At 66.3% G+C, this 57,159-nt stretch carries 49 protein-coding genes and 1 riboswitch (2 of these 50 running past the window's edge); of the genes, 25 read left to right on the top strand and 24 right to left on the bottom strand.

The features are described from left to right. Positions 1–1,105, top strand: partial view of a hybrid sensor histidine kinase/response regulator gene (locus tag ABR323_RS02940; RefSeq protein WP_135272171.1) — the 3' portion only. The gene continues 884 nt to the left of window position 1, outside the view; the window shows 1,105 of its 1,989 coding nt (coding positions 885–1,989); its start codon lies beyond the left edge, outside the window; its stop codon occupies positions 1,103–1,105. Between the two features lie 20 nt (positions 1,106–1,125). Beyond that, complete coding sequence (locus ABR323_RS02935) at positions 1,126–1,416, top strand: DUF3247 family protein (protein ID WP_439448128.1); 291 nt, start codon at positions 1,126–1,128, stop codon at positions 1,414–1,416. Positions 1,417–1,498: 82 nt separating this feature from the next. On the opposite strand, the gene ABR323_RS02930 is transcribed toward ABR323_RS02935, so the two are convergent. Next, complete coding sequence (locus ABR323_RS02930; protein WP_005407925.1) at positions 1,499–1,762, bottom strand: hypothetical protein; 264 nt, start codon at positions 1,760–1,762, stop codon at positions 1,499–1,501. Positions 1,763–1,921: 159 nt separating this feature from the next. On the opposite strand from ABR323_RS02930, the gene ABR323_RS02925 reads away from it, so the two are divergent. The 3 genes from ABR323_RS02925 to ABR323_RS02915 are packed head-to-tail and all read left to right on the top strand — an operon-like array spanning position 1,922 to position 4,364. After that, positions 1,922–2,986: a class I SAM-dependent methyltransferase gene (locus tag ABR323_RS02925; RefSeq protein WP_135272172.1), complete on the top strand. Its 1,065-nt coding sequence runs from the start codon at positions 1,922–1,924 to the stop codon at positions 2,984–2,986. Beyond that, complete coding sequence (locus ABR323_RS02920) at positions 2,983–3,684, top strand: pseudouridine synthase (RefSeq protein WP_135272173.1); 702 nt, start codon at positions 2,983–2,985, stop codon at positions 3,682–3,684. Before ABR323_RS02925 ends, ABR323_RS02920 begins: the two co-directional genes overlap by 4 nt. Beyond that, positions 3,681–4,364 carry an HAD family hydrolase gene (locus ABR323_RS02915; protein WP_439448127.1) on the top strand — a complete coding sequence of 228 codons (684 nt, stop codon included), beginning with the start codon at positions 3,681–3,683 and terminating at the stop codon, positions 4,362–4,364. The genes ABR323_RS02920 and ABR323_RS02915 overlap by 4 nt, the downstream gene beginning before the upstream one ends. A 129-nt stretch (positions 4,365–4,493) precedes the next feature. Here ABR323_RS02915 and fabB read toward each other — a convergent pair whose 3' ends face one another. Both fabB and fabA read right to left on the bottom strand, forming a co-directional pair. Beyond that, positions 4,494–5,702 (bottom strand): beta-ketoacyl-ACP synthase I, encoded by a 1,209-nt coding sequence (gene fabB, locus ABR323_RS02910; protein ID WP_439448126.1) that lies wholly within the window; start codon positions 5,700–5,702, stop codon positions 4,494–4,496. Then, positions 5,702–6,217, bottom strand: coding sequence for a 3-hydroxyacyl-[acyl-carrier-protein] dehydratase FabA (gene fabA, locus ABR323_RS02905; protein ID WP_004140661.1), 516 nt, complete (start codon positions 6,215–6,217; stop codon positions 5,702–5,704). Before fabA ends, fabB begins: the two co-directional genes overlap by 1 nt. Positions 6,218–6,408: 191 nt before the next feature. Between fabA and dinB the strand changes: the two genes are divergently transcribed. Further along, positions 6,409–7,506 carry a DNA polymerase IV gene (gene dinB / locus ABR323_RS02900; protein ID WP_439448125.1) on the top strand — a complete coding sequence of 366 codons (1,098 nt, stop codon included), beginning with the start codon at positions 6,409–6,411 and terminating at the stop codon, positions 7,504–7,506. Positions 7,507–7,685: 179 nt separating this feature from the next. On the opposite strand, the gene ABR323_RS02895 is transcribed toward dinB, so the two are convergent. From ABR323_RS02895 to ABR323_RS02885, 3 genes are all read right to left on the bottom strand, one after another. Next, positions 7,686–8,933 carry a hypothetical protein gene (locus ABR323_RS02895; RefSeq protein ID WP_439448124.1) on the bottom strand — a complete coding sequence of 416 codons (1,248 nt, stop codon included), beginning with the start codon at positions 8,931–8,933 and terminating at the stop codon, positions 7,686–7,688. A gap of 252 nt (positions 8,934–9,185) precedes the next feature. Further along, positions 9,186–10,097 (bottom strand): MBL fold metallo-hydrolase, encoded by a 912-nt coding sequence (locus tag ABR323_RS02890; protein ID WP_439448123.1) that lies wholly within the window; start codon positions 10,095–10,097, stop codon positions 9,186–9,188. A gap of 159 nt (positions 10,098–10,256) precedes the next feature. Continuing rightward, on the bottom strand, positions 10,257–10,895 hold the full coding sequence (locus ABR323_RS02885) for an NAD(P)-dependent oxidoreductase (RefSeq protein ID WP_439448122.1): 639 nt from the start codon (positions 10,893–10,895) through the stop codon (positions 10,257–10,259). Positions 10,896–11,003: 108 nt separating this feature from the next. On the opposite strand from ABR323_RS02885, the gene ABR323_RS02880 reads away from it, so the two are divergent. The 3 genes from ABR323_RS02880 (at position 11,004) to gph (ending at position 13,457) form a co-directional block, all read left to right on the top strand. Next, the gene (locus ABR323_RS02880) at positions 11,004–11,933 is read left to right on the top strand and encodes a LysR family transcriptional regulator (RefSeq protein ID WP_135272181.1); all 930 of its coding nucleotides are present in this window, start codon (positions 11,004–11,006) and stop codon (positions 11,931–11,933) included. Then, positions 11,930–12,721 carry a class I SAM-dependent methyltransferase gene (locus ABR323_RS02875; protein WP_135272182.1) on the top strand — a complete coding sequence of 264 codons (792 nt, stop codon included), beginning with the start codon at positions 11,930–11,932 and terminating at the stop codon, positions 12,719–12,721. The genes ABR323_RS02880 and ABR323_RS02875 overlap by 4 nt, the downstream gene beginning before the upstream one ends. A 64-nt stretch (positions 12,722–12,785) precedes the next feature. Continuing rightward, complete coding sequence (gene gph / locus ABR323_RS02870; protein ID WP_439448121.1) at positions 12,786–13,457, top strand: phosphoglycolate phosphatase; 672 nt, start codon at positions 12,786–12,788, stop codon at positions 13,455–13,457. Positions 13,458–13,527: 70 nt separating this feature from the next. On the opposite strand, the gene btuB is transcribed toward gph, so the two are convergent. Then, complete coding sequence (gene btuB / locus ABR323_RS02865; RefSeq protein ID WP_439448120.1) at positions 13,528–15,372, bottom strand: TonB-dependent vitamin B12 receptor; 1,845 nt, start codon at positions 15,370–15,372, stop codon at positions 13,528–13,530. A gap of 118 nt (positions 15,373–15,490) precedes the next feature. Then, positions 15,491–15,713: riboswitch (cobalamin riboswitch) on the bottom strand. 79 nt (positions 15,714–15,792) lie between these two features. On the opposite strand from btuB, the gene ABR323_RS02860 reads away from it, so the two are divergent. Both ABR323_RS02860 and ABR323_RS02855 read left to right on the top strand, forming a co-directional pair. After that, positions 15,793–16,902 carry an acyltransferase family protein gene (locus ABR323_RS02860; protein ID WP_439448119.1) on the top strand — a complete coding sequence of 370 codons (1,110 nt, stop codon included), beginning with the start codon at positions 15,793–15,795 and terminating at the stop codon, positions 16,900–16,902. 127 nt (positions 16,903–17,029) lie between these two features. Further along, complete coding sequence (locus ABR323_RS02855; RefSeq protein ID WP_439448118.1) at positions 17,030–17,608, top strand: histidine phosphatase family protein; 579 nt, start codon at positions 17,030–17,032, stop codon at positions 17,606–17,608. A 91-nt stretch (positions 17,609–17,699) separates the two neighbouring features. Here ABR323_RS02855 and ABR323_RS02850 read toward each other — a convergent pair whose 3' ends face one another. Then, positions 17,700–18,062 carry a TfoX/Sxy family protein gene (locus ABR323_RS02850; RefSeq protein ID WP_135272187.1) on the bottom strand — a complete coding sequence of 121 codons (363 nt, stop codon included), beginning with the start codon at positions 18,060–18,062 and terminating at the stop codon, positions 17,700–17,702. Then, on the bottom strand, positions 18,059–18,541 hold the full coding sequence (locus ABR323_RS02845; RefSeq protein ID WP_439448117.1) for a GAF domain-containing protein: 483 nt from the start codon (positions 18,539–18,541) through the stop codon (positions 18,059–18,061). The genes ABR323_RS02850 and ABR323_RS02845 overlap by 4 nt, the downstream gene beginning before the upstream one ends. 68 nt (positions 18,542–18,609) lie before the next feature. On the opposite strand from ABR323_RS02845, the gene bioD reads away from it, so the two are divergent. Beyond that, positions 18,610–19,302, top strand: a complete 693-nt coding sequence (bioD, locus tag ABR323_RS02840) for a dethiobiotin synthase (protein ID WP_439448116.1) — start codon at positions 18,610–18,612, stop codon at positions 19,300–19,302. A 76-nt stretch (positions 19,303–19,378) separates the two neighbouring features. Here the strand turns inward: bioD and ABR323_RS02835 are convergent, their stop codons facing one another. The 4 genes from ABR323_RS02835 to msrB form a co-directional block, all read right to left on the bottom strand. Then, positions 19,379–20,821 (bottom strand): PLP-dependent aminotransferase family protein, encoded by a 1,443-nt coding sequence (locus ABR323_RS02835; RefSeq protein ID WP_439448115.1) that lies wholly within the window; start codon positions 20,819–20,821, stop codon positions 19,379–19,381. Between the two features lie 142 nt (positions 20,822–20,963). After that, positions 20,964–21,701, bottom strand: coding sequence for a peptide-methionine (S)-S-oxide reductase MsrA (gene msrA / locus ABR323_RS02830; RefSeq protein ID WP_439448114.1), 738 nt, complete (start codon positions 21,699–21,701; stop codon positions 20,964–20,966). 14 nt (positions 21,702–21,715) lie between these two features. Further along, positions 21,716–23,485 (bottom strand): cytochrome c biogenesis protein DipZ, encoded by a 1,770-nt coding sequence (locus ABR323_RS02825; RefSeq protein WP_439448113.1) that lies wholly within the window; start codon positions 23,483–23,485, stop codon positions 21,716–21,718. Positions 23,486–23,487: 2 nt separating this feature from the next. Beyond that, positions 23,488–24,063 (bottom strand): peptide-methionine (R)-S-oxide reductase MsrB, encoded by a 576-nt coding sequence (gene msrB / locus ABR323_RS02820; protein WP_439448112.1) that lies wholly within the window; start codon positions 24,061–24,063, stop codon positions 23,488–23,490. Positions 24,064–24,207: 144 nt separating this feature from the next. On the opposite strand from msrB, the gene ABR323_RS02815 reads away from it, so the two are divergent. Together ABR323_RS02815 and ABR323_RS02810 are read left to right on the top strand one after the other, a co-directional pair. Then, on the top strand, positions 24,208–24,927 hold the full coding sequence (locus ABR323_RS02815) for a response regulator transcription factor (RefSeq protein ID WP_005407947.1): 720 nt from the start codon (positions 24,208–24,210) through the stop codon (positions 24,925–24,927). Then, positions 24,924–26,393 (top strand): sensor histidine kinase, encoded by a 1,470-nt coding sequence (locus ABR323_RS02810; RefSeq protein ID WP_439448111.1) that lies wholly within the window; start codon positions 24,924–24,926, stop codon positions 26,391–26,393. Before ABR323_RS02815 ends, ABR323_RS02810 begins: the two co-directional genes overlap by 4 nt. Here the strand turns inward: ABR323_RS02810 and ABR323_RS02805 are convergent. Further along, a complete protein-coding gene (locus tag ABR323_RS02805) occupies positions 26,390–27,736 on the bottom strand; it encodes an ATP-binding protein (RefSeq protein ID WP_439448110.1) in 1,347 nt (448 codons plus the stop codon). The genes ABR323_RS02810 and ABR323_RS02805 overlap by 4 nt on opposite strands. Next, entirely contained in the window at positions 27,733–28,422 is a 690-nt protein-coding gene (locus ABR323_RS02800; RefSeq protein WP_014645829.1) for a winged helix-turn-helix domain-containing protein, read from the bottom strand. The genes ABR323_RS02805 and ABR323_RS02800 overlap by 4 nt, the downstream gene beginning before the upstream one ends. Before the next feature lie 349 nt (positions 28,423–28,771). Between ABR323_RS02800 and asnB the strand changes: the two genes are divergently transcribed. Continuing rightward, positions 28,772–30,673 carry an asparagine synthase (glutamine-hydrolyzing) gene (asnB, locus tag ABR323_RS02795; protein WP_439448109.1) on the top strand — a complete coding sequence of 634 codons (1,902 nt, stop codon included), beginning with the start codon at positions 28,772–28,774 and terminating at the stop codon, positions 30,671–30,673. Between the two features lie 436 nt (positions 30,674–31,109). Here the strand turns inward: asnB and ABR323_RS02790 are convergent, their stop codons facing one another. Both ABR323_RS02790 and queD read right to left on the bottom strand, forming a co-directional pair. Next, positions 31,110–31,454, bottom strand: coding sequence for a phasin family protein (locus ABR323_RS02790; protein ID WP_439448108.1), 345 nt, complete (start codon positions 31,452–31,454; stop codon positions 31,110–31,112). 115 nt (positions 31,455–31,569) lie between these two features. After that, on the bottom strand, positions 31,570–31,932 hold the full coding sequence (gene queD / locus ABR323_RS02785; RefSeq protein ID WP_049444904.1) for a 6-carboxytetrahydropterin synthase QueD: 363 nt from the start codon (positions 31,930–31,932) through the stop codon (positions 31,570–31,572). 192 nt (positions 31,933–32,124) lie between these two features. On the opposite strand from queD, the gene ABR323_RS02780 reads away from it, so the two are divergent. After that, positions 32,125–34,764, top strand: a complete 2,640-nt coding sequence (locus ABR323_RS02780; RefSeq protein WP_439448107.1) for a TonB-dependent receptor plug domain-containing protein — start codon at positions 32,125–32,127, stop codon at positions 34,762–34,764. Positions 34,765–34,838: 74 nt separating this feature from the next. Next, positions 34,839–37,433 carry a M14 family zinc carboxypeptidase gene (locus ABR323_RS02775; RefSeq protein WP_439448106.1) on the top strand — a complete coding sequence of 865 codons (2,595 nt, stop codon included), beginning with the start codon at positions 34,839–34,841 and terminating at the stop codon, positions 37,431–37,433. Between the two features lie 527 nt (positions 37,434–37,960). Here ABR323_RS02775 and ABR323_RS02770 read toward each other — a convergent pair. Next, positions 37,961–39,388: a DEAD/DEAH box helicase gene (locus ABR323_RS02770; RefSeq protein WP_439448105.1), complete on the bottom strand. Its 1,428-nt coding sequence runs from the start codon at positions 39,386–39,388 to the stop codon at positions 37,961–37,963. A gap of 880 nt (positions 39,389–40,268) precedes the next feature. Here ABR323_RS02770 and ABR323_RS02765 point away from each other — a divergent pair. Together ABR323_RS02765 and maiA are read left to right on the top strand one after the other, a co-directional pair. Continuing rightward, positions 40,269–41,258 (top strand): fumarylacetoacetate hydrolase family protein, encoded by a 990-nt coding sequence (locus ABR323_RS02765; protein ID WP_439448104.1) that lies wholly within the window; start codon positions 40,269–40,271, stop codon positions 41,256–41,258. Between the two features lie 14 nt (positions 41,259–41,272). Continuing rightward, the gene (maiA, locus tag ABR323_RS02760; RefSeq protein WP_439448103.1) at positions 41,273–41,956 is read left to right on the top strand and encodes a maleylacetoacetate isomerase; all 684 of its coding nucleotides are present in this window, start codon (positions 41,273–41,275) and stop codon (positions 41,954–41,956) included. A gap of 9 nt (positions 41,957–41,965) precedes the next feature. Here the strand turns inward: maiA and ABR323_RS02755 are convergent, their stop codons facing one another. The 3 genes from ABR323_RS02755 to ABR323_RS02745 all read right to left on the bottom strand — a co-directional run bounded on the left by ABR323_RS02755 (position 41,966) and on the right by ABR323_RS02745 (position 45,974). Beyond that, the gene (locus tag ABR323_RS02755; protein WP_439448102.1) at positions 41,966–43,462 is read right to left on the bottom strand and encodes a UdgX family uracil-DNA binding protein; all 1,497 of its coding nucleotides are present in this window, start codon (positions 43,460–43,462) and stop codon (positions 41,966–41,968) included. After that, positions 43,443–44,726: a putative DNA modification/repair radical SAM protein gene (locus ABR323_RS02750; protein WP_439448101.1), complete on the bottom strand. Its 1,284-nt coding sequence runs from the start codon at positions 44,724–44,726 to the stop codon at positions 43,443–43,445. Before ABR323_RS02750 ends, ABR323_RS02755 begins: the two co-directional genes overlap by 20 nt. A 120-nt stretch (positions 44,727–44,846) precedes the next feature. Next, positions 44,847–45,974, bottom strand: a complete 1,128-nt coding sequence (locus tag ABR323_RS02745; RefSeq protein ID WP_135272206.1) for a PilT/PilU family type 4a pilus ATPase — start codon at positions 45,972–45,974, stop codon at positions 44,847–44,849. A 121-nt stretch (positions 45,975–46,095) separates the two neighbouring features. Between ABR323_RS02745 and ABR323_RS02740 the strand changes: the two genes are divergently transcribed. From ABR323_RS02740 to ABR323_RS02715, 6 genes are all read left to right on the top strand, one after another. Beyond that, positions 46,096–46,461 (top strand): DUF4398 domain-containing protein, encoded by a 366-nt coding sequence (locus ABR323_RS02740; RefSeq protein ID WP_135272236.1) that lies wholly within the window; start codon positions 46,096–46,098, stop codon positions 46,459–46,461. After that, positions 46,458–47,342, top strand: a complete 885-nt coding sequence (locus ABR323_RS02735) for an OmpA family protein (RefSeq protein ID WP_135272207.1) — start codon at positions 46,458–46,460, stop codon at positions 47,340–47,342. Before ABR323_RS02740 ends, ABR323_RS02735 begins: the two co-directional genes overlap by 4 nt. 324 nt (positions 47,343–47,666) lie before the next feature. Continuing rightward, positions 47,667–47,903: a YdcH family protein gene (locus ABR323_RS02730; protein WP_135272208.1), complete on the top strand. Its 237-nt coding sequence runs from the start codon at positions 47,667–47,669 to the stop codon at positions 47,901–47,903. A 301-nt stretch (positions 47,904–48,204) separates the two neighbouring features. Continuing rightward, on the top strand, positions 48,205–49,575 hold the full coding sequence (locus ABR323_RS02725) for a pyridoxal-phosphate dependent enzyme (protein ID WP_439448100.1): 1,371 nt from the start codon (positions 48,205–48,207) through the stop codon (positions 49,573–49,575). A 116-nt stretch (positions 49,576–49,691) separates the two neighbouring features. After that, positions 49,692–50,675: a glycosyltransferase family 2 protein gene (locus ABR323_RS02720; protein ID WP_439448099.1), complete on the top strand. Its 984-nt coding sequence runs from the start codon at positions 49,692–49,694 to the stop codon at positions 50,673–50,675. Beyond that, a complete protein-coding gene (locus tag ABR323_RS02715; RefSeq protein ID WP_439448098.1) occupies positions 50,675–52,468 on the top strand; it encodes a DUF2142 domain-containing protein in 1,794 nt (597 codons plus the stop codon). Before ABR323_RS02720 ends, ABR323_RS02715 begins: the two co-directional genes overlap by 1 nt. 89 nt (positions 52,469–52,557) lie before the next feature. On the opposite strand, the gene ABR323_RS02710 is transcribed toward ABR323_RS02715, so the two are convergent. The 3 genes from ABR323_RS02710 to ABR323_RS02700 form a co-directional block, all read right to left on the bottom strand. After that, positions 52,558–55,761 carry a glycosyltransferase gene (locus tag ABR323_RS02710; RefSeq protein WP_439448097.1) on the bottom strand — a complete coding sequence of 1,068 codons (3,204 nt, stop codon included), beginning with the start codon at positions 55,759–55,761 and terminating at the stop codon, positions 52,558–52,560. Between the two features lie 112 nt (positions 55,762–55,873). Next, entirely contained in the window at positions 55,874–56,629 is a 756-nt protein-coding gene (locus ABR323_RS02705; protein WP_110710968.1) for an ABC transporter ATP-binding protein, read from the bottom strand. A 9-nt stretch (positions 56,630–56,638) separates the two neighbouring features. Then, positions 56,639–57,159 carry the 3' portion of an ABC transporter permease gene (locus tag ABR323_RS02700; RefSeq protein ID WP_439448096.1) on the bottom strand. Its footprint extends 259 nt past the window's final position, so only the last 521 of its 780 coding nucleotides appear in the window; the start codon falls outside the window, past its right edge; its stop codon occupies positions 56,639–56,641.

Below are 57,159 nucleotides of genomic sequence, written 5' to 3'. Positions count from 1 at the left end.
TCTTGGTTGGAGCGAACTGCTGCTGCAGCGCGTGGACAACACCAGCCCGCTGTACAAGGGCCTGAATGTGATCGCCAACAGCGCAGGTGCGCAGAAGCGGCTGATCTCGGACATGCTCGACCTCAGCAGCATGCTGCTGGGCAAGGTGCAGCTGGAAGTGGAGGTGCTGGATCTGTGCGGCGTGCTGGGCGAAGCGATCGGCGCGCAGGAACTGGTGGCCGAAGGCAAAGCGCTGGATGTGCACCTGCAGTTGCCCGACCAGCCCAGCCTGGTGCTGGGCGATGCTACCCGCCTGCAGCAGGTGTTCTGGAACCTGCTCTCCAATGCGATCAAGTTCACCCCGGCCGAGGGCCGAATCGATGTGGCCCTGCTGGCCGATGGCAACCACTGGGTGATCACCGTGCGCGACACCGGTGACGGCATCGCGCCTGAGTTCCTCAACCACCTGTTCAGCCGGTTCCGCCAGGCCGATGGCACCACCACCCGCCGTCACGGTGGGCTGGGCCTGGGCTTGGCGATCGTGCAGCAGTTGGTGGAGCTGCATGGCGGTACGGTCACCGCTGCCAGCGAAGGCCATGGCCACGGTGCCACCTTCACCGTGCGCCTGCCGCAGCACCTTCCCGATGCAGAGCGACGCCCGCTGCGCGAAGTGATCAGCGGGCCGATCCTGGAGCCGGTGATCGTCGAGCCGTATCCGCTGCGTGGCATGCACGTGCTGGCGGTGGAAGACCAGCCGGAAGTACTGGAGTACCTGCGGCGCATGCTGGAAGAGCAGGGTGCGAGCGTGTCTGCGGCCAGTTCCGCAGGCGAGGCATTGGCACTGCTGGCCGACACTGGCCATCTGCAGTACCACGTGATGCTGACCGACATCGGCATGCCGGGCATGGACGGTTACGGCCTGGTGCGTACGCTGCGTGAGGACATGGGCGTGGACGCGCTGACCCTGCCGGCGGTGGCTGTGACGGCACTGGCGCGCGCCGACGATCGGCGCCGTGCGTTGGCGTCGGGCTTCCAGGAGCACGTAGCCAAGCCCTATTCGGTGGCGCAGTTGGTTTCTGCCGTGCGCAAGGTACAGGTGCCGCGCGCCGACAGCGCGCTGCACTAAGCATTCACAGGAGGTCGCCGATGTCCCGTACAGCTCCCCGTATCCATACCGATCCGGCGCAGATCGCGCGCCTGGAAGCCCTGCTGCCGCAGCTGGAAGGCGAAACGCAGGTGGAACTGACCCTGCATGATGGTCGCCGGCTGCTCGGCACCGTGGCGGTGAATCCGACCGTGCAGCAGTACCGCAACGAAGCAGGCGACGAAGGCAGCAACGGCCAGTTGCGCCTGGATGACTACGACACGCCGGTGCAGCAGCACCACGTGTGGCTGGATGAGATCGCCAGCATCCGCAGGTTGCCGCCGAGGGTTTGACGGCAACCTGCCGAGCCCATCCACGCATGGCGTGGATCCACCAGAGGTTGCAGCAGAGCCACGCCATGCGTGGCTGCTGCGCTCAATGCTCGAACAAGGTCGGCGTCGCTTCGAACCGCCGCGCGTAGGCGCGTTCTTCCGCCACCCGGGCCACTTCGTCGTCGGCCAGGTCCGGCGCGCCATAGACCGCGTAGGCGACGCTGCCATCGGCGCCATGCCCGACCTGGTGCAGCCGGTAACGTGAGTGGCCGCCGCCGGTATCCTCGGGGTAGTGCACGGGCGGATGGCTGCCTTCCAGGTCCATTTCACTGTTGTCGACCACGCCACCGACGAACAAGGCTCGCATGCAGGTTCTCCTGGATTTCCGGGGGGAGCCTCTACCCTGAACGTTGTGATGTTTCCGGCGGATCAAGGCGCCGTTCGGGTTTCGCAAAGCGGCCAACCGGGGGTGGCGCGGCCAAGCCGGTACAATGGACGGCCCTCACGCTTTGAAGTACCCGCGCCGATGGCCTCCAGCGACGACGCCCCCCTGCAGACCCTGCTCCTGCCGTTCTCCCAAGGCGCCCTGCGCTGGCCGGAGGGCCCGGTGGCCTTCCTGCGTGCCCGCGATGGCTGGCCACTGCGCGAAGTGGCCGGTGGCCGTGAAGTGCACTGCGAGCAGAGCTTCGCCCCGTTCGCGCAGCCGCTGCAGCAGGCGGCTGGCTGGACCGTCAGCGGCCAGCTGGATGATGAAGCCGGCAAGGGCCGTTACCCGTTGGTGCTGGTGCTGCCGCCGCGCCAGCGTGAGGAAGCCCGTGCGCTGTTCGCCCGCGCCCTGGCGCTGGTCGCCGACGGTGGCCGCATCGTCGCCTGCCAGTCCAACAACGAAGGCGCGCGCTCCGGCGAGGGCGACCTCAAGCAGCTGACCGGCCTTGGCGGCAGCCTGACCAAGAATCACTGCCGGGCGTACTGGACCGCGCCGATGCAGGGCCAGCACGATGCTGACCTGGCCAAGCGCTGGTCCGCGCTGGACGCGGTGCGCCCGATTGTCGGGGGACGCTTCCTCAGCCGCCCGGGCGTATTCGCCTGGGACCGCATCGACCCGGCCTCTGCCCTGCTGGCCGAGCACCTGCCGGCCGACCTGGCTGGCCGTGCTGCCGACCTCGGCGCCGGTTACGGCTACCTGTCGCGCGAGCTGCTGGAGCGCTGCCCGAAGATTACCGCGCTGGACCTGTACGAGGCCGAGCAGCGTGCGCTGGCACTGGCCGAGCTGAACCTGGCACCGCCGCCGCGCCCGCTGCCGTTGCGTTTCCTGTGGCAGGACGTCACCGCCGGCATCGAGCCGGGCTATGACGTCATCATCAGCAACCCGCCGTTCCATACCCCCTCGCGTGCCGACCGTCCGGACATCGGCCAGCGCTTCATCGCCGTGGCCGCGCAGGCGCTGCGTCCGGGCGGGCGCCTGTACGTGGTGGCCAACCGCCACCTGCCGTATGAGTACACGCTCAACGAGCGCTTCGGCGCGGTACGCGTGGTCGCCGAGCGCGATGGCTTCAAGCTGGTCGAAGCGGTGAAGGGGAAGGGCAAGTGAAGCTGGTCAAGCACATCGCCAACCTGGGCTATGGCAGCCGCAAGCAGGTGCAGTGGATGTTCCGCGAGGGCCGCGTCACCGACGCCGACGGCGAAGTGCTGTACGCCGATGACCAGGTGGCACACGACGCAATCCGGGTTGATGGCGAGCCGCTGGATCCGCCGGTGGGCCTGTCGTTGGCGATGTTCAAGCCGGCCGGTTACACCTGCTCGACCAAGGACAAGGGCCGCCTGATCTACGATCTGCTGCCGCCGCGCTTCCGCGACCGCGATCCGGTGCTGTCCACGGTCGGCCGTCTCGACCGCGAGACCAGTGGCCTGCTGCTGCTGACCGATGATGGCGGCCTGCTGCACCGGATCATCTCGCCGAAGTCGAAGCTGCCCAAGGTCTACGAGGTGGAACTGAGCGACGACCTGCGCGGCGACGAGGTGGCGCTGTTCGCCAGCGGCACGCTGATGCTGGAGTCCGAGAAGACGCCCCTGCTGCCGGCTGAACTGGTGGTGCTGGATGCGCGTCGCGCGCGCCTGGTGCTGCATGAAGGCCGCTACCATCAGGTACGCCGCATGTTCGCCGCCACCGGCAACCACGTGCAGGCCCTGCACCGTAGCCGAGTTGGCGGGCTGGACCTGCAGGGACTGGACGAGGGGCAATGGCGGCTGCTCACCTCCACCGACCTGGATACGCTGTTCGCTCCATGACCACCATCGCTGCGCTGCCGTTCCTCCCCGACGCCGTCATCTTCGACATGGACGGCCTGATGATCGACAGCGAGCGGGTCTCGCTGGCCTGCTGGAGCGAGGCGGCCGATGAGTTCGGGCTGGGCCTGGACGAGGCGGTGTTCCTGCGCATGGTCGGCCTTGGCGACCGCGACACGCACGCGCTGCTGCGCGCGCAGGGTATCGAGGACAGCATGATCGAGGCGGTGGCTGCACGCTGCCACGACCTGTACGAGGAACGCACGCAGACCGGCCTGCCGCTGCGTCCGGGCATCCTGGAGCTGCTGGAGCTGCTGAAGGCGCACGCGGTACCGCGCGCGGTAGCGACCACCACACGGCAGCCGCGGGCCAACCGCAAGCTGACGGCCGCTGGCCTGCTGCCGTACTTCGATGCGGTGATCACCAGTGGTGATGTGGCGCGGCCGAAGCCTGCACCGGACATCTACCTGTTGGCCGCGCAGCGGTTGGGTAAGGCGCCGGAGCGCTGTCTTGCGCTGGAAGATTCACCGGCCGGTACGCGCGCAGCGCTGGCCGCCGGTATGACCGTGATCCAGGTGCCGGACCTGGTGCATCCGGATGAGGAGCTGCGTGCACTCGGCCACCGCATCGTCGGCTCGCTGGTGGATGCACACGCGCTGCTGCTGCCGTTGTTGCCGAGGTAACCGGTGGCTGCCGACCGCTCCTGACGGTGGGTGCCGACCGTTGGTCGGCACGCTTCACCGCTCTCGCCGCGCATGGCCCGGCGCTACCGCTCTGGTAGGTGCCGACCGCTGGTCGGCACACCTGCCCAATCAAACCCGACCGAACACCAGCGCGGCGTTGGTGCCGCCGAAGCCGAAGCTGTTGGACATCACCGTGTCCAGCTTCTGCTCGCGGCTTTCGCGCAGGATCGGGAAGCTCTCCACCTTCGGGTCCAGCTCGCCGATGTTGGCCGAACCGGCGATGAAGCCATCGCGCATCATCAGCAGGCAGTAGATCGCCTCGTGCACGCTCGCCGCACCCAGCGAATGGCCGGACAGCGCCTTGGTGGAGGACAGCGGCGGCACCGCATCACCGAACACTTCGCGGATCGCGTTGAGCTCGGTGACGTCGCCCAGCGGCGTCGAGGTGCCATGGGTGTTGAGGTAGTCCAGCGGGCGATCGACGCCCTGCAGCGCCATCTTCATGCAGCGCACCGCACCTTCACCGGACGGGGCAACCATATCGGCACCGTCGGAGGTCACGCCGTAGCCGATCAGCTCGGCATGGATGTGCGCACCGCGCGCGACGGCGTGGTCGTAGTCTTCCAGCACCAGCATGCCGCCGCCACCAGCGATGACGAAGCCGTCGCGATCCTTGTCGTACGGGCGTGAGGCGCTGGCCGGGGTTTCGTTGAAGCTGGTGGACAGGGCGCCCATCGCGTCGAACATCACGCTCATCGACCAGTGCAGGTCTTCACCGCCTCCGGCGAACATGATGTCCTGCGCGCCATGACGGATCATGTCCGCGGCGGCACCGATGCAGTGCGCCGAGGTGGCGCAGGCCGCCGACAACGAATAGCTGACGCCCTTGATCTGGTAGGCCGTGGCCAGGCAGGCCGAGACCGTCGAGCACATCGTGCGCGGCACCATGTACGGGCCGACCTTGCGCACACCGCGTTCGCGCAGCAGATCGACGGCGCCGATCTGCCATTCGCTGGAGCCGCCACCGGAACCGGCGATCAGGCCGGTACGCAGGTTGCTGACCTGCTCGGGGCTGAGCCCGGCATCGGCGATGGCACCGCGCATGGACAGGTAAGCGAAGGCCGCCGCATCGCTCATGAAGCGCTTCTGCTTGCGGTCGATCAGTGCATCCAGATCGAGATCGACACGGCCGCCGACCTGGCTGCGCAGGCCCGCTTCGGCGTGGTCAGCCAGGGCGGTGATGCCCGAGCGCCCTTCGCGCAGCGCAGCCGAAACGGTATCCAGATCATTGCCGAGGCAGGACGTGATGCCCATGCCGGTGATGACGACGCGACGCATCAGAAGCTCCCGGTTTCAGTGAACAGGCCGACGCGCAGGTCGCGCGCGCTGTAGATTTCGCGGTCATCCACGTACATGCGGGCATCCGACTGGGCCATTACCAGCTTGCGGTTGATGACACGGCTGATGTCGATCTCGTAACGCACGAGCTTCGCATCAGGCAGTACCTGGCCGGTGAACTTCACCTCGCCGCAGCCCAGGGCGCGGCCCTTGCCCGGGGCACCCAGCCAGGTCAGGAAGAAGCCGGTCAGCTGCCACATGGCATCCAGGCCCAGGCAGCCGGGCATCACCGGATCGCCAATGAAATGGCAACCGAAGAACCACAGGTCCGGGCGGATATCCAGTTCGGCGCGTACCATGCCCTTGCCATGCGGTCCGCCGTCCTCGCGGATTTCGGTGATGCGGTCGAACATCAGCATCGGATCGTTGGGCAAACGGCCGGCGGCGGCGCCGAACAGTTCACCGCGTGCGCTGGCCAGCAGCTGTTCGCGGTTGAACGCGTGGAGACGGGTCATGAAGCACAATCCTGGAAGCGGGGAAACAGGGAAACAAGCGCTCGAGAATGCCCGTGGAAACTGCGCCGATCAAACATTTCAACCGTACGCAACCGTAGTGTTTTCAAGGGAATACGCGCATCCTGTTGATGTGCAAAGACCATACCTGTGCGTGTGGTCGGTTCAGCCTGCCTCCGACTTTTCCACCTGACATGACCCGACTGCGCAAGATCATCCACGTCGACATGGACGCGTTCTACGCGTCGGTGGAGCAGCGCGACGATCCGTCACTGCGCGGCAAGCCGGTGGTCGTGGCATGGCGGGGCGCTCGCTCGGTGGTGTGCGCGGCCTCGTACGAGGCGCGCGTGTTCGGCGTGCGCTCGGCGATGCCGGCGCTGCGCGCCGAGCGCCTGTGCCCGGATGCGATCTTCGTGCCGCCGGACTTCGCACGTTACAAAGCGGTGTCACGCCATGTGCGCGAGATCTTCCTGCGCCACACCGATCTGGTCGAACCGCTGTCGCTGGACGAGGCGTATCTGGACGTGACCGAGCCGAAGAGCGGCATCGCACTGGCCACCGACATCGCCCGCACCATCCGCACGCAGATCCGTGAAGAGACCGACCTGACCGCTTCAGCCGGGATTGCACCGAACAAGTTCCTGGCCAAGATCGCTTCGGACTGGCGCAAACCCGATGGCCAGTTCGTGATTCCGCCACAGCGGGTGGACGCGTTCCTGCTGCCGCTGCCGGTGAACCGGGTGCCCGGCGTCGGCAAGGTGATGGAAGGCAAACTTGCCGCGCGTGGCATCGTCACCTGCGGCGATCTGCGGCAGTGGTCGCTGATCGACCTGGAAGAGGCGTTCGGCAGCTTCGGGCGCAGCCTGTACAACCGCGCACGCGGCGTCGATGAACGGCCGGTGGAACCGGACCAGCAGGTGCAGTCGATCTCCTCGGAGGACACCTTTGCCGAAGACTTGCCGCTGGAAGACCTGGGCGCGGCGATCGTGCAGCTGGCGGAGAAGACTTGGAACGCCACGCGCAAGACCGAGCGTGTCGGCCACACCGTGGTGCTGAAACTGAAGACCGCGCAGTTCCGCATTCTCACCCGCAGCTTCACCCCGGACCGCCCGCCGGAATCGATGGAAGAACTGCGCGACATCGCACTGGCCCTGCGTGCCCGCGTTGACCTGCCGGCGGAGACGCGTTACCGCCTGGTCGGCGTCGGGCTTGGTGGCTTCCGCGAAAAGGAGGCGGTGGTGCAGGGGGAGTTGTTCGAGCACGGATCGAGCGAGTCTGCAGGCAATCGTTGATAGGGCTGAGAAGGCTCTTGATTCTGGCCGGTCAAGCGGGCCTGCACAAATCTCCCAGCTCAATCAGTTGCAGATCTCTCGAAGGCCCTGCGCAACAAGATTGCCAAGGCATTTAATGGGACAAGCCCAGCTCAGCGATGATGGCTGGTACAGGTCTGCGCGTGACGGCTCTCTCGCGATCAACGAACAGTCACGCCTATGGCGGAGTGAACCTTCGCAAGAGACATCCCTATCAGATAGTCGCAATCTCCGATTTCGCTGCCATTGGTCTTTGCAGACGTCACTATCGCCACAGCATCGAGATCCACCGAAACCAGAGGGCCGCCGCTGTCACCTGCATCACATAGCAAATCGTAAGGGCCGGCTAGATCCTCTACCTTAATCCAATCGCTCGTGCAGCTTTGGGAATTGCAGGTATTTGATTCAGGCTCTGCGTTCACGGAGGTGAGCGTGCCGCAGCTGTAGCCTGTCCGTGTTCCTGCATGGCAGAGCACCAGGAGTCCTTCCAGAGTTTCCCGCAGTAGATCGGGTCTGACCTTTCCCAAGTAACCAATCGTGTTAAATCCATTCAATTTGGTGAAGGTCGTCCAAGACGCTTCAAAACCGCTCGAGGAGGGGACGGGATGCCATTGCACGTCGTGACCTGCATCAAAGCGTCGTCGGTCAGGATCTACATCAAGTACGACGGTGGCAGTGTCGCCAGAACCCGGGATCGGTTCGTACCGCAGGGTTGGTAGGCAATGTGCGGCAGTAATCAACCCAGGCTTTTCATCAGAATCATAGGCCCGAAATCCAAACGTGCAGTAAGAGTTGTTGGAAACAGCTCTCCCACCCGCACGAGTCTGTGGGGCTGACAGCAACTTGGAACGCCCTGAGGACTTCTTTAGTTCAATGGGTGCGGATAGAATGCGTCGCGCATTCTTTTCCTCGTCGGCATAGATTCTTTCGAAATCTGTGCTGGGCAGCTCCACAACAATCACACCGCGCTGTCCGTCGATCATGATCCCCTGATGCTCCGGGAAAAGTTCTGCTACCTTTCCTGACTTAACTATCTGCTTCAATTGCGTCAGAGAGTGGGTTGCCCCGATCGTGAAGCGGTAGGTGATGGTGCCATAGACAGTGCTCACAGTTCGGGATGCCACTGGCTCGGTCCCGGTCAATCGGACCGTCACGATCATCGGGTTCTCACTGAAGCTCTTGCCAGCGAAGCGATCAGGCATTCCTTCCAGAATGTGCGCAAGCTCTTCACCTGCCGCAATTCGAAGTCTGAGCCGCCTGTCGGCTTCTTGGGTGGACAATCCCTCATGCTGCGCAAAGGCTTGAACAACGGGGTCGGTGGAGGGCGTCACTTGTTGAGAGAACGCGGGGGACGCGGCCAGTGCGGTGGTGGACAGCAGCAGTTTGACCAAAGCATGTCTGATCTTCATCGTGAATTCTCCGTTCCATCGGTTTAATCAGCTACGCAATCATCGTACAGCTGTTGACGTTCAGGTCTGTGATGTTGATCCCGGCTTGACGTTTGGAAAGGAGTGGCAAATGGGTGATTAACTGCGCGTCGCCGATCTGGTGAGTTGAACGTGGTCGCCCCCTATCAAGCGAGCTTTGGATGTTGAGGGTGCCGGCCAGTGGCCGACACTACCGCAGGTGCGGGGCGCAGCCCTGCAAAAGACCCCCCTATCTCATGGCCACTGCATCTCGCCCTTGGCCACCTTCGCACTCAGCTCCAGCGACGCCACGCCGTCCAGCTTCGGGTAGCGCGCCTGCATCGCCTTCACCAGCGCCGCACTGTCCTTGGCCTTTGCCGCCTCGGTATCGAATGCGCGGATATATTCTGCGGTGAAGCGCAGCGCATTGGCATCCAGCGCCGCACCCGGCGCGTAATGCCCCGGCACCACCACCTTCGGCTTCAGTGCCTGCAACCGCTGCAGGGTCTGCAGCCAGTCGGTGTGCGACTTCGGCGTCTGCGTGTCGGCCATCCACACGTGTTCACCGGCCACCACCGGAATGCCACCGACGATCGCGCGCAGCGACGGCACCCACAGCACAGTGCGGTCCGGGGTCGGGCCATCGAGGCCGATCAGCGGCAGGCGCTGGCCTTCCAGCTGCAGGGCATCACCGTCCAGCACCTGCGGTACCACGATGCGTGCCGGCACGTCGGCACCCATCTTCGGCCCCCAGTAGGCCAGCTTGCCGGCCTGGGTCTGCTGGATGTGGGCGGCGGTCTGCGCGGTGGCGACGATGCGCGCCTGCGGGAACGCGTCCTGCAGCGTGGCCAAGCCGAAGTAGTAATCCGGATCGCCGTGGCTGATGTAGATCGTGGTCAGTTGCTTGCCGCTGGCGCGGATCAGTTCGACCAGCTTGCGCGCGTCGCTGGCGCCGAACTGCGCATTGACCAGGATCGCGTCGTGGCGGCCTTCGATCAGCACCGAGGACACCGAGAACATTGCCTGCGGGCCGGGATGGAAGGTCTGCAGGTGCAGCTGGGATTTCGTCGCCGTGGCCGGAGTGGCAGCGGCCGGCGCGGCCAGCAGCGGCGCGCTGGCGAAGCCGGCGGCCAGGGCGAGGGGGAGCAGCAGGGCAGCGGTACGCATGGGGTATTCCTTGTGGCGGATGGCGAGCCGAGCATGGGCTATGCCGGGCGTCCTTGCCCGGCCCCCTACGGGCCGTCGCAAGCGACGTTGGCAACGGCTCTTGCCGTTGCCTTCGGCTCTACAGGTGGGTAGCGCCGGGCCATGCCCGGCGGCCAGGCATCAGTACGCCGCGGTGATGATCTGCTTCGGGTACTGGTGCGCCTCCAGCTCTGCGACGAACGCGGCGCCGTAGTCGGCGTAGCTGATGCGGCTGTGGCCGCTGGCATCGGCGAGGAAGGCCTTGGGCTGCACGCGGTACTGGCCACGCTCTTCGCCCGGGCCGATTTCGGCGGCCGGCGAGAAGAAGGTCCAGTCCAGGTCGTCCACTGCCTGCAGGCGGTTGAACGCCTCGCGGTGGGCCAGCGCGTACGGCTTGTAGGCCTCCGGGAAGTTGGGGGTATCGACCAGCTGCACGCCGGGTGCGACTTCCAGGCTGCCGGCACCACCGACCACCACCAGGCGCGGCACGCCGGCCTTGCGTGCGGCGGCAGCCAGCTGCGCGGCGACCTCGCCCACGCGGCCGATGTCATCGCCCGGGCGCGGGCCGTAGGCACTGGCCAGCACGTCGTGGCCGGCGATGGCGGCGACCAGCGTGTCCTGCTCATCCAGCGAGGCGATCACCGGATGGGCACCGGCCAGTTCAGCCGGAAGGTCCTGCGCGCTGCGCACGATGACAGTGAGTTCGTGGCCGTGGGCCAGCGCGTGGCGAGCGATCTGGCGGCCGATATTGCCGGTGGAACCAACGAGGGCGATCTTCATGGCAGGACTCCGTGGGGCGATGTGGGGTGGGAATGGGGCCACTCTAGGCCGCTGCAGTCGCTCGAAAAACAGCGTATAACGCGCTTGTTTGTTGCATGGATCGAGCATATGGACCGAATGACCGCCATGACCGTCTTCGTCGAGGTCGCCGAGCGCGGCAGCCTCACCGCCGCCGCCGAGGTGCTGGACATGTCACGGGCGATGGTCAGTCGCTACCTGGCCGAGGTGGAGGGCTGGCTGGGTGCGCGCCTGCTGCACCGGACCACGCGTCGGATCAGCCTGACCGGACCGGGTGAGGCGGCGCTTGCGCGCTTCCGGCAGATGCTGGCGATCGGAGAGGAACTGCGGGGCGAACTGGCCAGCGATGACCCCGAGCCGCACGGCACGCTGCGGGTGACTGCCAGCGTGTCGTTCGGGCAGAGCCACCTGGCACGGGCGGTGGCCGGCTTCGTCGCGCGCCATCCGGCGGCGCGCATCGAGCTGCTGCTGGTCGACCGGACGGTGAACCTGGTGGAGGAGCGGGTGGACCTGGCCGTGCGCATTGCGCGCCAGATCGACCCCAGCCTGATCGCACGTCGGCTGGCCACCTGCCGCTCGGTGCTGTGCGCGACGCCGTCCTACCTGCAGGCGCGCGGCACACCGACCGCGCCGGAGCACCTGGCCGCGCACAACTGCCTGACCCACCACTACGTCGGCAAGAGCCTGTGGCAGCTGCACCGCGACGGCCGTTCGCTGTCGGTGGCGGTGGGCGGCAATATCAGCGCCAACGAGGCTTCGCTGCTGCTGGAGGCGGTACGCGCCGGCGCCGGCATCGCCATGTTGCCGACCTATCAGGTGGCGCCGTTCCTGCGCAGTGGCGAACTGGTTGAACTGCTGCCCGAATTCAGTCTGGACGAATTGGGCATTCATGCGGTGTACGCGTCACGGCGCCAGCAGCCCGCTATCATGCGGCGATTCCTGGACTTCCTGGGCGAGTGCTTCGCCAGCCCGGCCTTCCAGGATCTGGATTGGCGCCCCCCGGGCAAGGAGAACACATGAACCATGGACAGGCCTTGATCGATCACAACCGTGCTGCCTGGGACCGCCAGGCCAGCGAAGTGCGCGAATGGTCGCGCCCGGTGGAAAGCTCAACGATTGCCGCCGCGCGCGAAGGCCGCTGGCAGGTGAACCTGACCCCACGCGCGTTGCCGCTGGATTGGCTGGGCGATGTGCGCGGCCGCCGCATCCTGTGCCTGGCCTCGGCCGGTGGCCAGCAGGCACCGGTGCTGGCCGCCGCAGGCGCCGAGGTTACCGTGTTCGATCTCTCTGACGGCCAGCTGGAACAGGATCGCAGGGTCGCCGCGCGCGATGGCCTGCAGCTGCGCACCGTGCAGGGCGACATGCGCGATCTGCACGTGTTCGCCAACGACAGCTTCGATGTGGTGTTTCATCCGATCTCGAACCTGTACGTGCCCGATGTGCGTCCGGTGTGGACCGAATGCCGCCGCGTGCTGGCGCGCGACGGCATGCTGATGGCCAGCTTCTACAACCCGGTGCTGTTCGTCGGCGCGCGTGATCCGCAGCTGGATGCACAGGGCCTGATCCGGCCGCAGTACGCCATTCCCTATTCGGACCTGGAAGACCTTCCGCCGGCCGAACGCGAGGCGAAGCTGGCCCGTGGCGATGCGCTGACCTTTGGCCACAGCCTGACCGAACTGATCGGCGGGCAGCTGGATGCCGGTTTCGTCATCGATCGCTTCATGGAAGACTGGCAGCCGCAACCGCGCTTCCTGATCGACCGCTATCTGCCCACCTTCCTGGCCACCCGCGCGCGCAGGATCGGTTGAGGCGAAGCCGCCCCAAAAGCGGCGGCGTACAATGGACGGCCCCACGTCATGCAGGTGCCGTCCTTTGTCGTATCCCTATCCGCTGGTCGTGTTCGACCTCGATGGCACGCTGATCGACAGCGCAGCTGATATCGCCGAAGCACTGAATCGCACGCTGGAGGACATCGGCGTGGCCCGTGTGCCGGAAGCCACCGTGCTGGGCTGGATCGGCGACGGTGTGCGCCGGTTGGTCGAGCAGGCCGTGCATGCGGCGGGCCGCGAGGTCGACATGGGCGAAGTGATGCCGGTGTTCATGGTGCACTACCGCGAATGTCTGCTGCGCAGCCCGCGCCTGTTCGATGGCGTGGGTGAAGCGCTGACGCAACTGCGTGCATGCAACGTGCCTCTGGCGATCTGCACCAACAAGCCCGAAGCACTGGTGCCGCCGCTGCTGCAGCACCTGGGCATCGGCGATGCGTTCGCGCTGATACTGGGTGGCGATTCACTGCCGCAGCGCAAGCCCAGCGGCGAGCCGCTGCGACACATCGCCGCGCACTTCGGTCTGCCGGTGGAGGCGTGCCTGATGGTGGGTGATTCGCTGACCGACTACCGCGCTGCTGAAGATGCCGGCATGCCGATTGCGCTGGTGCGTTATGGCTATCCGCGCGGCCTGGACCTTGCCACCGCGCATGCGGTGGCGGTCATGGATGACCTGCGTGAGCTGCCGGGGTTGGCTGCCGACTGTCCGACGCCGTGATCCGCTCGCCGGGCATGGCCCGGCGCTACCGATCGTGTAGATCGACGCCATGCGTCGATGGCGTGGATCGCTATTTCGGCTGGTAACGCACGCTCAGCTGGTACTCGCGGCCGGGCTGGTTGAACAACGCTACCGTCTCGTAGCGGCGATCGAACACGTTGGCGGCGCGCGCCAGCAGCGACCATTCCGGCGTCAGCGCGTACTCGGCGCGCAGGTCCAGCGTGCCATAGCCACCAACCTTCACCGAGTTGCTGGCGTTGTCAAAGCGCTTACCCGCACCCTGCACGGTCAGGCCGGCGCGGAAGTCACCGAAGCGGCGGTCGATGTCCAGGCGCGCGGTCTGCTGTGCACGGCGCGGCAGCCAGTTGTCGAACTGGGTGCTGCCGTGGGTGCGGTTGCGCGGGTCGGTGTAGCTCAGCTGTGCGTTGATGTCGAAGCCGGCCAGCAGCACGCCACCGGTCAGCTCGGCACCACGGATGCGTGCCTTCTCAACCTGCTGCATTTTCATCGTGGACGCATCGTAGGTGATCAGGTCATCGATGCGGGTCTCGTACACGTCCAGGCCCCAGTGCCACCCCTGGCCCTGCTGCGAAACGCCGAGGTTTGCGCTCTTGGACTTTTCCGGGTTCAACGTCGACACGCCGCTCCATGGGTCATACAGGTCACTGAAGGTCGGTGCCTTGAATGCCGTGCCGTAGCTGGCGTTGAGGCGCAGGCCATGGTCCAGCTGCATCGCCCAGCCGGCGCTGCCGGTGGCATGGTTGCCGAACTGCTGGTTGTCGTCGTTGCGTGCGCTGACCTGTAGCTGGTGGCGGCCGAAGCGTCCCTGGTACTGCACGAATACGCCGGTGTTGCGACGGCTGTCGACCCGATAGCCGGCGCTGCTGCCGTCCAGGTTGTCTTCGCTCCAGTCCACGCCGGTGCTCAGCAGCTGACCTTCGGCCAGCGTGATGTCACCCTGCAGCGAGGCGCTGTCACGATGGGTCTGGGCGCTGCCAAACACCCCCGGTGCGCCGAAGTTGTCCGACTCGTTGTCGCTGCGGCCGACGTTGGCGGTGAACGCCAGTCGCTCCGACGGGGTGTAGCGCACCTTGCCGGCCAGCACCTGCTGGCGGGTCTCCGAGTAGTTGTAGTAACCGTCGTAGTGGTTCTTGCCGTCGGCGCGCAGTGCGCTGCCTTCCACGTTCCACTGGTCGTTGAAGCTGTAACCGCCGCGCAGGCTCTTGGACAGGTTGCGGTAGCCATCGCGGTCGTGTTCGTCGGCAAAGCAGCCGGCAGTGAACACCGAGGAAGAGCCGCGGCAGGCATCGATGCCGTCGGAATGCTGGTAGGCGATATCCGCGCCGAACCAGCCGCGTTCGGTGCCGCCACCAATGCCGCCGCTGGCTTCGCGCAGCCCGTTGCTGCCGCCGCCGAGCTGGAAGTGCGGAGCGAAATCGCCCTGGTTGCGCCGGGTGAAAATCTGGATCACGCCGCCGATGGCGTCGGCGCCGTACAGGCTCGACTGCGGGCCGCGTACGATTTCCACGCGCTCGATCTGCGCCAGCGGCAGGTCCTGGTACATGGCCAGGCCGAGGTCGGCACTGTTGATGCGCACGCCATCGACCAGCACCACGGTATGGCCGGAGTTGGTGCCACGCAGGAACAACGAGCTCTGCTTGCCCAGGCCGCCGGTATTGGTCAGGTTGATGCCGGCGCGGCCGCGCAGCAGTTCCTGCAGCGAAGTGGCCTGGCTGGATTCGATCTGTGCACGGTCGATTACCTGCGCCGGTGCGATGCTGTCCTGCAGGGCGATCGGGGTGCGGGTGGCGGTGACCAGGATCTGGTCGAGCGCCGATGTGTCATCGGCGGCCTGGGCCAGCACGGGCAGCGCGGCCAGGACGGCCAGGGACAGCATTCGGGACTGCAGCTTCATCGGGGGAACTCCGGGTGCCACGCACGCCCGCGTGGCGAAGGGGAGGAGCCGCAAACGCAGGCACGCGCCGATGTCGCAGCGCAGGCCGCGATCATCCAGCGCCATGCCCACCGCATCGCGACCTTGAGGCTTCCGGGCCGGTCTCCGGGCTTGCCGCCAGGTGGCGCGAGGCCACCGTCCAGGCGCCTTCCCATGCACGCGGCACAGTGGCGTAGTTGCCTGGAACTGACGTGCTTACCGTTGCGGGGGCAGCGCCGGCATGGCGTGGGAACACGCGTCACCGGCTTCCCGTTTCAACCTGCCGGCCGTGGCCGCAGGTCACCTGGAAGTGCGCGCAGTCTACGGCATCGCCAGCTGGTAGAGTGAAGGCCGTCGCACGCACTGCGGTTGGGAAGCGGGAACATGGTTGCAAAGGATCGCTTGCAGTTCCTCGATTCGCTTCGAGGCTTGGCCGCCGTCTATGTCGTGCTGTTTCACGTCCAGTCGATGCCAGCGCCGGCGTTGCCCGTTGCGGCCGGGTTGTTGCCGGTACTGCAGCTGGGAGCCACCGGCGTCGCCCTGTTCTTCGTGATCAGCGCGTTCTCCCTGTGCTACACCCAACCTCGCCACAAGGCCAGCGGACGGCCCTTGCTGAGTTTCTACTTGCACCGCTTCCTGCGGATTGCGCCGCTGTTCTACGTGTTGCTGGCGTTCTCGATCTTCCGCGATGGCCGAGGCAGCCATGCCGGCCATCCCTGGGCCGAGATCGTTGCCAATGCCACGTTCACCTTCAACCTGTTCCCCGGCTGGGAGCAGGGCATTGTCTGGGCCAGCTGGGCGGTTGGCGTGGAAATGCTGTTCTACGTCATCTTCCCTGCGCTGTACCTGCTGGTGAATGACGGACGCCGGGCCTGGATGCTCCTCTTGTCGCTGCTGGGGCTGGCGGCGTTGGCCGGAACCGGCGCGCTGGGTGCACGCGCGGAAGCTTCACTGGGCGGCTATGGCTGGCTGACGCACGCGCCCGTGTTCGCGATGGGGCTGGTGGCGTTCCACGCGTACAACGCGCTCTCGCAACTGCCTCCGGTGCGGGCACGGTGGTGGGGGATGGCACTCAACATGGCCGGTGCCTTGTTGCTGTTGCTGGTCGTGGCGGGAATCGCAGGTGGCTGGAGCGGGGCAGGACAATGGCAGCTGGCCGGCCTGGGCTATCTGGCAGTGCTGTTGGGCTGCTCGCAATGCCCGCCGCGTCTGCTCGTCAACCGGGCGACGGCCTGGCTGGGTACGGTGAGTTACTCGCTCTACCTGGGGCATCCCATTGTCATCGCCGTGCTGGGACCGGTGCTGCGCCGGTTGCTTGCGTATGTTGGTGACGGGACATCCGGCTATCTGCTGTGCGCTGCACTGGTGCTGGCGGTCGCACTCCCGCTGGCTGCGCTGGGACATCGTTGCATCGAAGCACCCATGATCCGACTGGGTAAACGCATGATGGCGTCGCTGTCTGCTTCACGCGCAGGACTCCGTACCGGGCAGGCTGAGGGCGGCCCACGCTAGAATGACGCGCCCCGCTATGGGGACGCTGTCCGGAAGTGGTGTTCATGATGTTGCTTCAATCGCCGATCTCTCCTGCGCCGTGCGCGTACCCGTCACTGACCAGCGTGCTGCACGCGGTTGCGGTGCCATGATCCTCGACCTGGTCCGCCACGCTGGCAATGGTCGCGATGAATTTCTTGATGGCCGCAGTGATCCAGCGCAGCTGGCCCGCCTGCCGCAGGAACTGGTTGACGCTTACGCCGCGCAGCCCTGGGAGCGGGTGATCAGTTCGCCGCGGCTGCGCTCGCTGCACACCGCGATGGCGCTGGCGACTCCGCGTGGGTTGGACGTGGAGACGGACGAGGAATGGGAAGAGCTGGACTTCGGTGATTGGGACGGGCAGTCGCTGTTCGACCTGCCGGAGCACGCATTGGCGGCCTTCCACGCGGATCCGCATGCGTTCCCGCCGCCGAACGGCGAAAGTTGGGGCCACTTCGAACGGCGCATCGCACGCGCGCTGGATCGCCTGCTGGACGACGACGACCCTGTGCCGACGCTGGTGGTCAGCCACGGCGGCCCGCTGCGCATGGTGCTGTCGCAGGTCTGCGGCCTGCCGATGTCGCTGTGCTGGGCGCTGCGCATCGATCACGGCACCCGCCTGCGGGTGTGGCTGGAACGCGGAGAAGCAGGGCTGGTGGGTGAGCTGCTCGAGCTGCAGCAGCCCTGAGCGTGCCCGCCGGGCACGGCCCGGCGCTACCGATCCCGCATCACAGTGGTAGTGCCGGCCGCTGGCCGGCATTCCCAGGAACGCGGAGGCCTCAATCCTCGTCCGCGCGCTCGTCCACGCTGTCTTCAGCGTCGTCGTCAGCATCGAAGTGCTGCTCATGCACCGGGCCCGAGGCCGGGCCGGCCGCCTTCAGCGGGTGCGCGGCGATGCGCGCTTCATAGTCCTGCACCAGCGCCTCACGTTGCGGCTCGCTCAGCTCCTGCCAATGGCAGTCCAGCAACGCACCTTCCAATGAGTACAGCAGATTCAGGCTGGGCTTGAAGCCGGCGCGCTTGACCTTGACGAACGCGCCGACTGCGCCGATCGCAACCAGGTCTTCGCGGCTGCGCAGGCCGACCTGACGCAGCCAGGCTGCACTCTTGGGGCCGATGTTGCGCAGCTTCGGTGCGCTCATCCCAGCGCCTCGACGAACACGCGGGCGATGGCTTCCAGGCCAGTCTGGTCATCGGCGTCGAAGCGGCCGACCTTCGGGCTGTCGATGTCGAACACGCCGATCAGTTCCTCGCCACGCAGCAGCGGCAACACCAGCTCCGAGCGCGAGGCCGAATCGCAGGCGATGTGGCCGGGGAAGGCATCCACGTCGTCCACGCGCTGGGTCACGCGTTGGCTGGCGGCCGCACCGCACACGCCCTTGTCCAGCGGGATGCGCACGCAGGCGGGCAGGCCCTGGAACGGACCCACCACCAGCTCCTTGCCGTCGTACAGGTAGAAGCCCACCCAGTTCAGGTCGGGCAGGGCGTGGTAGACCAGCGCGGAGAGGTTGGCCGCATTGGCGATGCGGTCGGACTCGGCGTAGACCAGGCCACGGGCCTGTTCCAGCAGCTGGGCGTATTGTTCCGGCTTGCTGCCGGTGAGCGAGGCATTGGCGAACATGCCCGCAGTCTAGCAAGCGCGCCGGGCCGGCGATAATGCACGCTCTGTTGCCCCGTTGGAGCCTATCGATGCTGTTGCCTGCCACGCTGCCGCCTGCCTTGTTTGTCACCGGCACCGATACCGAGATCGGCAAGACCGCGGCCAGCACCGCGTTGCTGCATGCGCTGCGCCGACGTGGGCTGCGGGCGGTCGGCATGAAGCCGGTGGCCAGCGGCAGTGAAGACCTGGGGCAGGGCCTGCGCAATGAAGACGCCCTGGCCCTGCAGGCGGCCAGCTGGCCGGCGCCGGACTACGCCGACCTGAATCCGTATGCGCTGCGACAACCGCTGGCCCCGGAACTGGCCGCCGCCGAGGATGGCGTGCAGGTGGAACTGGCGCCGATCGTGGCTGCATTCGAGCGTCTGCGCGCGCAGGCTGACATCGTGGTGGTGGAGGGTGTCGGCGGTTGGTTGGCACCGGTTTCGGCCACGCTGGACCAGCTCGATCTGGTGCGCGCGTTGCGTCTGCCCGTACTGCTGGTGGTGGGCATGCGCCTGGGTTGCGTCAACCATGCGCGGCTGACCGCGCAGTCGCTGCAGGCCGGCGGCGTGGAGTGCCTGGGCTGGATCGGCAACCACATCGACCCGTCGATGCAGCGGCAGGATGACAACATCGCCACGCTGCGCCAGCGCCTGCCGATGCCGTGCTGGGGGCGGCTGCCATACCTGTCCGGTGCGAGCGGTGAAGTACTGGCGGCGCATCTGCTCGATGCCCAGAGGTAGCGCTGGGCCATGCCCGGCGAGCGCGCAGCGCGGCGACCAGAAAATTCGCCGGGCATGGCCCGGCGCTACCGATCAATCAGCGCGCCGCCAGCTCCCGCGCGATCGCACCCAGCCGTTCCACCGCACCGATGAAGCGCGCATCCAGCGTCTGGCAGCACGACAGCCGCAGGCAGTGGCGATAGCGCGCGCCACGTGAATACACCTGCCCGGGCATGAACACGATGTCCTCCTGCAGCGCACGCTCGAACAGCTCGCGCGTATCCACGCCCGGCAGTTCCAGCCACAGCAGGAACCCGCCCTGCGGCTCGGTGGCGCGGGTGCCGGGCGGGAAATGTTCGGCCACCAGCTGGCGCAGCCGCCCCACCTGTTCGCGATACAGACGACGCATGCGATGCAGGTGGTGCTCGTAGCTGCCCGCTTCCAGATAGGCTGCGACTGCGTCACCCAGCAGCTGCGGTTCCCCGCCGGTGGACTGGAATTTCAGCAGCGCGATGCGTTCGGCGAAGCGGCCGCCCTCCAGCCAGCCGATGCGATAGTCCGGCGCCAGCGTCTTGGAAAAGCCACCGACCACCATCACCCAGCCGTTGCGATCAAATGCTTTCAACAAGGGCGCCGGCGGTTCGCAGAACTGCAGCTCGGCATACACCGCATCTTCGATCAGCGGCAGCTGGCGCGCGTTGACCAGTTCGGCCAGGCGCTGCTTTGCAGGCGTCGGCATGGTGCAGCCCAGCGGATTGTGCACGGTCGGCATCACCACCAGCGCGGCCAGCGCCGTGTGCTCCAGCAGCGCATCCAGCGCATCCACATCCAGCCCGTGCTGCGGGTGGGTGGGCAGCTCGATGGCCTGCAGGCCGAGGTTGGCCAGCAAGGGGTACAGATTGAAGTAGGACGGTGCCTCGATGCCGACCGCATCACCAGGCTGGGTGACTGCACGCAGCGCCAGCTGCAGCGCTTCCATCGCACCGTGGGTCAGCAGCAGGCGATCGCTGTGGGTGTGCAGGCCCATGCGCGGGCCACGTCGCACGATCTGCGCCAGCAGCCGGGGTGAACCGTTCGGTCGCGCATAGGTCTCCACCGTCTGCTGGCCGTGGCGCAGGACCTGCGCGGTATGCCGGGCCAGCTGTGCACCTGGATAGAACTGGCGCCCGCGCGGACCGGCGAAGGCCAGGTCGATCACGCCGGGGCGACGTTGTGCCTCCAGCACGCGCGCCATGAGCACCTGCTGCAGCGGCGCGGTGGGCGCGGACGGGGTGTCGCGCAGCGAACGTTCCGGCACCGACAGTCGCGGCGCGACCTCGAAACCGGCTTTCGGCCGCGGAATCACCAGGCCGGCATCTTCCAGCTGGCGATAGGCGGCGATCACCGTGTTGAGGCTGAGCCTGCGCTGCGACGCCATCTGCCGCAGCGAGGGCAGGCGGCTGCCGACCGGGAGGCGACCGCCATGGATGGCTTCGGCCAGTTCGTCGGACAGCCGCTGGTAGCGGGGTGGAATCATCGAAGTCTGGTCATCTGTATCCATCGAACATCCCGCCATCTGGTGCTGTACCCATGATGATGGCGAGCCTAGCATGTCGTTGTCGGCCGGGCCTGATCGGGGCATGGCCGGTACCTTCGAAACGCACGGCCGGATGGCCGTGCGTCTTTTTTTGCAGGTCGTGCCGTTACCGCATCGGCACCAGCGCCGCCTCGCGCCGATACAGCGCGGGGAACTGCTTCCTCAGCGCCGCCAGCTTCGGTGCGTCGTAGTAGCGGATGTAGGCCGCCTGCGGGTAGTTCGTCATGTAGTTCTGGTGGTAGCTCTCGGCCGGGTAGAAGCGCTGGCCGCTGCCGAGCTGGGTGACGATCGGCGCGCGGTAGCTGCCGGCCTGGCCGAGCTGGGCGATGTAGGCACGGCTGGCCGCCTGCTGGCGGGCGTCATCGCTGAAGATCGCCGATCGATACTGGCTGCCATGGTCCGGTCCCTGGCGGTTGAGCTGGGTCGGGTCGTGCGCAACCGAGAAGAACACCTGCATCAACTGCCCGTAGCTGACCTGGCGCGGGTCGTAGTCGATCTTCACCGCCTCGGCGTGGCCGGTGCGTCCGCTGCTGACGCGCTCGTAGCGCGCATCGGTGCCGCTGCCACCGATGTAGCCGGATACCGCATTGCTCACGCCCTTGACGTGCTGGAACACGCCCTGCACGCCCCAGAAGCAGCCGCCAGCAAACACCACGCTGGCGTGGGTGGCGTCATCGCGGAACGCGGCATCGCCGCTGGGCGCCGGCAGTGCCTGGGCCTGCGCGCTGGCTTCGACCGGTGCCGCGATGGCGCCGTGGTCAACGAGCAGCACACCGGCGATCAATGCCGTGGCCACCAGACCTGCAACGCCGGCCGCGATGCCTTGTTCAAAGGAGAGTTTCATCGTGTGCTCCCGGTTCAACCAAAGGTGAAGGCATAGGCCTGCACGCCCGCGTCGAGGAACTCGATCTCGAAGCGATGCGGGCCGACCGGGCCGCTCTGGCGGATCAGCTGGTACAGGCGGTGCTCGTCGACCACACCGCTGCCATCGGTGCCGACATCGCTGCCGGCATCGGCGGCGGGCAGTGGCTTGCCGTCCAGCCAGACGCGGAAGCGCAGCGGCTTTCCTTCCTGGTGCGGCGCCAGCACCAGGTGCAGGTCGCGCGCATGGAACTGGAAGGCGATGCGTCCACCGGCCTGCTGCAGCTGTGCCGCTTCGTCGGTGACGGTCCAGCGCCCGGACAGTCCCCACTGGTTCAACGCGAGGGTGGCCGGCAAGGTGTAGTCGAACGAGGTGTCGCTACGCTGCCCGCCGGGCGAGGCGAACTGCTCGGCGCGGGCGTGGCCCAGATAGGTTTCCGGCGAGCGCAGATTGCCCATGTCGGCCTGCGCAGCCACACCCTTCAGATCGGCGGCGGCGGGATCAGCCGGTGGCGGCAGGTGGGTCTGGCCCGCTTCGGTCAGCAGGCGACGGATCACCTGTTCCGAGCGCGCGTAATTGCCCTCGCCGAACTGGTGGCCGCGAATGTTGCCCTGTGCATCGATGAAGTACTGCGCCGGCCAGTAGCGGTTGTTGAACGCGCGCCAGATGGAATACTGATTGTCGAGCGCCACCGGGTATTCGACCTTCAGTTGCTGCACCGCCTTCATCACGTTGCGCGGGTCACGCTCGAAGGCAAACTCCGGCGTGTGCACGCCGATCACCACCAGGCCGTGGTCGCGGTAGCGGCGCTCCCATTCGTGCACGAACGGCATTGCGCGCAGGCAGTTGATGCACGAGTACGTCCAGAAATCGACCAGCACTACCTTGCCGCGCAGCTGCCCCGCGCTCAGCGGCGGACTGTTGAGCCAGCCGGTGGCGCCGTCCAGCGCAGGCAGGGTGCCTTCCACCGGCAGCGGTGCGTCGGCAGCGGCGTTGGAACCGGCCATCATCATCATCGGCGGTGCCGCCGGCTGCGCGCCGGGTACCGCGTCCAGCAGGCCCTGCTCGATGCGTGCGGTACTGACCGTTGAAAGACGTGTCAGCAGGCCGGTATCCCAGCCCAGGCCGATCGCCACCACCGCCAGCAGCGCGGCCACGCCCAGCACCTTGCGCACGACGTCGCCCAGGCCAAGGCGGGCCTGCAGCGCACGGAATACGCGCCCACCTACCCACACCGCCAGCGCCAGTGCGGTGATCGCGCCCAGCGCATACGCCAGCAGCAAGGTGCTGGTGCCAGCGCTGGCGCCATGCAGGGCAGCGCCGGTCAGCACCAGGCCCAGGATCGGACCGGCGCACGGTGCCCACAGCAATCCAGTGGCGATACCGATCAGCAGCGAGGTCCACACGCCGCCACGACCCGCTGCGTCGGCGGCATCGGCACGCGCGCTCAAGCGGGCACCCACACGCTGGAACGGCGCCAGCAGGTGGTCGGCCAGCCGCGGCCACAACAGGGCGACCGCGAACAGCGCCATCAGCAGCAGGGCAATCCAGCGCCCGATCTGGTTGGCCTGCGCCACCCATTGGCTGCCGACCGCCGCCAGGCTGGCGACCACGGTGAAGGTGAGCGCCATGCCCAGCAGCAATGGCAACGTGCTGCGCAGGAACGGACGGTCGGCGCGCGCAAAGACGAACGGCAGCACCGGCAGGATGCAGGGGCTGAGCAGGGTCAGCGCGCCCCCGAGATAGGCAAGCAGCAACAGCAGCATCGTCAGGCTCCGGAAGCAGAGGAAGAACCGAGCGGCACCCGCCAGCCATCGGCAGTGCCGGCATCAGCGGCGCCGGGAGCGAACACCATCGCCGCACCATTCATGCAGTAGCGCAGGCCGGTCGGGCGCGGGCCGTCATTGAACACATGGCCGAGATGGCCACCACAGCGGCGGCAGTGCACCTCCACCCGCAGCATGCCGAAGGTGACGTCGCGGTCTTCGCCGAGGGCGTTGTGCAGCGGCGCCCAGAAACTGGGCCAGCCGGTGCCGCTCTCGAACTTGGTGGAGGAGGAGAACAGCGGCAGCGCACAACCCGCGCAGGCGAAAGTGCCCTGGCGGTGTTCCTTGTTGAGCGGGCTGCTGTAGGGGCGCTCGGTTGCCTGCTGGCGCAGCACCGCGTATTGCGCCGGGGTCAGGCGCTGGCGCCAGTCCGCATCACTGTGCATGACCTCGAACTGTCGCGACGGGCGCGCTTCGGCGGCGGCCGTGGCGGCGCGGCTGCAGGCCCCCAGGCCGAGCAGGCCGGCGGCGGTGGCAACACCGCCCAGGCCCAGCAGGTGGCGGCGGGACAGGGACATGGCGGACTCCGGGAAGGGGCGACGGGGCCATGCTGCGCCCGCCCGGGTCAACGAATCCTCACGCAGGATTCAATTTTTCGTGAGGTATCGGCGGCCATCCCGCGCCACAATGCGGGCAGCCTCCCCACTGGCCCCGAGCTGCCGATGTCCACCAAACGCGTGCTGATCGTTGAAGACGATGCCCACATCGCCGACCTGCTGCGCATGCATCTGGGCGATGAGGGCTACGACGTGGCCCATGCCGCCAGCGGCGACGCCGGCCTGCGCCTGCTCGAACAGGAAGGCCCGTGGGATGCGCTGGTGCTGGACGTGATGCTGCCGGGCGTGGATGGCCTGCAGGTCTGCCAGCGCGCACGCGCGATGGCACGTTACGTGCCGATCATCATCATCAGCGCGCGCGGCAGCGAAACCCAGCGCATCGTCGGCCTGGAGCTGGGCGCGGACGACTACCTGGCAAAGCCCTTTTCGATGCCGGAGCTGGTAGCGCGGGTGCGGGCATTGCTGCGCCGGGCCGAGGCGATGGCGCAGAGTGCACGCATCGATGCCGGCGCGATCGAACTGGGCGGGCTGCAGCTGGACCCGGTCGCGCGCACCGCTTCGGTCGATGGCAATGCGTTGGAGCTGACCCCGCGTGAGTTCGACCTGCTGCTGTTCTTCGCCCGTCATCCGGACCAGGTGTTCGCACGCATGGAACTGCTCAACCAGGTCTGGGGTTACCAGCACGATGGTTACGAGCACACGGTCAACACCCATATCAACCGCCTGCGCAGCAAGATCGAGCCTGATCCGGCCAATCCGCGGCGGCTGCTGACGGTGTGGGGCCGCGGCTACAAGCTGGTCGACCCGGCCGGGGCGGCAGCATGATCAAGCCGAACCTGTGGCAGAAGCTGGCGGTGGTGATCGCCGCGCTGATGCTGATGTGCTGCATGGCGCTGCTGGCGCTGCAGATGCGCGCCAATACCCGCCACGAGCAGGAAGTGGTGCAGCGGCTGTCGCTGGGCCTGGCCGAGCACATCGCCCAGCGCAGTGAACTGATGGACACCAGCGGCATGCGCGATGCTGCGGTGCGCGCGCTGTTCGGTCAATTGATGGCGGTCAATCCCAGCGTCGAGGTCTACCTGCTGGACGACCAGGGCCGCATCCTCGGCCACGATGCGCCCAGTGGCCATCTGGTGCGCAACCGGGTGGACGTGGCGCCGCTGCGTCGCCTGCTGGCCGGTGCGCCATTGCCGATCCTGGGCGATGACCCGCGCAGCGCAGACGGCCGCAAGGTATTCAGTGCCGCGCCGTTGATCGTGCAGGGCCGGCCGGCCGGCTACGTGTACGTGGTGTTGGTCGGCGAGCACCGGCAGATGCTGGCCGACGATCTCGCCGCCGGCAGCCAATGGAACACCACGCTGTGGTCGGTGGTGCTGGTGGGTGGCCTTGGCCTGCTGGCCGGGCTGGTGGCGTTCTACTGGGTGACCCGCCCGCTGCGGCGACTGACCCGGCGCATCCAGGCGTTTGATATCGATGCGCCGACACCGTTGCCGCCACCAGCGCCGCTGCGCCCGGGTGAGCGCGATGAACTGGTGATCCTCGAACATGCACATGCGCAGATGGCGCAGCGGCTGGGCGAGCAATGGCAGCAGCTGCGCCAGCAGGACCTGCAGCGGCGTGAGCTGGTGGCCAATATTTCGCATGACCTGCGCACACCGTTGTCGTCGCTGCACGGCTATCTGGAAACGCTGGCGTTGAAGGACGCCACGCTGTCGCCGGATGAGCGCCGGCGTTATCTCGGCATCGCGCTGGCGCAGAGTGCCAAGGTTGGCCGGCTGGCACGCGCGCTGTTCGAGCTTGCGCGGCTGGAGCATGGCGAAGTGCGGCTGGAGTGGGAGGTGTTCGCGCTGCCGGAGCTGCTGCAGGACGTGCTGCAGAAATTCGAACTGGCGGCGCAGGCGCGCAACCAGTACCTGCACGCGGAATTCCCGCCCGGCCTGCCGCTGGTGCGTGCCGATCTCGGTCTGGTCGAGCGGGTGCTGACCAACCTGCTCGACAACGCGTTGCGGCACGCGCCTGAAGGTGGCCGGATCGAGGTGAGCCTGCGTGCGACCCTCGACAGCGTGGAGGTGAGCGTGACCGATGATGGTCCCGGCGTGGCGCCGGCGCTGCGTTCGCAGCTGTTCCAGGCGCCGGCCGCGCTGGGCGCGCGCCGTGGCGAGAACGGTGGCCTCGGCCTGCTGATCGTGCAGCGCATCGTGCAGCTGCATGGCCGCCGTATCGAACTGCGCGACAGTGAGCGCGGCGCGCTGTTCGTGTTTGCGCTGCCGCGCGCGGAACCGGCGGCCTAGCAGGCCGCCTCGTCCTCCACGACACTGCCGCTCTCCAGCGGCACGTGCAGGCGGATGCAGGCGCCGCCCAGCTCCGAATCGGTCACTTCGACGTGGCCGCCATGCTTGTCGGCCACCACCTGCACCAGCGCCAGGCCGAGGCCGAAACCCGGGCTGCCCGGGTCCAGCCGCACATACGGCTGCAGCACCTGGCCGCGCAGTTCGGGTGCGATGCCAGGGCCGTCATCCTCCACCTGCAGGCACAGCCAGCCGTCGTTGACCGTGCTGGCAATGCGGATCTGCCGCCGCGCGTAACGCAGGGCATTGCCAAGCAGGTTGCGCAGCGCCAGTTCCAGCATGTGGCGGTTGACGTTGACCAGGCCTGCCGGCGACAGCGCCTGCTGCACCGGCATCGGCAACGGTGCGAACTGGGCTACCACGCCGCGTACCAGCGTTGCCAGTTGCAGGCGCTGGCGGGTCAGTTGATGGCAGCGGCCCAGCGCGGCGTACTCGACACCGGCATCGGTCAGGTGCTGCAGGCGATCGACATCGGTGCGCAGGCCGCCCAGCGCATCGCGCTGTACCTCGTCCAGCGCGGTGTCTTCCAGGTCGGCCAGGCCGAAGCGCATCCGCGCCAGCGGCGTGCGCACTTCATGCGCCACTGCCTGGGCCAGCACGCGCTGGCTTTCCAGCAGCTGCTGCAGCTGCTCGGCCATATGGTTGAAGGCATTGGCCAGCGGCCGCACCAGTGCGGTACCGGCACGCGGCGCACGCGTGTCCAGCTGGCCGTCGCGCATCTGCCGTGCCGCCTGGGCCAGTTGCGAGACGTCGCGCCACAGGCGGTAGACCATCACGTACATCGGCAGCGCCACGGCCACCATCAGGATCAGCAGCAGGATCGCCACGCCGGACACTTCGCTGTCCTGCCAGCCCTCGTCGGGCAGCGCTTCGTCCAGTGGCCCCAGCATCACCGCATAATCGCTGTCGCCGATCCGCTGCAGGCTGCGCATATGCTCCAGGTCGATCTGCACCCGGCCATTGTTGAACGGCGGTCGCTGGCTGGCCGGCAGTTCCTTCTCCGCCTCGGCCAGCGGCACCATCCGCAGCGCATAGGCGAAGTCGGCGTCGAGCCCCCGCGCCAGCGCCGGCCACTGGTCGCGCGGCGTCTCCGCAAAGCGTTGCTGCAGCAGCGCATGGGTGCCACGCATCTCGGCCTGAAGCCCCGCTTCGGTGCGGTCCTCCAGCAGGGCGTCCCAGGCCCACAGGCCGAGCACGATCAGCAGCAGGTGGGCGACCAGGAAGCCGATGCCGTAGCGCAGGAAGTGGAAGGCGTGGCCACGCATGGCCGACTGCGTACGCTTCATCCCCATGCCGAGCGGCTGAACAGGTAGCCACGGCCGCGCACGGTCTTGATCCGTTCCGGTTGTTCCGGGTTGTCACCCAGCTTGCGGCGCAGGCGCGAGATGCGTGCGTCGATCGAGCGGTCCAGGCCATCGAAGGCAATCCCTCGCAGGCCGCGCAGCAGCGCGTCGCGGTCGAGGATCTGGCCGGCGTTGCTGGCCAGCAGGAACAGCAGGTCGAACTCGGCAGTGGTCAGTTCCAGCAGGCTGCCCTGCAGGTGCACGTTGCGGGTGGACGGGTCGATGCTCAGCTCGCCGAAGCGCAGGCTGCCGTCACGCGGCTCGACCCGGCGGTGGCGGCGCAGGTGGGCACGCAGGCGGGCCAGCAATACCCGTGGCTCGATCGGCTTGCCGATGTAATCGTCGGCACCCAGCTCCAGGCCCAGGACCTGGTCGATGTTGTCGGTACGGGCAGTCAGCACGCAGATGATGCCGTCATAGTGGGGCCGGATCTGCCGACACACTTCGAAACCATCCTGGTCGGGCAGGCCGACATCGAGCAGGACCAGCGCCGGTTTCTCGGCCAGGATACGGGCCACTGCGCGCTCGCCACTGCGCTCATGGGCGACCTGGTAACCATGCCGCTGCAGATAGTCGCTGACCATCGTACCGAGGCGGGCATCGTCTTCGACCAGTACGATATCCAGCATTTTCAAGGCCTCCGTGGGGCATACGTACCGCCACGGCACGAGCGCGGCGATGCTATCCCAGCCGTCGGGCCACCCGGGTCCAGGGGGCGGGCGCCATTCAGCCGGGGTTGCTGGCGCGCGGGCCGGGCCTCAGGCCTGGCAACAACTTGGCGTCCAGCATAGCTTGTTGCCGTTACAAAACGTTACCTTCGTGATACGTCTGGTGACCATCGCTGACAGCAAAGCGACTGACGCGGGGCAGGTGGGGCGCCGAGCATGGAGTCTCCTCCGCTCCGCGTGCCGTTGCCATGTCGCCCGCCGCCCCCTGCCTGCTGAACCCGTCCCGCCGCTGCCGCTGCGGAGGTGCCCGATGAGCGGCGTGGTCGGCGCCTGGCTGCCGCCCGCCGAAGACGAGCACCTGCTGCAGCAGCTGGCGCCGATGCTGCGCGCCCTGCAGCAGCGGGGCAGGGGCCGCATCGGTTACTGGACCGACGCCGAGGCTGGCCTGGCGCTGGGCCACTGCCGGGCGCCGACCGACACCCCGCTGCAGCCGCTGAGCTCGGACTGTGGCCGCTACGTGTTGTGCCTGGACGGCCGCCTCTACAACCGCGCCGACCTGCAGTCTCAGCTGCGCGATCTGCCGCGCAGCTGCAGCGATGCCCGGCTGCTGCTGCAGGCGATTGTCGAATGGGGCGTGGAGCGGGCACTGTCCCGTATCGAAGGTGCATTCGGCTTCAGCGTATGGGATCGGGAGTCGCGTGCGCTGTGGCTGGCACGTGACCCGGTCGGCGAGCGGCCGCTGTACTACGGCTGGTACGAGGGCAAGTTCCTGTTCGCCTCCGAGATGAAGGCGCTGCAGGCGTTTGCCGGCTTCGCGCCGAGCATCGACCAGGATGCGTTGAGCCTGCTGCTGCGCCACGACTATGTGCCGGCGCCGCACACGATCTACCGTGGCATCCACAAGCTGGTGGCGGGCGCGATGCTGCGTATAGACCTGAACGATCACGCCGCCGGCGGATCCGGCCAGGCCGCGAAGGGTGGTTCGCGCTATTGGTGCGCACGCGATGCGATGCACAGCGCCCTGCAGGAACCCTTGCACCCCGCGCCCAGCCTGGAGCAGGCCACCGACCAGCTGGAAACCGTGCTGCAGAAGGCCATCGCCGCACGCATGCATTCGCCACTGGCCTGTGGCGCGTTCCTGTCCGGCGGCACCGACTCGTCGCTGGTGACGGCGATGATGCAGGCACAGTCGACGCTGCCGATCGAAGCGTGGACGGTGGGCTTCGATGATCCCGGTCATGACGAGAGCGATTGGGCCTCGCAGGTCGCGCGGCATCTTGGCGTACAGCATCACCTGCACCGGATGGATGCGCGGCAGGGCCTGGATCTGCTGCAGCGGCTGCCACAAGTCTGGTGCGAGCCGTTCGCCGACGCCTCGCAGCTGCCGACCCTGCTGGCCAGTGAACTGCTGGGGGCACGCAAGCCGGTGGCGCTCACCGGCGACGGTGGCGATGAACTGTTCTTCGGCCACCCCAGCTATGGCCGCGCACTGCGCAATGCGCGCCTGTGCGGTGGCCTGCCGGACTGGGTGCGCGATCTCGCGCGGCGCAGCGGCAACCGCATGAACGTGGAGCGTGGCCGTCTGGGCGGCTGGCGTGCGTTGGTGGCCGAGGTTGCCGCCAATGATGTGGAAGGGCATTACCTGCAGCGCGTGACCCGCTGGCGGCAACCGGCACAGGTGGTGCTGGGGGCGCGCGAGCCGATGACGATCTTCCAGCAGCAGGACACCGCGCTTCCGGCGGAAGCCCGCATCCAGCTGCTGGATTTCCGGATGGACCTGGCTGAGGGCATCCTCGCCAAGGTCGACCGTGCCGGGATGGCGGCGGGCGTGGAAACCCGCGCGCCGCTGCTGGACATGGAGGTGGTGCGGTTGGCCTGGCGCCTGCCGCAGCACCTGAAGTACCACGACGGTGAGCACAAACTGATCCTGAAGCACCTGTTGGCGCGCTACCTGCCGGAACCGCTGGTGTACCGTCCCAAGCGCGGCTTCGGTCCGCCGATGGCGCGCTGGCTGGCGGGCCCGCTGCGCGACTGGGCGGAAGCACTGCTGGACCCGCAGCTGCTGCGCAACCAGGGCTGCTTCGATGCGGCACGGGTGCGTGGCATCTGGGAGGCGTTCCTGCGGGGTGAGCGCAAGTGGCACACGCACCTGTGGAACGTGTTGATGTTCCAGGCGTGGCACCAGCATTGGCATGGTGGCCGCGGGCGCTGAGGTTCCTTCGCGGTTTGTTCTGCGCGGCGCAGGGCGTATGCCCTTGCGTACGAATGTCCTCCGGCGCCGGCCGTTGGCCGTCACCTCCCCCTTTACTTCGTACGCAAGGGCATCCGCCCTGCGTTCGGAGTTCGTCGGCGCCTCCTTAAGAAAGGCGGCCGCGAGCGCTGCGCTCTACTCACCGCACGCCGAGCCTCGTCGGGGTGGGCAGGGGTCTGGGCAAAGTAAAGGAGGAGGTGACGGCCAACGGCCGGCGCCGGGGGACATTTGCCCAGGCCCTGCCCGCCCCGGCGGGGCCCTTCAGCTCGCAGAGACGTCGGACGAAGACGCACTTCGGTATCCAAACGCCAGGCAAAAAAAGACCCGGCAGAGGGAGGGATCTGCCGGGTCCGGATTGCGTGGGGGGAGGGACCCACGCAATGAGCATTGCGTCGCGTCAGTGGTTGCCCGCGTCCGCCGTTGATTCGTTGTAGCCCTGCACCAGTTCGGACCAGGCCTTGCTGGCCTGAAGCCCGAGACCGACCACGTCCTGCTGGGCCTGGCCCAGCCGCTGCAGGTTGTCCTGCCACAGCTGTGTGCCCTTGGACAGCGTCCCGGCCGCATCCTCGCCGCGGGCCAGTTCGCCCAGCCAGCCGCCGGTCGCGGTCAGGTTGCGCTCCATCACCTTCAGCTGCACGCCGAACATGCTTTCCGCGTTCTCCAACGCCAACCGGTTCGCGCGCGTTGCCGCGGCGGCGAGCTGGCGGGTGGCATCACTGAAGCGATCGCTGAAGGCGGCCATGGGCGTCAGGAAGTGACTTGATGCAATGCAGCATACGCCCTTGATGCCGCAATGCAACAAAAATAACAAAGGCGCCCAAGGCGCCTTTGAAACACCTTTCAGATCAATGGGTTGATCAGGCCGCCGGGCCGCGGTAACGACAGCCGGAGGTGCAGGTTTCGTGCACGGTGATCTCGCTCAGCGCCGGCAGACTGGGCTTGAGTTCGTTCCAGATCCACACCGCCAGGTTCTCGCTGGTCGGGTTCTCCAGGCCGGGGATGTCATTGAGGTAGTGATGGTCCAGGCGGTCGTAGATCGGCTGGAAGGCCGCCTTGACGTCGCCGAAGTCCATGATCCAGCCGGTCTGCGCGCCGGGTTCACCCTCGACCTTCAGTTCCACCCGGAACGAGTGGCCGTGCAGGCGCGCGCACTTGTGCCCCGGCGGCACGTTGGGGAGACGGTGCGCCGCCTCGAGCATGAAGACTTTGAAGATTTCCATGGCGCGATTGTACGCCGCAGGCGAGGGGCCAGCCTGAGCGGATGTTGGGCTTTCGTGAAGTAATTCTTTCCATCCGGATGAAGAGATGATAGTTTCTCTTATATCCGTATGAAGAGATGTTATTGGCCGGACCCCGGCCAGGCATGGACTACTGCGGAACTTCGTCGCCCTTACTACCTCCCCCACATCGTCATGCCCAAGCACACCCTGCTCGTGGCGGCCCTGGCCGTCGCTCTGGCCGCGCCTTTGTCCGCCGCCGCCGAAACCTCCGCCGCCGCCAGTGGCGACGCCAGCACCCTGGCTGCCGTGCGCGTCACCGGTTCCAACATCAAGCGCACCGATACCGAGGCCTCCAACCCGGTGCAGGTGATCGGCCGACAGCAGCTGGAACAGACCGGCAAGGCCACCGTGGCCGACGTGCTGCGTTCGATCTCGGCCAACACCGGCAACGCCAGCAACGAAACCACCAACAACGGCTGGGCCTCCGGCTCGGCCGGCATCGGCCTGCGTGGCCTCTCGCAGAAAAACACGCTGGTGCTGCTCAACGGCCGCCGCCTGGCCAACTACGGCTTCCCGGCCGGTGGCCTGTCCGACACCTTCGTCGATCTCAACGCGCTGCCGCTGGTCGCGGTCGAGCGCATCGAAGTGCTGAAAGACGGCGCCTCGGCGGTGTACGGCTCCGACGCCGTGGCCGGCGTGGTCAACATCATCACCCGGCAGAACTTCGAAGGCGCCGAGATCGGCGGCAGCTTCGGCGGTGCCGACCAGGGCGGCCTGCACGAGCAGAACCTGAAGTTCGTCGGCGGCCTCGGTGATCTCGACACCGACGGTTACAACATCCTCTTCAGCCTGCAGGGCTACAACCGCGAACGCCTGGACCAGGACGAACGCAACCTGACCAAGAGCGGCATCTACACCGACTCGCCCGGTGGTCGCTGGAACGGCTGGTCGGCCAAGGGCGCGCGCTACCTGGTCAACGGCGCGTCGGTGCCCATGCTCGATGCCAACGGCAACTGCCCGGCCGGCACCACCCGCGTCGCCAGCGCGCCGATCGATGGCCTGTCCGGTGATACCTGCGGCTTCAACCAGGCGCCGTTCACCACGCTGATCCCCTCGACCAAGCGTTACCAGGCCTACGCAAACGGTACCTTCCGCCTGAACGACAACGTCGAAGCCTTCGGCGAAGTGCTGTACAGCCAGATCAAGAGCACCGCGTGGTTCGGCAGCAGCCCGTTCTTCACCCTGGAGAGCGGCCGCTTTGCATTGAACGCAGACAGCGGCCTGGCCGAGCCGGTGTCGTCGCTGCTGCCGGCCAACAATCCGTACAACCCGTACGGCCGTGCGATTCCGATCGAATACACCTTCTTCGACCTGGGTGGCACGCTCAAGACCAACCGCTCCACCGCCTATCGCGGCGTGTTCGGCCTGCGCGGCACTACCGCCAACTGGGACTGGGAAGTGGCCGCATTCGGTGCACGCAGCAGCGAGCGCGAGAGCGTGTCCGGTGGCTTCGCCAACCGCTGGGCGCTGGCCGATGCGCTGGCCACGGGCAGCTACAACCTGCTCAACCCGGCGGCCACGCCGCAGTCGGTGCGCGATTCGATCAACATCGCCACGCTGCGCCCGGCCGAGTCCAAGCTGCAGGGCATCGACGCCAAGATTTCCGGTAGCCTGGGCCACACCTGGGCCGGTGAGATCGGCTTCGCTGCCGGTGCCGAGTGGCGCCGCGAGAAGCTCGATTCCAACAACCCGTGGCAGATCGACGCCGGCCTGCAGGTGCGCCCGGCCATCGCCGAAGTGCACGGCAAGCGCCAGGTCAGTGCCGCCTACGCCGAAGTGAACGTGCCGCTGGCTTCGACGCTGGAGCTGTCCGCCGCCGCGCGTGCCGATCACTACGATGACTTCGGCGATGCGTTCTCACCGAAGATCGGCCTGCGCTGGCAGCCGCTGGACTTCCTGCTGGTGCGTGCGTCCGCCTCGAAGGGCTTCCGTGCACCGTCGCTGTCGGAAAACTCCAACAGCACCAGCATCGCCTACGGCAGCGTGGTCGATCCGCGTGATCCGGACGTGCCGGGTTCGCGCCAGAACCCGACCTTCTTCACCGTCGGCAACAATGAGTTGAAGCCAGAGCGCACCAAGAGCGTGAACTTCGGCGTGGTGTTGTCGCCGTGGGCGAACACCAACCTGAGCATCGATTACTACCGCATCCAGCTGGACAACCTGGTCGGTACCAACAACACCCAGACCCTGGTCAACGACAATGTCGCCGGTGCCGTGCAGCGCGATGAACGCGGCAAGCTGCAGGCGGTCTACAACCGCTACCAGAACCTGAGCGAGCTGAAGACTTCGGGCATCGACGTCGAGCTGCGCCAGCGCATCCCGACCGTTGCGTTCGGTGACTTCACCGTGTCCTCGGCCTTCACCCACGTGCGCGACTACCGTCGCCCGACCGTGGTCGGCGGCCAGCTGATGGACTATGCCGGCAGCAACCTGGGCGCGACACTGCCCAAGGACAAGGCCACCACCACGCTGGACTGGAAGTACGGTGACTTCAACGCGGCGGTGACCTGGTACTACACCAGCAGCTATCGCCAGGAAGCGAGCACCGCCGCCAAAGCCGTGCAGCAGCAGGTCGGCAGCTACAGCCAGTACGACCTGTACCTGGCCTACACCGGCATCGACAAGCTGACGCTGTACGCCAAGGTGCAGAACCTGGCCGACAAGACGCCGCCGTACGACGCCTCGTTCCCGGGCATCCGCGCGCCGTACGACTTCAGCCAGTACGACCTGCGTGGCCGCTACTTCACGCTGGGCTTCGATTACCGCTTCTGATCCATCCGCCGCGGCCGGTCACCTGAAGGGACCGGCCGCGCGACTGTCTGCCGTTGTGTTCCAGGGGAGTCACCGTGTCCTTGCATCGCCGTGCCGTTCTTCCGTTGCTGCTTGCCGCCGCCACCGCACTGTCCTCGCCGCAGCCGGCGCAGGCACAGAGCGCGTACTTCTTCCCGCAGGTCACGGATGCTGCAGCGTTCGATGCAGCGGTGCCCACGCCGGAGCAGTTCCTCGGCTATCCGATCGGCAGCCGCTACACCCGGCACGACCAGCTGGTGGCGTACTTCCAGGAACTGGCGAAACGCTCGGACAAGATCAACGTGCGCGAGATCGGCCGCAGCTATGAAGGCCGCCCGCTGTTGATCGCCACCGTGACTGCCGCCGGCAACCACGCGCGGCTGGAACAGATCCGCCAGCAGCACGCGACCCTGGCCGATCCGGCGCAGCCGCGCAGCGCGGCGGGCGATAGCCCGGTGGTGGTGTGGCTGGGCTACAGCGTGCACGGCAACGAGACCTCCAGTGCCGAGGCGGCGATGCTGACGGCGTACTACCTGGTGGCCAACCGCAGTGCCGAAACCCAGCAATGGCTGCAGCAGGCAGTGGTGCTGTTCGACCCAGCGCAGAACCCGGACGGCCGCGATCGCGCCGCCAACTGGCACAACGCCTGGGCCTCCGATCCGGCCTCGGCCGACCCGGCCGACAAGGAGCACGTCGAGCCGTTCCCGCAGGGGCGCACCAACCACTACTTCACCGATCTCAACCGCGACTGGCTGGCCCTGACCCAGCAGGACTCACGGCCGAAAGTGGAGGTGTTCCACCAGTGGTACCCGAACGTGCAGATCGACTTCCACGAGATGGGCAAGGACAGCACCTACTACTTCGAGCCCTCGCCGAAGAGCATGCACAGCCCGCTGATTCCGGCGGCGTCGTATGAATTCAACAAGACCCTGGCCAAGTATCACGCACAGGCGCTGGATGCCTTGGGTTCGCTGTACTACACCGGCGAGAATTTCGACAACTTCTCACCGGTGTACGGCTCCACCTACCCGGATTTCCATGGTGCTGTTGGCGTTACCGTCGAGCAGGCCAGCTCGCGCGGCCGCGTGCAGGAATCGGTGAATGGCCTGCTGACCTTCCCGTTCACCATCCGCAATCAGGTCGCTACCGGCCTGGGCACCGTGCGTGGCGCGGTAACCGAGCGCAGCGGCCTGTTTGACCTGCAGAAGCAGTTCTTCCAGAGCGCGCTGAAGCAGGCCGCACAGCAGCCGGTGAAGAGCTTCGTGTTTGGCGATAAGCATGATCCGGCACTGACCCGGCGCCTGCTGGAATTGTTGCTGCTGCACCGTATCGAGGTGCGCGCGCTGGATCGTGCAGTCACTGTCGACGGGCAGCGCTTCGATGCCGGCAGTGCCTACGTGGTGCCGGTGCAGCAGGCGCAGTTCCGCCTGGTGCATTCGATCTTTGCCGAGACGCCGCCGATCAAGGGTGATGTGTTCTACGGCAGCACCAGCTATGCGATCGCGCCGGCGTATGGCGTGGCATTCGCCGGCAGCCGCAGCCGCGTTGACGGTGGGGCGCGGGTGACCGCGCTGCTGGCAGAGCAGGGTGCAGTACTCGGCGGCCAGGCTGGATTCGCCTATGTCATCGACTGGCGCGACTACAACGCTGGGCGCGCACTGGCAGTGCTGCAGGAAAAGGGTTTGAGCACGCGTGCGGCATTCCAGCCGTTCACCACCGCGACCGCGCAAGGCGACGTCAGCTTCGCCGCCGGCAGCCTGGTCATCCCGGTCGCCGGGCAGTCGCTGCAGGGTGCGGCACTGCTTGAGGCAGTGACGTCTGCAGCGCGCGAGGCAGGTGTGCAGGTGCACGCACTGTCCAGTGGCCGCAGCCGCGAGGGCATCGACCTCGGCAGTGATGGCGTAAAGGCGCTGCGCAAGCCGGCGGTGGCATTGATAATGGGCGAGGGTGTGGCGGCCACCGAAATCGGATCAGCGTGGTTCCTGCTTGACCAGCAACTGCATCTGCCAGCCAGCAAGCTGGATCCGCAGCAACTGGGCAAGGTGCCCTTGGACCGCTACACCACGATTGTATTGTCCGGAGGTACCTACACCGGCGTCGATGCCGCGGCGGTGGCTGCTTTGAAGCGCTGGGTACAGGCCGGCGGTTCACTGGTGACCTACGGCAGTGCCTCGAAATGGGCGATTGAACAGAAGCTGGCCGACGGCGAGAAGCTCGGCAAGGATGAAGAAGCGGGAGACGAGAGTCGCCGCGCGTTCGGCGACCAGCGCGACATCGCCGCGATCGAGCGCGTCAGCGGCAACATCCTCAGTGCTGATGTGGATACCAGTCATCCGCTGGCCTTCGGCGTGCCGCGCCGGCAGCTGGCGATCAACAAGGAGAACACGGTGACGCTGCAACCGAGTGCGAATCCGTTCTCGACCGTGGTGCGCATCGACACGCCGCCGCGAGTGAACGGCTATCTGTCCGAGCGCAACCGCGCGCGGGTGGCAGGCAGTGCATGGCTGCTGGTGTCGGCACAGGGCCAGGGCAACGTGGTCTTGTTTGCCGATGATCCGGCGCATCGCAAGTACTGGCACGGCACGGATCGGCTGCTGATCAACGCGATCTTCTTCGGGAATCTGGTGAATCCGAGTAAAGCGCGGGGTTGAGGCTGCACGCGCTTCAGTTGATATAGGGGTGGGGAGGCCGGGCGGGCTGCGCAGGACACGCTGTAAATACATCCATGTAAGCTCGATCGGCGCATCCATGCGCCTCACGGTCCTGCGCAGCCCGCCCGGCCTCCCCTCGACAGTTTCCTGCGGGCGCGGACGCATCGAACCCCAGGGCGGGAGCAAGGGCAAAATCAAAAACAAAAGCATCTGCATCGGCGTTTGCTCTTGAACTTGAATTTGATCTTTCTTCTCCCGGCTACCCGGTGGGACAAGAAGGCGCAGGCAATGCTTGAAGCGGATGGGCGTGGGGCCAGCGCAAAGCCGTGAGGCGCATGGATGCGCCGACCGAGCCCCCATGGATGGGTTTACGGCGTGTTTTGCGCTGGCCCCACGCCCATCCGCCCTCAGCGCAGCACACCGCCGGCTTCTACTCACGGTCGCCAGCAACAAAAAAGGGACGGCGCGTCAGCGCCGTCCCTCGATAGCCCCCGCACAGCGGGAAGCACCATCCATGTCAGCTGGGATCAGCTGGCGCGACCGCCGCCGCCGCCCTGGCCGCGACCACGGCCGCCACCGGTATTACCGGCACCGCCACGACGCTGGCCCTGACCCGCACCCGCACCCGCACCTGCGCGCTGCTGGCCGTTGCCGCCACCTTCGCGACGACCGCCGCCGGCCTTCTTCGGGCCTGCATGCGCATGACGCGGCGCATCGCCGTGCGGACGGCGCGCGTGGTTCTTGCGCGGTGCGCGCTCACCAGTCTCGTGCTCGGCCTTGCCCGGTGCACTGTTGCCCCAGCGGATCGGCACCTGCAGCTCGAAGCCCGGCACATCGCGGATGTCCATGTCGCGGCCCAGCAGACGCGTGATCGCGCGCAGCAGCTTCACTTCATCCTGCGCGACCAGCGAGATCGCTTCGCCGGTGGCACCGTTGCGGCCGGTACGGCCAATGCGGTGCACGTAGTCTTCGGCCACCATCGGCAGGTCGAAGTTGATCACCTTCGGCAGCTCGTTGATGTCGATACCGCGCGCGGCAATATCGGTGGCCACCAGCACGGTCACTCGGCCAGCCTTGAAGTCGCCCAGTGCACGCAGGCGCTGGCCCTGGCTCTTGTTGCCGTGGATCGCGGCGGTCTTGATGCCGGACTTTTCCAGGAACGCGGCCAGCTTGTCGCTGCCATGCTTGGTGCGCGCAAACACCAGGGTCTGCTCGCGGCTGTCCTGCGCCAGCAGGTGCAGCAGCAGGTCCCGCTTGCGGCCACCATCGACCGGATGCACGCGGTGGGTGATGGTTTCAGCAACGGTGTTCTTCGGCGTGACCTGGATCTGCTCCGGGTTGCGCATGAATTCCAGCGCCAGCTGGCGGATGTTGTCCTCGAAGGTGGCCGAGAACAGCAGGGTCTGGCGGTTCTGCTTGGGCAGCTTGGCCAGGATGCGCTTGATCGAGGGCAGGAAGCCCATGTCCAGCATGCGGTCGGCTTCGTCCAGCACCAGCAGTTCAATGCCGGACAGGTCGATGCTGCGACGCTCCAGGTGGTCGATCAGGCGGCCCGGGCAGGCCACCAGCAGGTCCACGCCACGGCGCAGGATGTCCAGCTGGTTGCCCATGCCGACGCCGCCGTAGATGCAGGCGCTGGGGATGCGCAGGTACTTGCTGTAGCCGCGCAGGCTGTCATGCACCTGGGTGGCCAGCTCGCGGGTCGGGGCCAGGATCAGCGCGCGCGGCTTGCGCGGGCCGGTGCGGACTTCCTGCGAGGCGGTGCCCAGGTGCTGCAGCAGCGGCAGGCCGAAGGCGGCGGTCTTGCCGGTACCGGTCTGCGCGCCGGCCAGCAGGTCGCGACCGGCCAGCACCAGCGGGATCGCCTGCTGCTGGATCGGGGTCGGGGTTTCGTAGCCCTGCTCGGCGAGCGCACGCAGCAGGAAGGGCGCAAGGCCCAGGGATTCAAAAGACATTGAGATTGCTCCAAGTACAGTTAACGCCTGTCCGAACGGACAGACGGGGGCAGATCAAACTGATCGGCTGACTCGGAGCGTTCCCGTGAACCGCGCTGCGAGAATTGGGTGCAGCCGGCACGAAGCGCAGGCTGGAATGCGTGACGAACGGCGTCGGAGTGGGGGCGGGCGAAGAGGGCGGACCCTGGTCGCCGGCGATCCCGGAGGGAAACGGACGGCCGCTGCAGACCCGCATAGTCTAACTGATGGTTGAGACCCCGCGCAAAACGGCCTGTTCAGGTAAAGGTTCTCACTGCAGGGCTGCGCCCTGCACCTGCAGAGGCCGAAGCAACGTCAACGTCAACGTCAAAAGCTGGTTTCCTGAGGGGGCGGGGTGGGTCCGGTAGCGGGAGACGCCGTAAACCCGTCCCTGGGGGCTTGGCCGCGGCATCCATGCCGCGGACACTCCCGCCACCGGACCCACCTCGCCTTAGACAGTTTTCCGCGATCTGCAGTAGATCCACGCCATGCGTGGATGCTCTTCCAAATCAATTCGAAATATTCGATTCCGATTGAGATTCATCCACGCATGGCGTGGATCTACCAGACATCGGGAATCTGTCAGAGGTGGGGCGGTGTGGGTAGGCAGGACCGTTGGCGCCATGGATGGCGCCATCGAGCCCCCATGGAAGGGTTTACGGCGTGTCCTGCCTACCCACACCGCCCCGCCACCCCACGGATAGCCGGCTGTTGCTTGTGCCGTTGCCTCGGCAGGTGCAGGGCGCAGCCCTGCCGAACCCCCCACTACGGTAGGGTGGGCCGATGCCGCGCTGCAGCTTGGCGCCGCCGCAGATTTGATTACACTTGAAACTTGTTTGCCCACGACTCCGGACACCCACCCATGAAGCTTGGTTCTTTGAAGGAAGGCGGCCGCGACGGCACCCTGATCGTCGTCTCGCGTGACCTGCGCCACGGCGTGCGCGCCACCGGCATTGCCGCCACCCTGCAGCAGGCCCTGGAAGACTGGAGCCACATCGCGCCGCGCCTGAACGCCCTGTACGAATCGCTCAACGCCGGCGACGCCGATGGCGTGTTCGACCTCGATCCGCAGGCGCTGGCCGCGCCGATGCCGCGCGCCTATGAATTCGTCGATGGCAGCGCTTACCTGCCGCATGTCGAGCGCGTGCGCCGTGCCCGTGGCGCCGAGGTGCCGGAAAGTTTCTACAGCGATCCGCTGATGTACCAGGCCACCAGCGCCGGCTTCCATGGCCCGCGCGACGCGGTCAAGGTGGTCAGCGAGGACTACGGCATCGATCTGGAAGCAGAGATCGTGGTGATCACCGACGACGTGCCGATGGCGGCCACCCCGGAACAGGCTGCGGGCCATATCCAGCTGGTCGGCCTGGTCAACGATGTCTCGCTGCGCAACCTGATCCCCGGCGAGCTGGCCAAGGGCTTCGGCTTCCTGCAGTCCAAGCCGCGTTCGGCGCTGTCGCCGGTGTTCGTCACCCCCGATGAGCTGGGCGCCGCCTGGCAGGACAGCAAGGTGCACCTGCCGCTGCTGACCCACATCAATGGCCAGTGGTTCGGTGCGCCGGAAGCGGGCGTGGACATGCAGTTCAACTTCGCCCAGCTGGTCGCGCATGCGGCCAAGACCCGTCCGCTGGGCGCCGGCACCATTGTCGGCTCGGGCACCATCGCCAACGAGGACACCAGCAAGGGCGCATCGTGCTTCGCCGAGCAGCGCGTGGTGGAAACCCTGCGCGACGGCAAGCCGAGCACGCCGTTCATGTCCTTCGGCGACGTGGTCCGTATCGAGATGCTCGATGCCGCCGGCAACAGCATCTTCGGTGCGATCGAGCAGCGCATCGAACAGGCGGCCAAGCCCTGAGCATGGAGGCGGCGATGGACATCCTGGTTGACGACGGCCCGGTCGACGACGGCCTCGTGCTGTATACCTACTGGCGATCCAGCGCCGCCTACCGTGTGCGCATCGGCCTGGAGCTGAAGGGCCTGGCCTGCGAGGCACGGCCGGTGCACCTGGTGCGCGAAGGCGGCGAGCAGCACTTCGACGCCTATCGCGCGCTCAATCCGCAGCAGTTGGTACCGACCCTGCTGCACGAAGGGCACGCGCTGACCCAGTCGCTGGCGATCCTGGAATACCTGGACGAGCGTTTCCCGCAGGTGCCGCTGCTGCCGGCCGACGCCGCCGGCCGTGCGCGGGTGCGTGCGCTGGCCCAGCTGGTGGCCTGCGACATCCACCCGATCAACAACCTGCGGGTAATGCAGTACCTGGAGCGCAGCCTGCAGCTGACGGCCGACGCCCGCACGCAGTGGACCCTGCACTGGATCGCCGAAGGCTTCGCGGCAATGGAAGCGATGCTGGCCAACAGCGGCGACACCGGCACCTTCTGCCACGGCGACCGCCCCGGCCTGGCCGACATCTGTCTGCTGCCGCAACTCTACAACGCGCACCGCTTCGGTCTGGATCTGGCGCCGTACCCGACCCTGCGCCGTATCGAGGCCGCCTGCCAGGCAGTGGACGCCTTCGAGCGCGCGCGCCCGGAAAACCAGCTCGACGCCGCCTGAGGCGCCGTTTCACCCGCCGGAAATTGGTGGTAGCGCCGGGCCATGCCCGGCGGGCACGGAATCGGCCGCCAACACCTGCCGCAGATCATCGCGGAACAACCGATAGGCCTCCTCGCGGCGAGTTTCATCCTTCTGCCGCAATACCCAGGCCGGATGTACCGTGGCATAGCCGCGGGTGCCGTCCTCCAGCACGTGCCAGCGGCCACGGTCGCGCAGCAGGTTGAAGCCGCTGCCGAACAGCGCCGTGGCGGCCGTTGCCCCCAGGCACACGATCACAGGCGGCCGTACCCGCGCGATCTCGCCCACCAGCCATGGCCGGCAGGCGTGCACGTGGCGGCTTTCGGGCCGCTTGTGCAGGCGTACCTTGCCGCGTCGTTCGTGGTGGAAATGCTTGACTGCATTGGTCAGGTACAGCGTGGCGCGATCGATGCCGAGTTCGGCCAGGGCCCGGTCCAGCAGCTGGCCCGCCGGCCCGGCGAACGGGCGGCCGCACAGATCCTCGGTGTCGCCGGGTTGTTCACCCATCACCATCACCCGTGCATTGGCTGGGCCCTGGCCGAACACCACCTGGGTGGCGGGTTCCCACAGCGGGCACTGGCGGCAGCCGGCGGCCTGCCGGCGCAGTGCCTCCAGACTCCCTGGCCCGTCCTCAACCACCCCGGCCGCAGGACGCTGCGGAATCTTCCGTTGCGGCGCCTGCGCCGGCCGATCATGCATCTCCTGCACGCGGTCGGCGGCATCGCGCACCAGCCCCGGCAGCAGCTGCGCCTCGGGCAGGTTGCGCCAGTACCGCGCCGGCATTTCCTGCAGCATCATCCGGGTGTTCAGGCGTGCCGGGTTGAAGATGTTCGCGTAGTAGGTCTGCCACAGCGATTCGCGCGCATCCTCGGCCGGGGCATCTTCGCGACGGCCGCCAGGCCCGAAGGCCAGCGCTTGGCCATCCCAGTGCACGCTGCAGCCGGGCGTGAGGATGGCCCAGCGCATGCCAGTAAAACGCCGCGCGAAGAAGGGCGCGACCCGCTCGACGATATTGTGGTCCGGCTCGAACCACGCGATGAAAGCATCGGCCTGGCCGGGCACTTCGCGGAAGCGCACGAAGGCCTTCATCTTGTGGGTGTCGCGGCGCACCGCATGGGCCAGGGCCGTTGCCCGCAGCACGTCGGCATCGGCCGGGTTGGACAGCACGCTGCGTTCGCCGTGGGCGATGCGCCACAGCAGCCGATACAGCAGGGCCAACCGCTGCGGCTCGCGATGACACAGGCAGGTCGCGGCCAGCTCGAGGAAGTCGCGCGGCACGCTGGGCACGCTGGCGTCGGCAGGCCGGGGCGCCTGCTGCACGCCCGGTGCATCCAGCAGCGACGCCTCGCCGCCTTCCAACCAGTCCAGCTGTGCCGGCGCCACATCGCGCAGCAGTGCCTCGCGCGCGGCCTCGCGCCAAGCTTCCAGCGACCATGGCGGGTCCACCCGCAGCGACCAGCGCTGCGCGTCAGGCTGCGGGCGGTGCATCGAACAACAAGCCCTGCCGCGGCGGCGGAGCCAGCTGCGCGCGCAGCGCCGCCGGATCGTCCAGCGCCCTGCGTGGGTGATGGTCAGCCAGTTGCACGAAGGGCAGCAGCTTGCTCATTGGTGCCCTCAGCCGGGCCACGTCGGCCACACGCAGGCGGCCGTGCCGGCGTGCCATCAGTACGCGCTTCACGTTGCGCACGCCCAGCCCGGGCACGCGCAGCAGCAGCTCTTTCGGTGCACGGTTGAGGTCCACGGGAAAACGCTCGGGGTGACGGAGCGCCCAGGCCATCTTCGGGTCGATATCCAGGTCCAGCATGCCGTCCCCGGTGGTATCGGTGATTTCATCCACGCCATAGCCATAGAAGCGCAGCAGCCAATCGGCCTGGTACAGGCGATGTTCGCGCTGCAGGGGCGGCGGCTGCAGCGGCAGCTGGCGGCTGGCATCCGGAATCGGGCTGAAGGCCGAGTAGTACACCCGGCGCATGCGGTAGTTGCCATACAGGCTGTCGGCACTGGTCAGGATCTGCCGGTCGTTGGCACCGTCAGCGCCGACGATCATCTGCGTGCTCTGCCCGGCCGGTGCGAAGCGGGGAGGGCGCGGGCGCGCGCTGCGTGAGGTCGCCGGTGCGACCATCGCGGGTGCCTTGCGCGCCTCCTTCGCTTCCTCGATTCGCCAGCGCAGCTCGCCCATCGCGCCGCGGATCGACTGCATGGTTTTCTCCGGCGCCAGCGCGCTCAGGCCGGCTTCGGTGGGCAGTTCGACGTTGATCGACAAGCGGTCGGCGTAGCGCCCGGCACTGGCCAGCAGTTCCGGCGAGGCCTCGGGAATGGTCTTGAGGTGGATGTAGCCGGCGTAGCGGTGTTCCTCGCGCAGTTGCCGCGCCACCTCCACCATCTGCTCCATGGTGTAGTCCGCATTGCGGATGATGCCGCTGGAAAGAAACAGGCCTTCGATGTAGTTGCGCTTGTAGAAGTCCAGGGTGAGGGTGACCACTTCATCCACGCTGAAGCGCGCGCGGGCCACGTTGCTCGATACCCGGTTCACGCAGTAGGCGCAGTCGTAGACACAGAAGTTGGTCAGCAGGATCTTCAGCAACGAAACACAGCGACCGTCCGGCGTATAGCTGTGGCAGATGCCCATGCCTTCGGTACTGCCGATGCCGCCGCTGGCGCGCGAATCGCGCTTGCCCGAGCCGCTTGAGGCGCAGGAGGCGTCGTACTTGGCGGCATCGGCCAGAATGGCCAGCTTGCGGATGGTTTCCATTGAAGAAACCTACGGACAAGGGGTCTCATTGGATGAGACCACCCCTGAATCCTTCAGACTTTCCGCCGGGCATGGCCCGGCGCTACCGGTATCGAAAGCGCAGCGCCGGGCGAGGCCCGGTCAGAAGCCGTGGGTGATGCTCGGCGCGCCGGCCGAGAAATCGGCGTACGGGTCGTGCTCGCCGCTGCTGCCTTCGGACAGGCGGAACTTCAGGGCCAGGCCGTCGCGTGAGTCGGCCGCGCGCAGCGCTTCCTCCTGCTCGATGGTGCCGGCCTTGGCCAGCCGGAACAGGCACTGGTCGAAGCTCTCCATGCCTTCTTCCAGCGAGGCTTCCATTGCCGCTTTGATCTCGTGCACCTGGCCGCGACGCAGCAGGTCGCGGATCATCGGCGTGTTGATCAGCACCTCGGTGGCCGGCAGGCGCCTGCCCTCCTTGTTCTTCACCAGGCGCTGGCTGACCACCGCGCGCAGGTTCAGCGCGAGGTTCATCAGCACGTTCTTGTGCGCGCTTTCCGGGAAGAAATTCAGGATGCGCTCGATGGTCTGGTCGGCGTTGTTGGAGTGCAGGGTGGCCAGGCACAGGTGGCCGGTCTCGGCGAAGGCGATCGCTGCCTCCATCGTTTCCGCGTCCAGGATTTCGCCGATCAGGATCACGTCCGGCGCTTCACGCATCGCGTTCTTCAGCGCGTTGTGGAAAGCATGGGTGTCCAGCCCGACCTCGCGCTGGTTGACGATCGACATCTTGTGCTTGTGCAGGTACTCGATCGGGTCCTCGATGGTGAGGATGTGGCCGGTGGTGGTGCTGTTGCGGTAATCGATCATCGACGCCAGCGAGGTTGATTTGCCGGAACCGGTGGACCCCACCACCAGCACCAGCCCGCGCGGGGTCATGATGACGTCCTTCAGCACCTGCGGCAGGTTCAGTTCCTCGATGCTCGGAATCCGGCTGCGGATGGCGCGGATGACCATGCCGACCTCCCCCCGCTGCTTGAAGACGTTGACGCGGAAGCGCCCCGCGTCGGGCAGGGCGATGGCCATGTTCAGCTCCAGTTCGCGCTCGAACTGCGGCACCTGGCCCTCGTCCATCAGCGAGTAGGCGATCTTCTTGACCATGCCCGGCGGCAGGCCGGTATTGCCCAGCGGATAAAGCTTCCCCTCGATCTTGATGTAGACCGGTGCCCCGGTGGTCAGAAACATGTCCGAAGCGTTCTTTTCGGTCATCAGCTTCAGGAAGTAGCCGATATCCATTGCGAATTTTCCCCAACGAAACGGCCGACGCCCGTTGCCAGCACGGTGTCGGCTTGACGACAATGGCCGTGAACCGACAACCGGTACGGCCTCCCCAATGAAACGACTTAGCTTCGCACGAATGCGCCATGGCCTGTATGTGATGGCGTTTGCATTCGCACTGTCTGCCCCCGCTTGGGCGCAGGACGCCGCACTGGAACTGGCGCAGGCCCGGCAGGCGGTCGACAGGGCCACCCAGGCCGATGCCGACCAGTACGCTCCGGACCTGATCGGGCTGGCCCGGCAGGGGCTGGAACAGGCCCAGCGCGCCGCCGGCGACCGCCGCGAGCGCAAGAACGCGCCGGCGATGGCCCTGCGCGCCACCGCCGATGCCGACCTGGCCCGCGTCCGCAGCGAGGAAGCCACCGTCACCGCGCAGCTGCAGCTGCGCCGCAACGAGGTCAACCAGCTGCAACGCCAGCTGTCGACCGGGGAGGACCGCCGGTGAAGCCGATGACCGCCGCAACCCTGGCCGCGCTGCTGGCGCTGCCGACCCTGGCCGTGGCCGCCGACAACCCGATGGTGGCGCAGCTGAGCCAGCGCCTGATGTCCATCCAGGCCAATCCCGACACGGCTGAGCTGGGCGCCTTCGAGCGCATGCAGGCGCAGCAGGCCATCGCCACCCTGGACAAGGCCAAGCGCCGCGACCAGGAACTGGCCACCTACCTGGCAGAGCGCCGGGTGGAAATCGCCGAGACCGCGGTGCGCACTGCGCTGGCGGCGCGTGAGGTCGACCGTCTGGAGCGTACCCGCAGCGACCTGCTGATCGAGGCCAGCCGCCGCGATGCCGCCCGTGCGCGTCAGGAGGCCGAACAGCTGCGCATGCAGGCACAGATGCAGGCCGAGGAGGCCGAGCGCCTGCGCCAGGCCGCCGAGGCCGAGACCCTGGCCCGCCAGGACGCCGAGAACGCCCTGACCAGCGTGGCCGGCAAGCAGCAGCAGCGCCTCAGCGCCGCGCAGCAGAACGCGGCCAAGCTGGCCCGCGAGGAAGCCGAGCTGGTATCCGGGCAGAAGTTGCCGGGGTCGAAGTTCGACGGCCGCGGCGAAGTCTTCACCTTCAATGGTGACGCGTTCGCTGCAGGCGCCTCCAGCCTGTCCGGCGGGGCCCGCAACCAGGCCAAGGCGCTGGCCGAGTACCTGAACATCGGCAAGAAGGGCCGCCTGCGCATCGAGGCGTATGACAGCGCCAATGGTGTTGGCCAGAAGCGAGCCGAAGCGCTGCGCGATGCGCTGGTCGCCGGCGGTGTCGCCAGCAACCGTATCCAGCTCAGCGGGAAGAAGGCAGCGTCCACCCGGGCGCGTTCGGCCGAGGTCATCATCGCCCCGTAATTGCTTGATATTGTTTGTTTTTCGTTGCGATGAGCATTCAGCCTGAACCCCGCCCCGGCGGGGTTCGGTCTTTTTGACGCAGGGGTCTTGTACCCCGCCTTGAGCAGGCGTAGGGTCAATCGTCCGGGACGCAATGCCGCGGACCGGACGATGGGAGGGCCGGGCCGATGCAAGCAGGGCGCGAACCGCAGCAGATCGACGTGCGCAGGCCAGTGCCGCAGGTCGTTGCAGGCGTCCAGGTGGCCAGCGACCGGCGCTCCTCCATGAACAACGCCCCGTGCCTTGTGGCCGGGGCGTTCGTGTATCTGTCGAAGGAGGTCCATCATGTTTGAAGATCAGCCCCAGAGCGAGATCGACGCCCGTCGCGCGCGCGATCCGGAGTTCCGGGCACTCCATGACCAGCACCGCAAGTTGAACAAGAAGTGCATGGACGCGGAGTTGGGTGTACTCCCGATCGATGATGTCACCCTGGGTCGCATGAAGCGTGAGAAGCTGCTGGCCAAGCAACGTCTTCTGCGAATGTACGAGACACCGCTTCCAATGACGTCCCACACGCTTTGACGTACCCCGTCACGCCCGGAACGGCGTGACCCGGCCAACGATGGCCCCGCCGGACGCTCCAGTCCCGGCATCGCGGCGCCGCCGAAGAGGCGGCCGCGCCAAGGCACCACAAGCGGTGGTGCCTTGGCCTGCAGGCACAACTCACCGATGCGGGCGGTACCGGTCTCCTCGTCGATCCGGGGCCGCCCGCATCCCTTCACAGGCCGCCTCGGCGGAGATCTCGGCAGCGCCTGACTTTCACCGCCATCCGTCGGATAATCATTGGTCCGGCCCTGTGTGGCGCGAACCGAAAGTCCTCCGAATGCCCATCCATTCTTCCGTCCTCGAACTCATCGGCCAGACCCCGATCGTCAAGGCCCAGCGCCTGGACACCGGCGTCTGCGAGCTCTACCTGAAGCTGGAGAGCGCCAACCCGGGCGGATCGATCAAGGATCGCATCGGCCTGTCGATGATCGAGGCGGCGGAGCAGCGCGGCGACCTGAAGCCGGGCGCGACCCTGGTCGAGGGTACGGCCGGCAACACCGGCCTCGGCCTGGCCCTGGTGGCCCAGCAGAAGGGCTATAAGCTGATCCTGGTCGTTCCCGACAAGATGAGCCGGGAAAAGATCTTCAATCTGAAGGCGATGGGCGCCGAAGTACGCCTGACCCGCTCGGATGTGGCCAAGGGCCATCCGGAGTACTACCAGGATCTGGCCAAGACCATTGCCGAGCAGACCGCGGGTGCCTACTTCATCAACCAGTTCGGCAACCCGGACAACCCGGCCGCGCACGAATTCGGTACCGGCCCGGAGATCCTTGAGCAGATGGGCGGCGATCTCGACGCCATCGTGTTCGGCTGTGGCAGCTCGGGCACCATGACGGGCCTGTCGCGCGCCTTCGCCAAGCTGTCGCCGAAGACCGAACTGGTGCTGGCCGATCCCGTCGGCTCGATCCTGGCCGAGTACATCAACGACGGCAATCTCAACGACAAATCGGGCAGCTGGCTGGTGGAGGGCATCGGCGAGGACTTCCTGCCGTCGATCTCTGATTTCAGCCGCGTCAAGAAGGCGTATGCCATCAGCGATGCCGAGAGCTTCCACACCGCGCGCGAGCTGCTGGGCAAGGAAGGCATCCTGGGCGGTTCGTCCACCGGCACCCTGCTGGCGGCGGCGCTGAAGTACTGCAAAGAGCAGACCACGCCGAAGAAGGTGCTGGTGCTGGTGCCGGACACCGGCAACAAGTACCTGTCGAAGATGTACAACGACTACTGGATGCTGGACAACGGTTTCCTGCAGCGCCCGCAGCACGGCGACCTGCGCGACCTGATCCTGCGCCCGTACGGCCAGCGCGACACCGTGGTGATTGGCCCGAACGACCTGCTGACCACTGCCTACCAGCGCATGAAGCTGTACGACGTCTCGCAGTTGCCGGTGCTGGATGGCGAGCAGCTGGTTGGCATCGTCGACGAAAGCGACGTGCTGCTGCATGTCTATGGCGATGAAGCCCGCTTCCGCGACACCGTCGCCACCGCGATGGTCAGCAAGCTGGACCGGCTGGACGTGAAGTCGCCGATCGAGGCCCTGCTGCCGGTGTTCGACCGCGGCCAGGTGGCGATCGTGATGGACGGCGACGCCTTCCTGGGGCTGATCACCCGCATCGACCTGCTGAACTACCTGCGCCGTCGCGTGCAGTAAGCGTCCTGCGCAGGGGGCGGGTTCGCCCCCTGCACACTCTGGACAGGTCGCAGATGTCACAATCGGCTTGTTTTGTTACCCGCCGGGGCCAGCCCGGAGAACTTCAGAGAGTGCGCATGCCTGTCCAGATCGCCGTTGTGATTCCGTCCTACAAGGTCATCAACCACATCCTTGGCGTTATTGATGGAATGGGGAGTGACATCCATCGGATCTATGTGGTGGATGATTGTTGCCCGATGAACAGCGGCGACTTCGTTGAAGCGAACTGCACCGATCCGCGTGTTGTCGTTCTGCGCCATGTCGAGAACCAGGGCGTGGGTGGTGCGGTCATGACAGGGTATCGCGCAGCGATCGAAGACGGCATCGACATCATCGTCAAGGTAGACGGTGACGGCCAGATGGATCCGGCGCTGATCCCAAGCTTCGTCAGCCCGATCATCGCCGGTGAAGCCGACTACACCAAGGGCAACCGCTTCTTCGATCTCGAGCGCATTGCGCAGATGCCGAAGCTGCGGTTGTTTGGCAACGCAGGGCTGTCCTTCCTGACCAAGCTCTCTTCCGGCTATTGGGACCTGTTCGATCCCACCAATGGGTTCACCGCCATCCACCGTGATGTGGCGCGCCACCTGCCGATGGGGCGGATCAGCAAGCGCTATTTCTTCGAGACCGACATGCTGTTCCGGCTCAGCACGCTGCGCGCGGTGGTGCTGGATGTGCCGATGCACGCCAAGTATGGCGACGAAGTCAGCAATCTGAAGATCTCGCAGGTGCTGTCGGAGTTCCTGTTCAAGAACCTGCGCAACTTCGGCAAGCGCGTTTTCTACAACTATTACCTGCGTAATCTGTCGCTGGCGTCGTTCGAACTGCCGGCTGGCCTGGCGCTGTTGCTGTTCGGCATGATCTATGGCCTGCAGCATTGGCTGACCAGCATTGGTACCGGGCAGGTTGCCAGCAGCGGTACGGTGATGCTGGCCGCAATGCCCATACTGCTGGGTGTGCAGTTGTTGCTTGCCTTCTTCGGCCAGGACATCGCAGCAACCCCACGCCATGCTGTCCATCCACGGCTTCGTTGGTCGGCGCTTGAAGTGGGGAACGCCTGATGCGCGTGTCCGCCCAGGCAGAGCGTGCGGCGCCTCAGGTCTGGCCGCTGTACCTGCTCGCTACCCTGCTGGTCAGCCTGGTCCTGTCTGCGATCACGCCGCCGTTCCAGGCGCCTGACGAGTACGACCACGTCAAGCGTGCCTACATGATGGGGCAGGGGCAGATCCTGTTGAAGTCGGTGGATGGATCCCCTTCGGGAGGCTATCTCGACAGTGGCCTGGTGCAGTACATGTCGTACTTCGAACCACTGAAGGGAGCGTCACAGCGCAAAGTCTCCGCTGACGAACTGCAGGCGGCAGGCGGCGTGAAGTGGAGCGACCAGCCGCAGTTCCAGACGGCAGTGGGGACCGCTTACTACTTCCCGCTGATGTACGCGCCACAAGCCGTGGGGCTGGGCATGGGCAAAGCGCTGGGCATGAGCGTGGGCAAATCCTATCGGCTGGCCCGCCTGCTGGAATGGATGACCTGCGGGGTTCTGTTGCTGCTGGCCTTCAGACTCCACCGGCCTTCGGCGGTGGTTCTGGCGTTGCTCGCATTGCCGATGAACCTGTTTCTGTTTGGCGCGGCGGTGCTTGATCCCATGGCCACGGCAGTGGCACTGCTTGGCCTCTCGGCTTTCATGCGGATCGCTACCGATGGCCGTGCCTCGCCACCGGCGGCGGTGGCTGCACTCCACATAAGTGTCCTGCTGGTCTGTGCCTGTCGCGCGAACATGCTGCCGATGCTGCTGTTGCCCTTCGTCGCAGCATGGCTGATGCGCGAGCGTCGGCAGCTGTATATTGCGATCGCCATCAGTGTGTTCGTGCTGGCGTGGACCCTGTTCACGGTGAAGACGACGGTCTATCCCCCCAGCAGCCATCGGATCGATCATGCAGCTCGCCTGCTGCACCTTCTCACGCATCCCGGTGAACTGACCTCCATCCTGTTCGCGACCTGGACCAACGTGGCGCGGATGTCCTTCTACGTCGTGTCGTTCATCGGCGTGCTGGGCTGGCTGGACGCGTCCTTCTCACCTGCCTTCTACCACATGACCGGGCTGACGCTGGTGGTGTTGATGCTGCTGTCGCTCGACCTGGAAGGGTGGCGCACCCAGAGCCTGGCGCGCTGGACGCTGGTCGTGGTCTGCCTGGCGTCGGTCTTGATGACCTTCCTTGCCCTGCTGGTGCAGTGGACCGATCCCGCTTCGCCGACCGTTGATGGCGTTCAGGGACGCTATCTGCTGATTCCGGGTCTATGCCTGGTGATGGCGCTGACGGCCAGCGCAGCACCGCGCGATGGCCTGCTGTTCAGGGCCGGGCACGGGCTGGCAATGCTGTTCCTGGCCTGGATGGCGTATGCGAGCTGTTCGCTCCTGGTCGAGCGCTACCATACCGGCGCGACGCAGTCCGCAATCGCGGCGCCTGAGCTGAAGCCCTCGCCACCGTTGACGCCCGACAACACCGTGCCGCTGCACTTCCTGCCCGCACAGAGCGAGGATCCTGCTGGCCTGAAGCGTATCTCGGTGCGGTTTGGCACCTATATGACCACGCATGCCGGGCAGGCCGAACTGCGGCTGTGGACCCAGGGAGGAGAGCGGCTTGTGCTGCCCTTCGAGCTGTCAGAGCTCACCGACAATGGCTACGCCGAGTTCAAGCTGGATGGCAAAGCCTATGTAGGCGGGGAAGTCGCGCCGCGCGATGGCAGCGGCGTAAGTGTGTGGGAAAGCCACAGCCAGGAACGCGTGGACAGTTGCGTATTCCTGGAAACGGAAAACCAGGACGACATACTCCCGCGCGGTTGCCCTGAGCCCTGATGAAAAAGAAAGCCGCTGATCTCACGATCAGCGGCTTTCTCGTTGTGTACGTGGAAACCGGGCTGGCTTCATGCCAACGGCATCTTCGTTCAGCTCAGTTCGTCCGGCTCGCGCCAGTTCACTGGCTGGCGCTCGATCACTTCCAGCATGTAGTCGGTCAGTTCCGAAGCCTGCTCATCGAACAGACGCACCATTGCGGCGTGCGGATTACGGTAACCGTCGAGCTTGCCCGGCGCATCCAGCAGGCGCTTGATGGCGGCCTGCAGCGCGCTGCCATCATCATCCAGCGGGATGATGTCGCCATTCTCACCGTCGACGATATCTTCGATGACACCGCCTGCGTCGGTGGCGATCACCCAGACATCGCGGATCAATGCCTCGCGGACCGACAGGCCGAAGCTCTCCTTCCACTGGGTCGGGAACAACAGCACGTCGATGCTGCCGAAGAACGAATCGATGGTCTCCTGGCTGTAAGCGGGGACCGCCTTGAAGGTGCCGGGAACCTTCCAGTTGGATTCGAAGATCGAACGACGCCCGAGGTTGAGTTCGTTGTCGACGACATGCAGTTCGTAGTTGGTATGCGGCAGGCCTGCGAAAGCCTTCTTGATCAGGGCGCTTCCCTTGATCGGGCCCTCGCCGCCAACGAAACCGAACCGCAGCGGGCGGGTGCTGGGTGGCTCGCGGTGAATGGCCGAAGCAGGTTTGACGATGCCGTTCTTGTTGACCCGCAGGCGCTCGGGATCAAACCCGTTGTCGGCGTAGACACCAGCGAAGAACTTGCTGGGTGACAGCATCAACGCTGCGCCGGTCAGCACTTCGTGCAGGCGGTACTGGCGATAGGGGTTCATTGCGGGCTGCGGTACGCAACGCGAGCACACATCAAGGTCGATCTTGCGCTGGTAGCAGTAACGGCCCTTGTCGTTGACCATGAACTGGCGCGCACAGATCCACCATGCATCGTGCAGCGTTACCACGAACGGGACGCCTTCGGCCTGGCAGACTTCCGCGATCTGGATGCCGATGCCCTGGATGGAATGGATATGAACCACGTCCGGACGCCAGGCACGGAGGATTTCGCGGAACCCATGCGTGGGATAGGGATTGTCGAAATGCAGGGCCTGATCGTGCTCATGCGGCAGACCCATGGCGAACACCTCGCCCGCGCTCGATTCGTAGCGGGTCACTTTGTAGGCATGCACATCGGTGGCCGGCAGGGTGGTGAATGCCGCGTACTCCGCCCGGCCGCCTGCATTGATGATCCGTGCCATCTGCTCGGCCACGATCGTGGCGCCGCCGAAGCTGCGTGGTTCGAAGAAAATGTTGACGCCCAGAATACGTGGGCGACGCTCGACGGACGGTTCCAACGACTTCAGCCATGGCAGCAGCCTGTGCTTGGCTACGGCTTCAGGGGTGTAGTCATCCTCGACATGGCGACGCGAGTTCTCGCCGATCTGGCGGCGCAGCCCGGGGCTCTCAATCAATGCCAGCAGTTGTTCTTCCCAGTCCTGTTCGGTACTGGCCAGCAGACCGGTGGTGCCGTGCTGGACGGTCTGCTGATACTCCGTACTGGAGGAGCAGACGCTGGGAATACCCAGGATCGCCGCTTCCAGATACTTGATGTTGGACTTTGCGTCATTGAAGACCGTGCGCTCCAGCGGTGCGATGTTGATCTGGCACCTGGCGAGCCTGCGCATGTAGGTCGGGTAATCGGAGGGCGGCAGGCGCTCTACCTGGGCATCGACCTCGTTGAACGCTTCGGGAAGGTTGAGATGACCGATGATGGTAAGGCGAACGTCATAGCGCTTCTTCAGAATGCGCAGCAACGCTGGAGCGGCGATACGGAAATCGGAATCGTGGGCCTTGGAACCGGAGCCATAGACGATGCGCAGCAATCCATCACCACGCGGCGGTGCGGCGGCGATTTCCTCTGCCGCGCGCAGTGTCTCCACGTCCAGTGCGTTCTCGACGACCCAGACCTCGGGCGCACCGGTTGCGCGCATGGCGTCGGCCATGGCGGTGGTCGATGCGATGCAGGCATCGCAAGCCAGCAGCGCCTCCCGGAACAGCGGTACGCCTTCGAGGATGGCCTTGCGCACAATTGGGCTGAGATCGTTGACGTTGCTGTTGTTCCGGTAGTGTTCGATGTCGAAGATGAGATCGTCGACTTCCCAGAACGTACGCACGCCAGCCGCACGAGCGAGGGCGATCGTCTCCAGTTGGTCCGGATAGCCGGGGACGCGGTAGAACACGGCAACGCTGTGCGTGGAGAGCAGGTCGCGGGTAGAGACGACATCAGTCCAGTTGACGACGGTGCAGTCGTAGCCAAGGCTTTCGATCATCAGCTGCTTCTGCAGCACGCGGTACTTCAGGCACTGCCCGATGCCCATTTCCGCCACCAGCAGGACGCGCAGCTTCTGCGAACTGCTCGCTGGCCTTGCCGGCGGAAGCGTATGGACCGGCCTCAGTTTCCAGCTTCCGGCACCTGAGCCCTGGCGGAACAATGCAGCGGGCTGCCGCAGCTGGCTGGTGATCCGGCGTCCGGCTTCGCGGATGCCGTTCTGGCGGGCGACGCGAATCGTGGCCGTGGACAGATGCAGGAGCTGCTTGAGCAGCGAACGGACGCGCCAGACGGCAACGTGTGCCATGCGCAGCGGGGCGGTCACGCGCCAGGAGCGCGAACTCAGCAGCTCTCCGACCTGATTCTGGGCCCGGTGCAGATGATCCAGCGTCGCCTGGGAGGTGATTCCGGATGTTTCCAGTGCGCGGCGTAGCGACGCCACGCGACGTTCTGCACGCAGCAGATTCTGTTCTACCTCGGTGAGGCTGCTTTCCTGTTGTACGACCTGGCTGCGCAGCTGCTCCATGTGCCGGCGTTGCTCCAGCAGCACGGCTTGTGCCGTTTCCAGGGAGGCAAGCTCTTCGATCTGTGGCCGATCACTGGATCCTGATGGTGTCGCTCCGATGCTCCGTTCCGGATCGGCCACGAACAGCCAGTGCCGGCCGTCTGCCAGAGCGTGGCCGGTGATCGCGCTCTCACGAGGCGGAGGGCCCAGCAGCAGGATCCCGCCATGGGTGTCCAGGCGCCGCATCCAGTCCATGAGCTGCCAGCCATCACTGATCTGGTCTGGCGCCAGCATCACCAATGCGTTGAGCTTGGTGCTGCCCAATGCGTCCGGTGCTTCGACCGGGCGCACCGGCAGCCCTTGCGAAGCGGCCAGATCGACCAGCGCTGCAAACAGGGACGAGCCTTCTCCAGCCGCATCGATCACCTGCTGTGGTCGAAGGGTATCCATCAGCCAGCTCGCAATCATCTCCGGTGAAGAGGACTGCGGCGATGAGTGGCTGGCATTGGAGGCTGGCTGGATGGGGTGCGTCATCAGGGGTACCGGAGGGTGGGACGGGGACTCAATGTCCGTTGACGAACTGCTCATAGGCGGACACCACCGACTCGGTATCGCCGTACATCCGGATTGAACCGTTGTCCATCCAGATCACCTTGTTGCAGACACGGCGGATCTCTTCGTTGGAGTGCATGGCCAGCACGACGATGTCCGAACGGCCGTGAAGATCTGCCAGGCGCTGCTTGGCCTTGTGCATGAAGCCGGCATCGCCCACGCCCATCACCTCGTCCAGCAGCAGGATCTGCGCATCAACCGCCGTGGAAATGGCAAATGCCAGACGTACGCGCATGCCACTGGAGTAGGTCCGGATGGGCAGGTCGAGATAATCGCCGAGTTCGCTGAATTCAGCGATTCCCTCCTGCTTTTCGATGATCTCGTTCTTGGTCATGCCCAGCAGCAGGCCGCGCAATCGGATGTTCTGCCAACCGGTGGAGTTGTCGTCCATGCCGAGGCTGATGTCCAGCAGCGGAACCACTTTGCCATCGCGTCGGATGATGCCTCCGGTGGGGGCATAGATGCCGGCGAGGACGCGCAGGAGGGTCGATTTGCCGGCGCCGTTGTGGCCGATCAGACCGACGCGGTCACCGGTCTCCAAGCGAACGCTGACGTCCTGCAGGGCGCGGACGATGATGACGCCGTCGTTGCTGTCGGCAACGGCATTGGAGCGTCCCAGGCGCATCACCTGGCGCTTGAGTGAGCGGCCGTGCACCTCGTAGATCGGAAGATCGAGGCTGACGTGTTCCAGTTCAATGAAAGCCATGTGGAATCCTTACACCCAGTACGCGATGCGCTTGTGATAACGGTGGACCATCACCAGGGCGACGATCCAGCCGACAACGGCCATGACAATGGCCACTCCCCAGGTCCGCACGGAAGGAACCTCACCCAGTACAGGCTGGCGCACGACGTTGAGCAGATAGGCAAGGGGATTGAGATTGACGATGAACGAATACTTGGTCAGCGCTTCCGGCTTGTACATGATCGGGGTGATGTAGAAGGCCACCTGCATGATCGCTGCCACGATCTGCGGGAAGTCACGGAACCGCGCTGACAGCAGTCCGGACAGGGTCGCCATCCAGGTTGCATTGAGCACCACCAGGACCAGGCCGGGAATGACCAGCGGCAGGGTGTCCCAGCGCTTCACGCCGAAGATGGCGAGCAGCGCTACCACGATCACGATGTTGTGGCACAGGATCAGCAGGTTGCGCCACGGCACCTGCAGGATGTAGATGAACTTCGGTGTTGAGACCTGGCGGATGTAGGCGGCATTGGAAATGAACGCGTTGCTGC

The organism is Stenotrophomonas sp. ATs4 (assembly GCF_051861585.1).
Classification (GTDB): Bacteria; Pseudomonadota; Gammaproteobacteria; order Xanthomonadales; family Xanthomonadaceae; genus Stenotrophomonas; species Stenotrophomonas maltophilia_AS.
This window is presented reverse-complemented; position numbering and strand designations above follow the sequence as displayed.

Coding starts and splice junctions, on each gene's coding strand:
- ABR323_RS02935 (WP_439448128.1), top strand. CDS start 1,126: ATGTCCCGTACAGCTCCCCGTATCCATACCGATCCGGCGCAGATCGCG.
- ABR323_RS02930 (WP_005407925.1), bottom strand. CDS start 1,762: ATGCGAGCCTTGTTCGTCGGTGGCGTGGTCGACAACAGTGAAATGGAC.
- ABR323_RS02925 (WP_135272172.1), top strand. CDS start 1,922: ATGGCCTCCAGCGACGACGCCCCCCTGCAGACCCTGCTCCTGCCGTTC.
- ABR323_RS02915 (WP_439448127.1), top strand. CDS start 3,681: ATGACCACCATCGCTGCGCTGCCGTTCCTCCCCGACGCCGTCATCTTC.
- fabB (WP_439448126.1), bottom strand. CDS start 5,702: ATGCGTCGCGTCGTCATCACCGGCATGGGCATCACGTCCTGCCTCGGC.
- fabA (WP_004140661.1), bottom strand. CDS start 6,217: ATGACCCGTCTCCACGCGTTCAACCGCGAACAGCTGCTGGCCAGCGCA.
- dinB (WP_439448125.1), top strand. CDS start 6,409: ATGACCCGACTGCGCAAGATCATCCACGTCGACATGGACGCGTTCTAC.
- ABR323_RS02895 (WP_439448124.1), bottom strand. CDS start 8,933: ATGAAGATCAGACATGCTTTGGTCAAACTGCTGCTGTCCACCACCGCA.
- ABR323_RS02890 (WP_439448123.1), bottom strand. CDS start 10,097: ATGCGTACCGCTGCCCTGCTGCTCCCCCTCGCCCTGGCCGCCGGCTTC.
- ABR323_RS02885 (WP_439448122.1), bottom strand. CDS start 10,895: ATGAAGATCGCCCTCGTTGGTTCCACCGGCAATATCGGCCGCCAGATC.
- ABR323_RS02880 (WP_135272181.1), top strand. CDS start 11,004: ATGGACCGAATGACCGCCATGACCGTCTTCGTCGAGGTCGCCGAGCGC.
- ABR323_RS02875 (WP_135272182.1), top strand. CDS start 11,930: ATGAACCATGGACAGGCCTTGATCGATCACAACCGTGCTGCCTGGGAC.
- btuB (WP_439448120.1), bottom strand. CDS start 15,372: ATGAAGCTGCAGTCCCGAATGCTGTCCCTGGCCGTCCTGGCCGCGCTG.
- ABR323_RS02855 (WP_439448118.1), top strand. CDS start 17,030: ATGATCCTCGACCTGGTCCGCCACGCTGGCAATGGTCGCGATGAATTT.
- ABR323_RS02850 (WP_135272187.1), bottom strand. CDS start 18,062: ATGAGCGCACCGAAGCTGCGCAACATCGGCCCCAAGAGTGCAGCCTGG.
- ABR323_RS02845 (WP_439448117.1), bottom strand. CDS start 18,541: ATGTTCGCCAATGCCTCGCTCACCGGCAGCAAGCCGGAACAATACGCC.
- bioD (WP_439448116.1), top strand. CDS start 18,610: ATGCTGTTGCCTGCCACGCTGCCGCCTGCCTTGTTTGTCACCGGCACC.
- ABR323_RS02835 (WP_439448115.1), bottom strand. CDS start 20,821: ATGGATACAGATGACCAGACTTCGATGATTCCACCCCGCTACCAGCGG.
- msrA (WP_439448114.1), bottom strand. CDS start 21,701: ATGAAACTCTCCTTTGAACAAGGCATCGCGGCCGGCGTTGCAGGTCTG.
- ABR323_RS02825 (WP_439448113.1), bottom strand. CDS start 23,485: ATGCTGCTGTTGCTGCTTGCCTATCTCGGGGGCGCGCTGACCCTGCTC.
- msrB (WP_439448112.1), bottom strand. CDS start 24,063: ATGTCCCTGTCCCGCCGCCACCTGCTGGGCCTGGGCGGTGTTGCCACC.
- ABR323_RS02815 (WP_005407947.1), top strand. CDS start 24,208: ATGTCCACCAAACGCGTGCTGATCGTTGAAGACGATGCCCACATCGCC.
- ABR323_RS02810 (WP_439448111.1), top strand. CDS start 24,924: ATGATCAAGCCGAACCTGTGGCAGAAGCTGGCGGTGGTGATCGCCGCG.
- ABR323_RS02805 (WP_439448110.1), bottom strand. CDS start 27,736: ATGAAGCGTACGCAGTCGGCCATGCGTGGCCACGCCTTCCACTTCCTG.
- ABR323_RS02800 (WP_014645829.1), bottom strand. CDS start 28,422: ATGCTGGATATCGTACTGGTCGAAGACGATGCCCGCCTCGGTACGATG.
- asnB (WP_439448109.1), top strand. CDS start 28,772: ATGAGCGGCGTGGTCGGCGCCTGGCTGCCGCCCGCCGAAGACGAGCAC.
- ABR323_RS02790 (WP_439448108.1), bottom strand. CDS start 31,454: ATGGCCGCCTTCAGCGATCGCTTCAGTGATGCCACCCGCCAGCTCGCC.
- queD (WP_049444904.1), bottom strand. CDS start 31,932: ATGGAAATCTTCAAAGTCTTCATGCTCGAGGCGGCGCACCGTCTCCCC.
- ABR323_RS02780 (WP_439448107.1), top strand. CDS start 32,125: ATGCCCAAGCACACCCTGCTCGTGGCGGCCCTGGCCGTCGCTCTGGCC.
- ABR323_RS02770 (WP_439448105.1), bottom strand. CDS start 39,388: ATGTCTTTTGAATCCCTGGGCCTTGCGCCCTTCCTGCTGCGTGCGCTC.
- ABR323_RS02765 (WP_439448104.1), top strand. CDS start 40,269: ATGAAGCTTGGTTCTTTGAAGGAAGGCGGCCGCGACGGCACCCTGATC.
- maiA (WP_439448103.1), top strand. CDS start 41,273: ATGGACATCCTGGTTGACGACGGCCCGGTCGACGACGGCCTCGTGCTG.
- ABR323_RS02755 (WP_439448102.1), bottom strand. CDS start 43,462: ATGCACCGCCCGCAGCCTGACGCGCAGCGCTGGTCGCTGCGGGTGGAC.
- ABR323_RS02750 (WP_439448101.1), bottom strand. CDS start 44,726: ATGGAAACCATCCGCAAGCTGGCCATTCTGGCCGATGCCGCCAAGTAC.
- ABR323_RS02745 (WP_135272206.1), bottom strand. CDS start 45,974: ATGGATATCGGCTACTTCCTGAAGCTGATGACCGAAAAGAACGCTTCG.
- ABR323_RS02740 (WP_135272236.1), top strand. CDS start 46,096: ATGCGCCATGGCCTGTATGTGATGGCGTTTGCATTCGCACTGTCTGCC.
- ABR323_RS02730 (WP_135272208.1), top strand. CDS start 47,667: ATGTTTGAAGATCAGCCCCAGAGCGAGATCGACGCCCGTCGCGCGCGC.
- ABR323_RS02725 (WP_439448100.1), top strand. CDS start 48,205: ATGCCCATCCATTCTTCCGTCCTCGAACTCATCGGCCAGACCCCGATC.
- ABR323_RS02720 (WP_439448099.1), top strand. CDS start 49,692: ATGCCTGTCCAGATCGCCGTTGTGATTCCGTCCTACAAGGTCATCAAC.
- ABR323_RS02715 (WP_439448098.1), top strand. CDS start 50,675: ATGCGCGTGTCCGCCCAGGCAGAGCGTGCGGCGCCTCAGGTCTGGCCG.
- ABR323_RS02710 (WP_439448097.1), bottom strand. CDS start 55,761: ATGGATACCCTTCGACCACAGCAGGTGATCGATGCGGCTGGAGAAGGC.
- ABR323_RS02705 (WP_110710968.1), bottom strand. CDS start 56,629: ATGGCTTTCATTGAACTGGAACACGTCAGCCTCGATCTTCCGATCTAC.